The organism is Sulfitobacter sp. SBS6 (assembly GCF_048285585.1).
Lineage (GTDB): Bacteria > Pseudomonadota > Alphaproteobacteria > Rhodobacterales > Rhodobacteraceae > Sulfitobacter > Sulfitobacter pontiacus.
On the sequence record NZ_JBLWBA010000005.1, the window covers coordinates 672,656 to 728,958 of the forward strand.

Annotated in this window: 54 protein-coding genes, 2 tRNA genes and 1 riboswitch (2 of these 57 running past the window's edge); of the genes, 23 read left to right on the plus strand and 33 right to left on the minus strand. The window is 61.6% G+C overall.

What is annotated here, in order from left to right; genetic code table 11:
• Together ACNQ62_RS06690 and ACNQ62_RS06695 are read left to right on the plus strand one after the other, a co-directional pair.
• Positions 1-683, plus strand: the 3' portion of a protein-coding gene (locus ACNQ62_RS06690; protein WP_418094473.1) for a carbohydrate ABC transporter permease. The gene continues 190 nt to the left of window position 1, outside the view; only the last 683 of its 873 coding nucleotides appear in the window; its start codon lies off the left edge, out of view; the stop codon is at positions 681-683.
• The gene (locus ACNQ62_RS06695; protein WP_418094474.1) at positions 683-1,489 is read left to right on the plus strand and encodes a carbohydrate ABC transporter permease; all 807 of its coding nucleotides are present in this window, start codon (positions 683-685) and stop codon (positions 1,487-1,489) included. The genes ACNQ62_RS06690 and ACNQ62_RS06695 overlap by 1 nt, the downstream gene beginning before the upstream one ends.
• Before the next feature lie 20 nt (positions 1,490-1,509).
• Here ACNQ62_RS06695 and ACNQ62_RS06700 read toward each other — a convergent pair whose 3' ends face one another.
• The 4 genes from ACNQ62_RS06700 to ACNQ62_RS06715 are packed head-to-tail and all read right to left on the minus strand — an operon-like array spanning position 1,510 to position 5,035.
• The gene (locus ACNQ62_RS06700; RefSeq protein ID WP_037943903.1) at positions 1,510-2,352 is read right to left on the minus strand and encodes a metal ABC transporter permease; all 843 of its coding nucleotides are present in this window, start codon (positions 2,350-2,352) and stop codon (positions 1,510-1,512) included.
• Positions 2,349-3,224, minus strand: coding sequence for a metal ABC transporter permease (locus ACNQ62_RS06705; protein ID WP_418094475.1), 876 nt, complete (start codon positions 3,222-3,224; stop codon positions 2,349-2,351). Before ACNQ62_RS06705 ends, ACNQ62_RS06700 begins: the two co-directional genes overlap by 4 nt.
• Positions 3,221-4,117, minus strand: coding sequence for a manganese/iron ABC transporter ATP-binding protein (locus tag ACNQ62_RS06710; RefSeq protein WP_418094700.1), 897 nt, complete (start codon positions 4,115-4,117; stop codon positions 3,221-3,223). The genes ACNQ62_RS06705 and ACNQ62_RS06710 overlap by 4 nt, the downstream gene beginning before the upstream one ends.
• 12 nt (positions 4,118-4,129) lie before the next feature.
• Positions 4,130-5,035: a metal ABC transporter substrate-binding protein gene (locus tag ACNQ62_RS06715; RefSeq protein WP_082896050.1), complete on the minus strand. Its 906-nt coding sequence runs from the start codon at positions 5,033-5,035 to the stop codon at positions 4,130-4,132.
• A gap of 146 nt (positions 5,036-5,181) precedes the next feature.
• Here ACNQ62_RS06715 and ACNQ62_RS06720 point away from each other — a divergent pair, with 146 nt between their 5' ends.
• Positions 5,182-5,592, plus strand: coding sequence for a Fur family transcriptional regulator (locus ACNQ62_RS06720; protein ID WP_005852561.1), 411 nt, complete (start codon positions 5,182-5,184; stop codon positions 5,590-5,592).
• On the opposite strand, the gene ACNQ62_RS06725 is transcribed toward ACNQ62_RS06720, so the two are convergent.
• The 6 genes from ACNQ62_RS06725 to rpiA form a co-directional block, all read right to left on the minus strand.
• Positions 5,589-6,275, minus strand: coding sequence for a TetR/AcrR family transcriptional regulator (locus ACNQ62_RS06725; RefSeq protein WP_235183770.1), 687 nt, complete (start codon positions 6,273-6,275; stop codon positions 5,589-5,591). The genes ACNQ62_RS06720 and ACNQ62_RS06725 overlap by 4 nt on opposite strands.
• 141 nt (positions 6,276-6,416) lie before the next feature.
• A complete protein-coding gene (locus ACNQ62_RS06730) occupies positions 6,417-7,901 on the minus strand; it encodes a DegQ family serine endoprotease (protein WP_037943900.1) in 1,485 nt (494 codons plus the stop codon).
• 240 nt (positions 7,902-8,141) lie between these two features.
• A complete protein-coding gene (gene hflC, locus ACNQ62_RS06735; protein ID WP_009826613.1) occupies positions 8,142-9,053 on the minus strand; it encodes a protease modulator HflC in 912 nt (303 codons plus the stop codon).
• Positions 9,053-10,276, minus strand: coding sequence for an FtsH protease activity modulator HflK (hflK, locus tag ACNQ62_RS06740; RefSeq protein WP_418094476.1), 1,224 nt, complete (start codon positions 10,274-10,276; stop codon positions 9,053-9,055). Before hflK ends, hflC begins: the two co-directional genes overlap by 1 nt.
• Positions 10,277-10,369: 93 nt before the next feature.
• The gene (locus tag ACNQ62_RS06745) at positions 10,370-11,836 is read right to left on the minus strand and encodes an FAD-dependent oxidoreductase (RefSeq protein ID WP_005852553.1); all 1,467 of its coding nucleotides are present in this window, start codon (positions 11,834-11,836) and stop codon (positions 10,370-10,372) included.
• A gap of 21 nt (positions 11,837-11,857) precedes the next feature.
• The gene (gene rpiA / locus ACNQ62_RS06750) at positions 11,858-12,646 is read right to left on the minus strand and encodes a ribose-5-phosphate isomerase RpiA (protein WP_005852551.1); all 789 of its coding nucleotides are present in this window, start codon (positions 12,644-12,646) and stop codon (positions 11,858-11,860) included.
• 228 nt (positions 12,647-12,874) lie between these two features.
• On the opposite strand from rpiA, the gene ACNQ62_RS06755 reads away from it, so the two are divergent.
• The 3 genes from ACNQ62_RS06755 (at position 12,875) to ACNQ62_RS06765 (ending at position 15,708) form a co-directional block, all read left to right on the plus strand.
• Positions 12,875-13,561: a glutathione S-transferase family protein gene (locus ACNQ62_RS06755; protein WP_418094701.1), complete on the plus strand. Its 687-nt coding sequence runs from the start codon at positions 12,875-12,877 to the stop codon at positions 13,559-13,561.
• The gene (locus ACNQ62_RS06760; protein WP_260005378.1) at positions 13,561-14,934 is read left to right on the plus strand and encodes an L-serine ammonia-lyase; all 1,374 of its coding nucleotides are present in this window, start codon (positions 13,561-13,563) and stop codon (positions 14,932-14,934) included. The genes ACNQ62_RS06755 and ACNQ62_RS06760 overlap by 1 nt, the downstream gene beginning before the upstream one ends.
• A gap of 93 nt (positions 14,935-15,027) precedes the next feature.
• A complete protein-coding gene (locus ACNQ62_RS06765; protein ID WP_037943891.1) occupies positions 15,028-15,708 on the plus strand; it encodes a nitroreductase in 681 nt (226 codons plus the stop codon).
• A 48-nt stretch (positions 15,709-15,756) separates the two neighbouring features.
• On the opposite strand, the gene ACNQ62_RS06770 is transcribed toward ACNQ62_RS06765, so the two are convergent.
• A complete protein-coding gene (locus ACNQ62_RS06770; RefSeq protein WP_418094477.1) occupies positions 15,757-16,344 on the minus strand; it encodes a TetR/AcrR family transcriptional regulator in 588 nt (195 codons plus the stop codon).
• A 79-nt stretch (positions 16,345-16,423) separates the two neighbouring features.
• Here ACNQ62_RS06770 and ACNQ62_RS06775 point away from each other — a divergent pair, with 79 nt between their 5' ends.
• From ACNQ62_RS06775 to ACNQ62_RS06795, 5 genes are all read left to right on the plus strand, one after another.
• A complete protein-coding gene (locus tag ACNQ62_RS06775; RefSeq protein ID WP_132996830.1) occupies positions 16,424-16,720 on the plus strand; it encodes a hypothetical protein in 297 nt (98 codons plus the stop codon).
• 106 nt (positions 16,721-16,826) lie between these two features.
• Positions 16,827-18,113: a homoserine dehydrogenase gene (locus ACNQ62_RS06780; protein ID WP_074635663.1), complete on the plus strand. Its 1,287-nt coding sequence runs from the start codon at positions 16,827-16,829 to the stop codon at positions 18,111-18,113.
• A 98-nt stretch (positions 18,114-18,211) separates the two neighbouring features.
• Positions 18,212-19,951: a single-stranded-DNA-specific exonuclease RecJ gene (recJ, locus tag ACNQ62_RS06785; RefSeq protein WP_009826604.1), complete on the plus strand. Its 1,740-nt coding sequence runs from the start codon at positions 18,212-18,214 to the stop codon at positions 19,949-19,951.
• 75 nt (positions 19,952-20,026) lie between these two features.
• A tRNA-Glu gene (locus tag ACNQ62_RS06790) sits at positions 20,027-20,101 on the plus strand.
• Between the two features lie 247 nt (positions 20,102-20,348).
• Positions 20,349-21,335 (plus strand): zinc-dependent alcohol dehydrogenase family protein, encoded by a 987-nt coding sequence (locus ACNQ62_RS06795; RefSeq protein WP_288960627.1) that lies wholly within the window; start codon positions 20,349-20,351, stop codon positions 21,333-21,335.
• Positions 21,336-21,390: 55 nt separating this feature from the next.
• Here ACNQ62_RS06795 and ACNQ62_RS06800 read toward each other — a convergent pair whose 3' ends face one another.
• Positions 21,391-22,287 carry an AraC family transcriptional regulator gene (locus ACNQ62_RS06800; protein WP_418094478.1) on the minus strand — a complete coding sequence of 299 codons (897 nt, stop codon included), beginning with the start codon at positions 22,285-22,287 and terminating at the stop codon, positions 21,391-21,393.
• Between the two features lie 167 nt (positions 22,288-22,454).
• Between ACNQ62_RS06800 and ACNQ62_RS06805 the strand changes: the two genes are divergently transcribed.
• From ACNQ62_RS06805 to ACNQ62_RS06830, 6 genes are all read left to right on the plus strand, one after another.
• The gene (locus ACNQ62_RS06805; RefSeq protein ID WP_418094479.1) at positions 22,455-23,402 is read left to right on the plus strand and encodes an SDR family oxidoreductase; all 948 of its coding nucleotides are present in this window, start codon (positions 22,455-22,457) and stop codon (positions 23,400-23,402) included.
• A gap of 184 nt (positions 23,403-23,586) precedes the next feature.
• Positions 23,587-23,661, plus strand: a tRNA-Glu gene (locus ACNQ62_RS06810).
• A gap of 122 nt (positions 23,662-23,783) precedes the next feature.
• A riboswitch (cobalamin riboswitch) is annotated at positions 23,784-23,983 on the plus strand.
• Between the two features lie 143 nt (positions 23,984-24,126).
• Positions 24,127-25,143: an ABC transporter substrate-binding protein gene (locus tag ACNQ62_RS06815; protein WP_418094480.1), complete on the plus strand. Its 1,017-nt coding sequence runs from the start codon at positions 24,127-24,129 to the stop codon at positions 25,141-25,143.
• 20 nt (positions 25,144-25,163) lie between these two features.
• Entirely contained in the window at positions 25,164-26,192 is a 1,029-nt protein-coding gene (locus ACNQ62_RS06820) for a FecCD family ABC transporter permease (RefSeq protein ID WP_235183813.1), read from the plus strand.
• Positions 26,189-26,956, plus strand: coding sequence for an ABC transporter ATP-binding protein (locus ACNQ62_RS06825; RefSeq protein WP_418094481.1), 768 nt, complete (start codon positions 26,189-26,191; stop codon positions 26,954-26,956). Before ACNQ62_RS06820 ends, ACNQ62_RS06825 begins: the two co-directional genes overlap by 4 nt.
• Before the next feature lie 104 nt (positions 26,957-27,060).
• Positions 27,061-28,578: a catalase gene (locus ACNQ62_RS06830; RefSeq protein WP_037943874.1), complete on the plus strand. Its 1,518-nt coding sequence runs from the start codon at positions 27,061-27,063 to the stop codon at positions 28,576-28,578.
• A gap of 73 nt (positions 28,579-28,651) precedes the next feature.
• Here ACNQ62_RS06830 and panC read toward each other — a convergent pair whose 3' ends face one another.
• From panC to ACNQ62_RS06860, 6 genes are all read right to left on the minus strand, one after another.
• Complete coding sequence (gene panC / locus ACNQ62_RS06835; RefSeq protein WP_289082258.1) at positions 28,652-29,497, minus strand: pantoate--beta-alanine ligase; 846 nt, start codon at positions 29,495-29,497, stop codon at positions 28,652-28,654.
• Entirely contained in the window at positions 29,494-30,321 is an 828-nt protein-coding gene (panB, locus tag ACNQ62_RS06840; RefSeq protein ID WP_237278834.1) for a 3-methyl-2-oxobutanoate hydroxymethyltransferase, read from the minus strand. Before panB ends, panC begins: the two co-directional genes overlap by 4 nt.
• A 157-nt stretch (positions 30,322-30,478) precedes the next feature.
• Positions 30,479-31,420 (minus strand): DMT family transporter, encoded by a 942-nt coding sequence (locus tag ACNQ62_RS06845; RefSeq protein ID WP_418094482.1) that lies wholly within the window; start codon positions 31,418-31,420, stop codon positions 30,479-30,481.
• Between the two features lie 69 nt (positions 31,421-31,489).
• Positions 31,490-32,518: a choline ABC transporter ATP-binding protein gene (gene choV, locus ACNQ62_RS06850; RefSeq protein WP_418094483.1), complete on the minus strand. Its 1,029-nt coding sequence runs from the start codon at positions 32,516-32,518 to the stop codon at positions 31,490-31,492.
• Between the two features lie 8 nt (positions 32,519-32,526).
• Complete coding sequence (gene choW / locus ACNQ62_RS06855) at positions 32,527-33,360, minus strand: choline ABC transporter permease subunit (RefSeq protein WP_009826591.1); 834 nt, start codon at positions 33,358-33,360, stop codon at positions 32,527-32,529.
• 84 nt (positions 33,361-33,444) lie between these two features.
• Positions 33,445-34,368: a choline ABC transporter substrate-binding protein gene (locus tag ACNQ62_RS06860; RefSeq protein WP_005852512.1), complete on the minus strand. Its 924-nt coding sequence runs from the start codon at positions 34,366-34,368 to the stop codon at positions 33,445-33,447.
• Positions 34,369-34,540: 172 nt separating this feature from the next.
• On the opposite strand from ACNQ62_RS06860, the gene ACNQ62_RS06865 reads away from it, so the two are divergent.
• Positions 34,541-35,428 (plus strand): 2-dehydro-3-deoxygalactonokinase, encoded by an 888-nt coding sequence (locus ACNQ62_RS06865; RefSeq protein WP_418094484.1) that lies wholly within the window; start codon positions 34,541-34,543, stop codon positions 35,426-35,428.
• Between the two features lie 37 nt (positions 35,429-35,465).
• On the opposite strand, the gene ACNQ62_RS06870 is transcribed toward ACNQ62_RS06865, so the two are convergent.
• The 7 genes from ACNQ62_RS06870 to ACNQ62_RS06900 all read right to left on the minus strand — a co-directional run bounded on the left by ACNQ62_RS06870 (position 35,466) and on the right by ACNQ62_RS06900 (position 42,776).
• On the minus strand, positions 35,466-36,437 hold the full coding sequence (locus tag ACNQ62_RS06870) for an ABC transporter ATP-binding protein (protein WP_005852507.1): 972 nt from the start codon (positions 36,435-36,437) through the stop codon (positions 35,466-35,468).
• Positions 36,434-37,411: an ABC transporter ATP-binding protein gene (locus ACNQ62_RS06875; RefSeq protein ID WP_005852505.1), complete on the minus strand. Its 978-nt coding sequence runs from the start codon at positions 37,409-37,411 to the stop codon at positions 36,434-36,436. The genes ACNQ62_RS06870 and ACNQ62_RS06875 overlap by 4 nt, the downstream gene beginning before the upstream one ends.
• 3 nt (positions 37,412-37,414) lie before the next feature.
• The gene (locus tag ACNQ62_RS06880; RefSeq protein WP_005852503.1) at positions 37,415-38,320 is read right to left on the minus strand and encodes an ABC transporter permease subunit; all 906 of its coding nucleotides are present in this window, start codon (positions 38,318-38,320) and stop codon (positions 37,415-37,417) included.
• Position 38,321: 1 nt separating this feature from the next.
• Positions 38,322-39,329 (minus strand): ABC transporter permease subunit, encoded by a 1,008-nt coding sequence (locus ACNQ62_RS06885; protein WP_005852501.1) that lies wholly within the window; start codon positions 39,327-39,329, stop codon positions 38,322-38,324.
• Positions 39,323-40,432: a M24 family metallopeptidase gene (locus ACNQ62_RS06890; protein ID WP_064216035.1), complete on the minus strand. Its 1,110-nt coding sequence runs from the start codon at positions 40,430-40,432 to the stop codon at positions 39,323-39,325. Before ACNQ62_RS06890 ends, ACNQ62_RS06885 begins: the two co-directional genes overlap by 7 nt.
• A 93-nt stretch (positions 40,433-40,525) precedes the next feature.
• Positions 40,526-42,115, minus strand: coding sequence for an ABC transporter substrate-binding protein (locus ACNQ62_RS06895; RefSeq protein ID WP_064216036.1), 1,590 nt, complete (start codon positions 42,113-42,115; stop codon positions 40,526-40,528).
• 70 nt (positions 42,116-42,185) lie between these two features.
• Positions 42,186-42,776 carry a helix-turn-helix domain-containing protein gene (locus tag ACNQ62_RS06900; protein ID WP_005852495.1) on the minus strand — a complete coding sequence of 197 codons (591 nt, stop codon included), beginning with the start codon at positions 42,774-42,776 and terminating at the stop codon, positions 42,186-42,188.
• A 361-nt stretch (positions 42,777-43,137) separates the two neighbouring features.
• Between ACNQ62_RS06900 and ACNQ62_RS06905 the strand changes: the two genes are divergently transcribed.
• A complete protein-coding gene (locus tag ACNQ62_RS06905) occupies positions 43,138-43,923 on the plus strand; it encodes an HAD-IIB family hydrolase (RefSeq protein ID WP_184582549.1) in 786 nt (261 codons plus the stop codon).
• Between the two features lie 13 nt (positions 43,924-43,936).
• Complete coding sequence (locus ACNQ62_RS06910) at positions 43,937-45,157, plus strand: glycosyl transferase (RefSeq protein WP_418094485.1); 1,221 nt, start codon at positions 43,937-43,939, stop codon at positions 45,155-45,157.
• Positions 45,158-45,181: 24 nt separating this feature from the next.
• Here the strand turns inward: ACNQ62_RS06910 and ACNQ62_RS06915 are convergent, their stop codons facing one another.
• From ACNQ62_RS06915 to ACNQ62_RS06935, 5 genes are all read right to left on the minus strand, one after another.
• A complete protein-coding gene (locus ACNQ62_RS06915; protein ID WP_418094486.1) occupies positions 45,182-46,930 on the minus strand; it encodes a sugar phosphorylase in 1,749 nt (582 codons plus the stop codon).
• Between the two features lie 230 nt (positions 46,931-47,160).
• Complete coding sequence (locus ACNQ62_RS06920) at positions 47,161-48,162, minus strand: diguanylate cyclase domain-containing protein (protein ID WP_418094702.1); 1,002 nt, start codon at positions 48,160-48,162, stop codon at positions 47,161-47,163.
• Between the two features lie 44 nt (positions 48,163-48,206).
• Positions 48,207-48,803: a heme NO-binding domain-containing protein gene (locus tag ACNQ62_RS06925; protein WP_260005339.1), complete on the minus strand. Its 597-nt coding sequence runs from the start codon at positions 48,801-48,803 to the stop codon at positions 48,207-48,209.
• 118 nt (positions 48,804-48,921) lie between these two features.
• Positions 48,922-49,629, minus strand: coding sequence for an HAD family hydrolase (locus ACNQ62_RS06930; RefSeq protein WP_418094487.1), 708 nt, complete (start codon positions 49,627-49,629; stop codon positions 48,922-48,924).
• A gap of 2 nt (positions 49,630-49,631) precedes the next feature.
• Positions 49,632-49,925, minus strand: a complete 294-nt coding sequence (locus ACNQ62_RS06935) for a DUF3572 domain-containing protein (protein ID WP_009826578.1) — start codon at positions 49,923-49,925, stop codon at positions 49,632-49,634.
• Positions 49,926-50,014: 89 nt separating this feature from the next.
• Here ACNQ62_RS06935 and ACNQ62_RS06940 point away from each other — a divergent pair, with 89 nt between their 5' ends.
• Complete coding sequence (locus tag ACNQ62_RS06940; protein ID WP_418094488.1) at positions 50,015-51,430, plus strand: diguanylate cyclase domain-containing protein; 1,416 nt, start codon at positions 50,015-50,017, stop codon at positions 51,428-51,430.
• Between the two features lie 108 nt (positions 51,431-51,538).
• Entirely contained in the window at positions 51,539-52,465 is a 927-nt protein-coding gene (locus ACNQ62_RS06945; protein ID WP_418094703.1) for a DMT family transporter, read from the plus strand.
• On the opposite strand, the gene ACNQ62_RS06950 is transcribed toward ACNQ62_RS06945, so the two are convergent.
• Positions 52,398-53,090, minus strand: coding sequence for a thiamine diphosphokinase (locus ACNQ62_RS06950; RefSeq protein WP_306285746.1), 693 nt, complete (start codon positions 53,088-53,090; stop codon positions 52,398-52,400). The genes ACNQ62_RS06945 and ACNQ62_RS06950 overlap by 68 nt on opposite strands.
• Positions 53,091-53,227: 137 nt before the next feature.
• On the opposite strand from ACNQ62_RS06950, the gene ACNQ62_RS06955 reads away from it, so the two are divergent.
• Positions 53,228-55,450, plus strand: coding sequence for a hypothetical protein (locus tag ACNQ62_RS06955; RefSeq protein ID WP_418094489.1), 2,223 nt, complete (start codon positions 53,228-53,230; stop codon positions 55,448-55,450).
• Between the two features lie 105 nt (positions 55,451-55,555).
• Here ACNQ62_RS06955 and ACNQ62_RS06960 read toward each other — a convergent pair whose 3' ends face one another.
• Both ACNQ62_RS06960 and ACNQ62_RS06965 read right to left on the minus strand, forming a co-directional pair.
• Positions 55,556-55,786 (minus strand): DUF2842 domain-containing protein, encoded by a 231-nt coding sequence (locus ACNQ62_RS06960; RefSeq protein WP_005852473.1) that lies wholly within the window; start codon positions 55,784-55,786, stop codon positions 55,556-55,558.
• Positions 55,787-55,840: 54 nt separating this feature from the next.
• Positions 55,841-56,303 carry the 3' end of an adenylosuccinate synthase gene (locus tag ACNQ62_RS06965; RefSeq protein ID WP_005852471.1) on the minus strand. It continues 833 nt past the right edge of the window, so the window shows 463 of its 1,296 coding nt (coding positions 834-1,296); the start codon falls outside the window, past its right edge; it ends in the stop codon at positions 55,841-55,843.

Below are 56,303 nucleotides of genomic sequence, written 5' to 3' on the forward strand. Positions count from 1 at the left end.
GCTTCGGGCGCAGCGCGCTGTTCTCGACCTTCGTGCTGTGCATCCAGATCCCGCTGGGGATCGCGCTGGCCCTGTGCATCCCGCGCGGACGGATCTGGGCGGGGGCGGCCTTGGCTGTGCTGTCGCTGCCGCTGCTCGTACCGTGGAATATGATCCCTGCGCTCTGGCTGAGCCTGATGAACGACGACACAGGTATTTTGGGGCAGTGGCTGGCGGGCTACGGCTGGCCTGCCGCGTGGAAGGACAGCGCCGTGCTGACCTGGGTGGTGATCTTGGCAATGGACACGTGGCACTGGACCAGCCTTGTGGTCATCCTCGCCTATAGCGCGCTGACCACCATCCCCGATCCGCTTTATCAGGCGGCCGCCATCGATGGGGCGCGCCCTTGGCAGGTGTTACGCCACATCCAGCTGCCGCGGTTGCAGCATGTGCTGCTCATGGCGGTGCTGTTGAGGTTCATGGACAGTTTCATGATCTACACCGAGGCCTTTCCGATCAATGCCGGCGGCCCGGCCGAGGCCAGCCTGTTTCTGGCCGTCGATCTGGGCGAGGAGATCAAGGCGTTCAACTACGGCCCCTCGGCCGCGCGGTCGGTGCTATATTTTCTGATCGTGCTGTCGGTCGCATGGGTCTTTACCAAGGTGCAGGCCAAGCTTGACGATCCCAAACCGGGGGTGCCGTGATGATACCGCGTCGGGCATGGCCCGTGATCAAACTGGCGCTGCTGGGGGCGTTCATCCTCTTTACTATCCTGCCGCTGGTGCAGATGACGGTGCTGAGCTTTACCGCGACGCTGTCGCAGGACGGGCTGAGCTTGGGCGAGACGACGCTGCGCAATTATCGCGCCATCTGGGCCGACCCGAGCTTGCGCGCGGCCTTTGGCAATTCAGTCGCCTATGTGCTGATCAATATCGCGATCACCATCCCCGTCGCCCTGCCCGCGGCCTTTGCCTTTGCGCGGCTGTCGTTTCTGGGGGACAAACACCTGTTCTTCAGCTTCATCGCCTTTCGCATCACCCCGCCGGTGGTGCTGACCCTGCCGATCTTCCAGCTTTTCTCGGTGCTTGGCATCGTCAACTCGGTCACCGGCATCGCGCTGGCCCATTGTCTGTTCAACCTGCCGGTATCGATCTGGATTCTACAGGGATTCATCGCCGCCGTCCCGCGCGAGATGGACGAGACGGCGTTCCTTGATGGCTATTCGCGCCCCCGCTATATCTGGAAAATCCTGCTGCCGCAGATCGCGCCCGGCATCGCGGTGACTGCGTTTTTCTGCTTTATGTTCAGCTGGGTAGAAGTCGTCTTTGCCCGCATCCTGACCACCACCAATGGCAAGCCGATCTCTATGGCGCTCAGCGCGATGTTCGGCTTTCAGACGGATATCGGGATGGTCATGGCCTTTACGCTGACCTCTATGTTGCCCGGCGCATTGCTGCTGTTTGCCATGCGCAACCATCTGTCCCGCGGGTTCAAGGTCGGGCGGGTCTAGGGCCGCCCTCCCCTTCAAGGCTACCCCCGTGCCGCCTGACGCGAGGTGCGGCGCGTCACCAGCAAACGGTTGATGAAGGCCAGGACAAAGATCACCGTCAGGATCAACACGATTGTCGGAGCCGGTGCGCTATCCAGAAAGAAGCTGGCGTACACGCCCGCGAACATCGACAACAGGCAGACCAGCACAGATACGATCAGCATCGGGCCAAAGCTGCGCACCACCAGAAAGGCAATCGCCCCCGGTGTGACCAGCAACGCCACCGCAAGGATCAGCCCCGTCGCCGTCAGCGTCGCCACGATGGTCAGCGACAACACCGCCAGCAACCCATAGTGCAAGAACCCCGTGTGCAGCCCACTGGCCTGCGCCTGTGCGGGGTCAAAGGCGTGCAGCAGCAGATCTTTCCACTTGAGCACCAGAAACGCCGTCACAAAGGCCGAGATCAGCCCCGCCGTCCAAAGATCCTGCGCGCCGACGCCCAGCATATTGCCGAACAGCACGTGATCCAGATGCTGGTTCGTGGTGATCGAGGTGTACATGATGATGCCGATCCCGAACATGCCAGAAAAAACGACCCCCATTACGGTGTCCTGTTTGATCCGGCTGTTATAGCTCAGGTATCCGGTCAGCATCGCGCAGGACATGCCCGCGGCAAAGGCCCCTACAATCAGCGGCAGCCCCGTAATCCAGGCCAGCACGACCCCCGGCAGGACCGCATGGCTGACCGCATCGCCCATCAAGGCCCAGCCTTTGAGCACCAGAAAGCATGACAGCAATGCCGTCGGCGGGGCGACCAGCAGGACGATCCAGAAAGCGTTCTGCATGAAGGGAAACTGGAAGGGAAACAGCAACGTCTCGATCATAGGGCCACCCCGTCTCGCAAGGATTTGAGCGCCGCCGCAGCCTTGCGCCGCGCGGCCAGCACACCGTGTTTGGGCGCAAAGACAAAGGCCAGCAGGAAGATCGCGGTTTGCAGCGTGACGATCACCCCGCCTGTCGCCCCGTCCAGAAAATAGCTGGCATAGGCCCCCAGAAAGCTGGTGATCGTGCCGATCAGCACCGATACGATGATCAGCCGCGGGAAACGGTCACAAAGCAGATAGGCCGTCGCCCCCGGTGTCACGACCATGGCGATCACCAGAAAGGCCCCGACGGTCATCATCGCCGCCACCACCGCCGCCGACAGCAGCATGAAGAACACCGCCTTCAACAGCTCGGGCCGCAACCCGATGGAGCGTGCGTGGTTTTCGTCAAAGAAGGTGACCATCAGGTCTTTCCACTTCAGCAGCAGCACGGTCAGACAGACAACCCCGATGATCGCCAGTTGCACGATATCCTGCGGCGCGATGGCAAGGATATTGCCCATAATGATGGTCTGGATGCTGACCGACATGGGCGATAGCGACACCATGAATAGGCCCAGGCCGAAAAATGCGGTAAAGATGATGCCGATGATCACGTCGATCTTCAGCCCCGACCGCCCCGACAGAAACAGCATCGCCCCCGCCGCCATGCCGCCCGCCAGAAACGCGCCAAGCGCAAAGGGCAGCCCCAGCATATAGGCTCCGGCCACACCGGGCACGACAGAATGGCTCAGCGCGTCGCCGATCAGCGACCAGCCCTTGAGCATCAGATAGCACGACAGAAAGGCGCAAACCGCCCCCACCATCGCTGACACCCACATGGCGTTGAACATATAATCATAGCTGAACGGCTCTAGCAGCAGGTCGATCATGTGTCGTCCTCGGAAGTGTCGATGCGTTCGCCGTAATGCACGAAGGGGCGTTCGTCGTCGGTGATGATCCGCAGCTCGCGCCCGTCGTCATCATCGTGCAGGTCTTGCCCCCCGAGGGTAAAGTGCCGCAGCACCCCGCCAAAAGCCGTTTCCAGATTGTCATGGGTAAAGACTGTTTCCGTCGGCCCATAGGCCAGCACCGTGCCCTTGACCAAGACGGTCCGGTCACAGAATTCCGGGACAGAGCCCAGGTTATGCGTCGACACCAGCATCACCCGCCCTTCGTCGCGCAACTCGCGCAGCAGGTCGATGATCTGGTCCTCGGTCTTCACGTCTACGCCGGTAAAGGGTTCGTCCAGCAGGATCACCTGCCCGTTCTGCGCCAAGGCGCGCGCCAGAAAGACACGTTTTCGCTGCCCGCCGGACAGCTCTCCGATCTGGCGATGGCGGAACTCGGTCATGTTGACGCGGCGCAGGGCATCGTCCACCGCCGCATGATCGGCGGCTTTGGGACGGCGCAGGAACCCCATATGCCCATAGCGCCCCATCATTACCACATCCTGCACCAGCACCGGAAAGGCCCAATCGACCTCTTCGGACTGGGGGACATAGGCCACAAGGTTTTCTCGCAACGCCTGTTTGACGGTCTTGCCCAGAAGGGTGATCTGCCCCTGCGCGGCCGGCACAAAGCCCATGATTGCCTTGAACAGCGTGGATTTCCCCGCCCCGTTCACCCCGACCAGCGCCGTGATCGTACCGCGCGGGATCTCGAAGCTGGCATCATAAAGCGCGGTGTGGCCGTTGCGATAGGTCACGGTCACATCGGTGGCCTTGATGCCGATCGTATCGGGCGCAAGCCCGGCATCAGGGGTCGTGGTGGAGGCGGGGTGCATAGGGGTATCCATTTACTTCAGGCCTGCATCCAGCCCGTCCGCGACAGTCTGCGAGGTGACGCGCAGCAAGTCCAGATAGCTTGGCACGGGCCCCTCGGCGGTGCTGAGGCTATCGACATAAAGCACACCACCATAGGCCGCGCCGGTTTCCCGCGCGACCTGCTTTGCAGGCGAGGTGTTCACCGTGCTCTCACAGAAAACGACCGGAATATCATTGTCGCGCACGGAATCGATGACTTTGCGCACCTGCTGCGGCGTGCCGGTCTGGTCGGCGTTCATCGGCCAGAGGTACAGCTCTTTCATCCCGAAATCCCGCGCGAGGTAGCTGAACGCCCCTTCGCAGGTCACCAGCCAACGCTGGTCTTCGGGGATCTGCGCAATCCGGTCCCGCAGGGGCGTGATCGTATCGCGGATTTCCTGTTTGTAGCTTTCGGCATTGGCGGCATAGGTCGCCGCATTGTCAGGGTCGTGTTCGGTAAAAGCTGCCGCGATGTTGTCGACGTAGATCAGCGCGTTATCCAGCCCCATCCAGGCGTGGGGGTTCGGCTTGCCCTCATACTCCCCCTCCCCGATCGAAATCGGCTCCACCCCGTCGGTCAGCGTGGCCGACGGAATATCCCCGAGGTTCGAGATGAACTGCTCGAACCACAGCTCTAGGTTCATGCCGTTCCACAGGATCAGATCGGCATCCACCGCGCCAACGATATCGCGCGGGGTGGGCTCATAGCCGTGGATTTCGGCACCGGGCTTGGTGATCGATACCACCTCTGCCGCATCGCCGCCCACCTGCTGCGCCATATCGGCAAGAACCGTAAAGGTCGTGACGACTTTGAAATCAGCCGCAACCGCAGGCACGCCCGCCATCGCTGCAACACCAAGAACCGGAGCAAAAACCGACGCCAGCACATTCTTTCTCATTCTGTTCCTCCAAGGACCAATGCGTTCGCTAGATGTAAATGCGAATTAGTCGCATATGTCAAACATGCAAATAAGAATAGGTCGCATAAACTTGCGGGCAAGATGAATCTTGCGTAACAAGATGGCAGACGAGAAAGGACATCGGTTTGACCCACAGCGCTGATTACAAGCAATTGCTGCGTGAAGCTGGCCTGCGGGTCACGCCACAGCGTACAACCATCGTATCGCTGCTGTCGGAAACCGACGATCACCCCAATGTCGAAGACCTGTATGAAAAGGCGCGCAGACTGGACGACACCGTGTCTGTCGCCACGGTCTATCGCACGATGTCAGTGCTTGAAAACGCGGGGCTGGTGCGCAAACTGGTGCTGGATGATGCCCCTGCCCGCTACGAGATGATGCCCCACACGGACCACGACCATCTGGTCGATGTCGACAGTGGGGATCTGGTAGAGATTCCAGGGACCGAGATCGCGACGCTGCTGGATCGTGTCGCAGCCGAGATGGGCTACGAGCTGGTCAGCCACCATACGGTCATTCGCGCCCGCAAGCTTTAAGTCTGTGTCTGATCCGCAAGCGATCTGACCATCGCCGCCGCACCGGCCGAGATCGTGCGCAGGATCACCTCGTCCGGGATATCACGGATCAGCCAGTCGCGCATCGGGCCAAAGGCTGACAGGAACACCATCAGATTGGCAACGATATCAAGCCGTTGATCGTCGCTGTGCATCCCCAGACGCGGGGCAAGCTGATCCGCCAGATCCTTCATCACCGCAAACTCGCGCGCGTGCAGGGCGCGGCGGTCTTCGGCCTGCATATGCGGCACGCATCGATAGGCCAGCAGCGTGCCATCCCGTTTCATCGACCAGCTTTCGCGGAAGTATTTCTCGAACGCGTCCTCAAGTGACAGGTTTTCATCCAGCAGGATGATCGGCAGCGTCGACACGTCCTCGCGGAACCACAGCTGGTTCAGCAGGCGGCGCAGGATGTCGTTCTTATTCGCGATATAATCATAGATGCTGGCCTGATTGACGCCCGAGCGCGCACAGATGTCGCGGATCGTGGTGGCGGCAAAGCCTTTTTCAAGAAACAGCGACAAGGCCGCCTCGCAAATCTGTTCGCGGCGGCTTTGGATCAGCGACTGGTTCTGCACGCTGGTAATCTCCGCCTCTGCCAGCATTTGGGTGCGCAGCGCAGACAGCCGATCGCTGCGAATGGCCGTCGTGGATGTGTCGTGCATGGGGCTGTCCTTCATTTGACGTAAATCCTATCGGCTTTCGATATGCGAAACAACCGGCAGCGTGCAGACGCGCCCCACGCAAAACCCCCGCCGGTACGGGGACCGACGGGGGCAGCGTTTTTCCAGCGATGTGGGGCGGGTTTAGTCGCCCAGACCCAAGGCCACAAAGCGCGGGTCACCTGCGCGGCGCACCAACAGCAACAACGACTTGCGGCCGCCGTCTTTGGCCTCGGTGATCCGGTCCTCCAGATCGGTGATGGACAGGATCGGCTGTTGCCCCGCCTCTGTGATGATGTCCCCTACACGCAGGCCTTTCTCGAAGGCTTCCGACATCTCGTCCACCTCGGTCACGGCCAGACCCTCGACTGAATCATCCGCCCCAAGTTCGGTACGCAGATCATCCGTCAGCGGCGTGATCGTCAGACCAAGCACCGACTTTGACGCAGGCGCTTCGGGCTCTGCCTCATCCTCTGGCTCAGAAGCAGACGCCCCTGCCCCTTCGGCATCTTCGCGGCGGCCCAGCTTGACCTTGAGCGTCTGGGATTTCCCCTCGCGCAGGACAGTCACGCGGACCGAGGCCCCGACAGTGCTATTACCCACCTGACGGACCAGACCGCGGGTGTCTTCAACCTCGACCCCTGCAAAGCTGAGGATCACGTCACCGGTTTTCAGGCCCGCATCCTTGGCAGGGCCGTCCGGTACATCGGTGATCAACGCGCCGGACGCTTTGGCAAGCCCCATCGCGTCGGCCACATCCTGAGTAACGTCCTGAATACGCACACCCAACCAGCCGCGACGGGTTTCGCCGAATTCCTTAAGCTGGTTCACAACACGCGTCACAACATTCGACGCCATCGAGAAACCGATCCCGATGGAGCCGCCGTTGGGCGACAGGATCGCGGTGTTCACGCCAATGACTTCGCCATCCATATTGAACAACGGCCCGCCGGAGTTGCCGCGGTTAATGGCAGCGTCCGTCTGGATATAGTCATCATAGGTGCCCGACAAAGCACGGTTGCGCGCCGAGACGATACCGGCCGAGACGGAAAACCCCTGCCCCAGCGGGTTCCCCATGGCCAGCACCCAGTCACCAACGCGGGCGGCATTGCTGTCGCCGAAGCTGACGAACGGCAGCGCACTTGGGGCTTCAACCTTAAGCAGAGCAATATCGGTGTTGGGGTCGGTGCCGATGACTTCGGCCTTCAGTTCAAGGCCAGTGAAAAACTCGATGGTAATCTCGTCCGCGCCTTCGATCACGTGGTTGTTGGTCACGACGAACCCGTCTTCAGAGATAACAAACCCCGACCCAAGCGCCGATGATTTGCGTGGCGCGGGGGCTTCGCCACCATTGTTGCGGTCGCGGAATTCCTTGAAGAAATCCTCGAAGGGGGAGCCTTCGGGCACGATGCCACGGGGGCCGGTGCGCCCTTCAACGGTGGTGGAGGTGGTGATATTCACGACCGACGGGCTGATCTTTTCCGCAAGCGGCGCAAGGCTTTCGGGTTTGGCCAGTGCGACCACGGCCTGCATCAGGACAAAAGCCAGCGCCAGCATACCCATCATCAACCATTTGATCTGGGGCGATATTGCGTCGGTACGCGACAGGGAAACGGCCTTTGGCTGCATTCGTCAACTCCGGTTTTATAAGGGGCGATACACCCCGTTTGTGTGTCCTTGGCAGAGTGCATCTGCAAACCCACTGCTGCAAGGTGAAAGATGGTCATCCTCACGCGCATGTCAACGCGACCCTCGGTTTCTATGCGAAATTGCCGCCCCTTATCCCGTTGATCCTGTGGTCATCCCCCCAAACGAAACAAGGGCCGGCATTTCTGCCAGCCCCTGTTTGAACGTGCACCGTGGATAGGATCAGTTGCCGGTCCCGGTGGTGGTCGCGCGTTGGCTGCGGCTGCCTTCGTCCGACTTGAGATAGTTAAAGAACTCGCTGTCGGGCGACATCACCATGGTAGAATTCTCGCCCTTCAACGCTTGCTCGTAGGCGCTGAGCGAGCGGTAGAATTCAAAGAACTCCGCATCCTTGGAATAGGCTTGCGCGAAGATCTTGTTCCGCTCGGCGTCGGCCTCACCTTCGGTGATACGGGCGTCACGACGGGCTTCCGACAGGATTTCCTCGTAGGTACGATCCGCAAGAGCGGTGACACGTTGCGCCGCCTCGCGGCCACGGGCGCGTTCATCGGTCGCTTCGCGGTCACGTTCAGCGATCATCCGCTGCAGGGTCGCGTCAAAGTTCTGCTCTGGCAGGTTGGTCTGGCGCAAACGCACATCGACCACATCCAGACCAAGCGCCTGCGCACGCGCATCAGAACGTTCGCGGATCTGGTCCATCAGTGCAGAGCGTTCGGGCGACAGGATGGTGTTGGATGTCACCCCCTGCGAGCCCAGAACCGCACGGATCTGACCGTCAAGAATACCGTTCAACTGGATTTCAGCCTGACGGCCACCGTCGGTGCCAAGGGCCTGACGGAACTGGCGCACGCTGTTGATGCGGTACAGCACAAAGGCATCCACTTCGAGACGACGGTCATCGGCGGGGGTGACCTCGATCATCGGCGTTTCAAGCGACAGGATACGGTCGTCGTAGCGGACGACCTCGTCCAGCAGCGGGATTTTGAACCCGATGCCCGCGTCTTCACGCACCTGTTTGATCTGGCCGAAACGCAGCACCAGCGCGCGTTCACGTTCGTCCACGATAAAGATCGACGACAGGGCGACAACGGCTGCGATCACAACCACGGGGATGAGGATATTGAGTTTACGCATCAGTTCGATCCTCGGTTGGAGTTGCGGAGTTCATTGAGCGGCAGGTAAGGCACGACCCCCTGCCCGGTCCCGTCAGAGCCGTTTTCGAGGATAATCTTGTCCACGTCTCCCAGTACTTTCTCCATGGTTTCGATGTACAGACGACGACGGGTCACATCGGGTGCTGCTTCATATTCCTGCAATACCGCTTCAAAGCGGCTTGCCTCACCCACGGCGTCGTTGACCACACGTGCGCGGTAACCTTCGGCGGCTTCCAGCAGACGGGCGGATTCACCACGGGCTTCGGCGGTGCGGCGGTTGGCATAAGCGTCAGCCTGACGTTCCACCCGATCGCGTTCCTGTTCGGCAGCTTGCACGTCGCGGAAGGCGTCGATGACGGATTCTTGCGTCGTGTTGCCATTTGCATCCGTCACGGTGACCGTCTGGCTAGGCGGATCCACCTTGTTGAAGTTGACGCGGATGATGTTGATCCCGGTCTCGCGGTTATCAAGCGTGGTCTGGATCAGCTCGCGCGCGGAGGCTTCGATGGTGGCACGGTCACGGTTGAGGATCGGTGCCAGCTCGGACTGGGCGATGATCTCGCGCATGGCGGATTCAGAAATCGCACGCACCGCCATTTGCGGATCCCGCAGCGAGAACTTGAAGTTCTCGGCGTTCTTTACGTTCCAGACGACCTGAAAATCGATATCGACGATGTTTTCATCCGTGGTCAGCATCAGCCCTTCGTTGTCGTCGCCACCGCGTCCTGCGCCAATGGTTTCGGCGCGGTTGGTGGTCACGTCAAAGACTTCGGCAGTGACAAAAGGCCAAGGGGCAAAGTTCAGACCCTCTGTCCCGATGCCCGAAAACTCCCCAAGGAAAAGCTCGATCGACTGCTGTTCAGGGCGCACGGTATAAAAGCTTGCCATCCCCCAGACGACAGCGGCCGCCACCAGACCCAGACCCACTGTGCCGCGGGTGAACTTGGGGCCTGCGCCGCCCGCATTCCCGCCAGAGCCGCCGGAGTTACGGGTGCCGCCTTTGCCGCCCATGAGGACGCGCAGCTGTTCCTGACCCTTTTTCACTAGATCGTCGATCTCGGGCATCTGACCTTTGTCACCACCCGGACCGCGCCCGCCACCACCGGTGGGCCGCTGCCCTCCGGGCCGGTTGCGGTCGCCACCATTGTTCCCACCGCCTGAGTTTCCTCCGCCGCCCCAAGGACCGCCTGTATTTCCAGCCATTAATTCTTCCCTATGTATGGCCGCTACAGCGGCCCTATCCCAACCGCCTACGCGGTTTTATCTTGTGCAGAGTTGGGCATATTCGCCCGAACTTCAAGCAGTGCGTGTCGGACTGCGCATGGTGACCAGCTCTTCGGACATGGTCGGGTGCACGGCGCAGGTCGCGTCGAATTGCTCTTTTGTCAGCCCCGCCTTCACGGCAATGCCCACCAGCTGGATCAGCTCGCCCGCGTTTGGTGCGACGATGTGGCACCCCAGAACGACGCGTGTTTCCTTGCTGACGATCAGCTTCATCATCACACGTTTGTTCTTTTCGGCAAAGGCCGTTTGCATGGGCCGGAACGACGCCGAGTAAATCTCGACCGGTTCCTGCTCTGCCGCTTGCTCTTCTGTCAGGCCGACGGTGCCGAATTCGGGCTGTGTGAACACGGCCGACGGGATCAGGTCGTGATCCACGGGCGTCGGGTTGCCTCCAAAGACGGTTTGCACAAAGGCCATGCCTTCGCGGATCGCAACAGGTGTCAGGTTCACGCGGTCGGTGACATCGCCGATAGCATAGATCGACGGGACGCCCGACTGGCTGTATTCGTCGACTTCGACCTCATGGCGCCGGCCCAGCGATACGCCGACCTCTTCCAGCCCCATGCCATCGGTATTCGGTGCGCGCCCTGTGGCGAACAGCACCATGTCAAAGACCTTCTCGGCCCCGTTGGAGGCTTTGACCCAGATCGGCCCCTGCGTGCCCGCGCGCGCGTCGCAATTGTTCAGCTCGTTCGATTGTTCAGCCGTGGCCCCCATCGCCGCGTCAGAGTTGCTGGGCATGGTGCCCGCCTCGTGTTCGGATTCCAGCGCCATTTCGACGATGCTGGTGCCGCAGTGGATATCGACGCCTGCATTTGTCATCGATTCAGCGATCAGTCCGCGGGCCTCGTCATCAAAACCGCGCAGGATCTGTGCCGCGCGGTTGTACATCGTCACCTCGACGCCCAAGCCATTCAGGATACAGGCGAATTCACAGCCGATATAGCCGCCACCCACGATCAGGATCGACTTGGGCAGACTTTCGAGATGGAAGATATCGTCCGACACAATCCCAAGCTGGGCGTTCGGCACGTCCGGGCGTACCGGACGGCCGCCGGTGGCCAGCAAGATGTGTTTGGCCGTGCGGGTTTCGCCGTTCGCCAGCTGCACCGTATGCGCGTCCTTGATCGTGGCGCGCTGGTCAAAGGTATCGACGTCCGAATTGGCCAAGAGCTTGCGATAGACGCCTTCCAGCCGGTCCAGTTCAGTGTTCAAACGGGTCTTGAACGCGTGCCAGTCGAAGGTGCCCGGCTTGATGTCCCAGCCAAAGCACTGCGCCTCGTCCACCAGCTCGGCATAACCCGAGGCAAAAACCATCAGCTTTTTCGGCACGCAGCCCCGGATCACGCATGTCCCGCCATAGCGGTCCTCTTCGGCGAGGGCGACTTTGGCCCCGTATTCGCCCGCCGCAACACGCGCCGCGCGCACGCCGCCGGAACCGCCACCAATGACAAAAAGGTCGTAATCAAAATCGCTCATCTGGGCCGGGGCCTTTCTTTGTTAATCGCTCAGGTCGGAGAACAGGTTATCCGTCTCGACAAACTCCATCTTATCGCGATCAACAGTGCCTTCGTTGATGTCGCGCACTTCGACGCGGCCATCGCCATAGCCGATCACCACGGCATCACAGATATCAATGAATAGCCCGTTTTCAACTACGCCCGGCATCTGGTTCATGACCAAGGCCATCTGGCGGGTGTTGCCGATCCGCTTGAGATGCAGGTCAAGGATGTAGTTCCCCTCGTCCGTCACGAAGGGGATGTCGCCGTTCATACGCAGCGTGGAATTGCGCCCCAGCACGTCCATAGACACCAAAGTCTCTTCGACAAGCGCTTGTGTGGTCTGCCAGCCGAAGGGAATAACCTCTACCGGAAGGGGAAATGCGCCCAGTGTTTCGACCTCTTTACCGATGTCGGCAATCACGACCATTTGATCGGAGGCGGTGGCCACGATCTTTTCTTGCAGCAAGGCCCCGCCGCCGCCCTTGATCAGGTTCAGCTCTCCGTCGAACTCGTCCGCGCCATCGATGGTCAGGTCCAGCCACTTGGCTTCATCAAGGCTGATCACCTCGATCCCCACTTCGCGCGCCAGCTGCGCGGTACGGGTCGAGGTGGGCACGCCCTTGATCCGCAAGCCGTCGTCGCGCACCATCTCTCCCAGGCAGCGCACCAGCCACGCAGCGGTAGAGCCGGTGCCCAATCCGACGCGCATTCCGTCTTCTACAAATTGTGCAGCGCGTTTGGCGGCGACAAATTTGGCCTTATCGATGGGTGACAATTCTCCGGTCATGGCAGCGACTCCTCGTTAATCGACGCCCTTATAGACGCAGCCGCGCCGGCGCGCGACCCTCAAAACCGCATTGTCGTCGCGTCGCGTGGCCTGCGGGCGGTGGCACATGGTCTGCGCCACGACGCCACGGGGGTGTTACGCGCCGATAATCTGGATAGAGTACCGCAAACCGCGCAGATCGGTCGTTTTCAATCGCCCGCCTCCGGCGCAATGGGATACCACCGGCCTATGACCGATTACACGCTGCACTACGCCCCCGACAATGCCTCCCTGATCATCCGCCTCGCGCTCGAGGCGCAGGGCGTGGCCTATGAGACCTGTCTGGTCGATCGCGCGGCGCAGGGGCAGTCTGCCCCCGCCTATCGGGCGCTGAATCCGCACGGGCTGATCCCCGCGTTGCAGACGCCGGACGGGCCGATGTTTGAAACCGGCGCAATCCTGCTGTGGCTGGCGGACCGGCATGGGGGGCTGGCCCCTGCCGCGACGGATGCCACACGGGCGGATTTCCTCAAGTGGTTGTTTTTCGTTGCCAATACGGTGCACCCTGCCCTGCGTATGCTGTTTTACCCTAATAAATACGTGGGCGTTGACAACGCCGCCCAAGATGCGCTGCACACAACCCTAACCCAAGCGTTGCAGACCCACCTGCGCAGGCTGGAGGACCGGGCCGCGGCGGATACGCTGCCCCTCGCGCTTGCGCTTTACCTCGCCCCGCTGTTGCGCTGGTGTGCGCTGTATCCGCGCAACCGTGATCGCGGCTGGTTCGATCTGCGCGCCACCCCGCATCTGCACGCGCTTTGCGCTCGGGTCGAAACGCTCCCCTGCACGGCGGCCGCGCAAACCGCCGAAGGGCTGGGGCCCACGCCCTTTACCGCGCCCCACCTTGCCACCCCACCTATAGGAACTGCCACCTGATGTTTCTCTCTGTCTTCGATATGTTCAAAGTGGGCATCGGCCCGTCCTCCTCGCACACGATGGGGCCGATGGTGGCGGCGGCACGGTTTCTGGACCTGATGCGCGCCTCTCCGTTCAAATTCGCGGGCCTGCGCGCATCGCTGCATGGCAGTCTGGCCTTTACCGGTGTGGGGCACGCCACGGACCGCGCCACGATCCTTGGCCTCGCGGGGTTCACGCCGCAAGACTACGACAATGACCGCGCCGAAGAGGTACTGGCCGAGATCAACCGCACGCAGACGATCACCCTGCCCGAGTTTGGCACGCTGAGCTTCGCGCCCAAGTCCGATATGATCTTTGACTATGACACCAAGCTGGACGGCCACGCCAACGGGATGATGCTGATGGCCACCGACGCCCAAGGCGACGTTAGCTTGCGCGAGACCTATTATTCCATCGGCGGCGGCTTCGTGATGACCGAAGCCGAACTGGCGGCGGGCAAAGACACAGACGAAGGCGCGCCGATACCCTTCCCGTTCAAATCCGCAACCGAGATGCTGCAGATGGCGGCAGAGTCCGGCAAGAGCATCGCCCAGATGAAACGTGCCAACGAGGAATCGCGCGGCGGGGCGGCGCAGCTGCGCGACGGCACCAAGCGGCTGTGGCAGGTGATGAACGACTGCATCAACCGCGGGCTCGAAACCGATGGCATCCTGCCCGGCGGGTTGAACGTCAAACGCCGTGCCAAGGCGATCCATGATGCGCTGGTGTCGGAGCGCGGCCAGAACCAGCGCGCGCCTCACACGATCAACGACTGGATGAGCGTTTACGCTATGGCGGTGAACGAGGAAAATGCCGCCGGTGGGCAAGTCGTCACCGCCCCCACCAACGGCGCAGCGGGTGTGATGCCCGCGACCTTGCGCTATTATCTGGATCACGTCCCCGGCGCATCAGAGGCGCATATCGAGGATTTCCTGCTCACCGCTGCGGCGATCGGCGGGCTGGTCAAATTCAACGCGTCGATCTCGGGGGCGGAAGCGGGCTGTCAGGCCGAAGTGGGCAGCGCCGCCGCCATGTCGGCCGCCGGGCTCTGTGCCGTGATGGGCGGCACGCCGCAGCAGATCGAGAACGCCGCCGAAATCGCGCTGGAACATCATCTGGGCATGACCTGCGACCCCGTGCGCGGTCTGGTGCAGGTGCCGTGCATCGAACGCAACGGGCTTGGCGCGATCAAGGCGGTGTCCGCCGCGTCGCTTGCGCTGCGCGGCGACGGCACGCATCTGGTGCCGCTGGACGCCTGCATCGAAACCATGCGCCAGACCGGTGCGGATATGTCTGAAAAGTATAAAGAAACCTCGCTTGGGGGGCTGGCGGTCAACGTGCCGAACTGCTGATCTGACGCAGCGGCACGCGGCCCCGCCCGCGCTTGACCCCACTGCGGAACTGCAACAGTCTGACAGCCGTCAGGAAATTTGCGGGAGGGCAAGATGGAACTGAAACAGGCAATGCAGGAACGGCGCAGCATCCGGGGCTTCAAGAAAGATCCCGTGCCGCGCGCCCTGCTGGAAGAGGTCATCGCACTGGCCAATCGCGCGCCATCCTCGATGAACACCCAGCCGTGGCATCTGCATGTGCTGACCGGCGAACCGCTTGAAAAAGTCCGTGAAGGGAATTCGACCCGTATGTTGCAAGGCGTGCCGCCGGTGCGTGAAATCAGCGATCACGGGGCCTATGCCGGTGTCCACCGCGACCGGCAGGTCGGCATCGCGAAACAGCTCTTTGCTGCCATGGGGATCGAACGCGACGACAAGGAGCGCCGCCAAGATTGGGTGATGCGCGGCTTCCGCCAGTTCGATGCGCCGGTGTCCATCGTCGTCTGCTTTGACAAGTCGCTGGATGACAACGGCACCATCGCGCATTTCGATCTGGGCGCGGTGACCTACGGCCTTGTCCTCGCCGCGTGGAGCAAGGGTCTGGGCTGCGTGATCAACGGTCAGGGCATCATGCAATCGCCTGTGGTGCGTGAACATGCGCAAATCCCCGACGATCAGGTGATCATGACCTGCGTCGCCATGGGCTGGCCGGACGAGGATTTTTCGGCCAATGCCGTCGTCTCTACCCGCCGCCCCGTCGAAGAGGTCACGCGGTTCGTCGGCTTCGACGATTAGCGCCCTGCGCCCCTGAGCGCCGTGAAAACCAGCGTTACGTGCGGGGGCCTACCCCGCCGTGACGGACTTGCGCACCATATCCCAATATTGCGCGATCACCTGGTCCAGTGACAGCCGTCCGCCTGCGCGAAACCAAGTATTCACCCCTGTCAGCATCGCAATCACCGCCAAGGTCGCGATCTTGGTATCCGCGATGGCGAAATCCCCCGCCGCCGCCCCGTCTCGCAAAATCGTCTCTAGCCGGTCTTCATACTGGCGGCGCAGCGCTTCGACCTCGGCGAAATTCTCGGGCGTGAGGTTGCGCAGCTCCATATAAGAGATGAAAACCTCGTCCGGGCGGTCGGCGTGAAAGCGGATGTGAAAGTCGACAAATCGGCGCAAGCGATCCACCGCGCTTTGACTGGGGTCACTGTCGCAGGCCGCAAGCAGGTCGTTCATATGGTCCTGCAACAGGCTGAACAGCAGCGTTTGCTTGTCCGGCGTGTAATTATACAATGCACCCGCCTGCACCCCGACCTCCGTCGCCAGTGCCCGCATGGATACGGCAGCAAAGCCGTGACGGGCGAAAAGCCGCAACGCCGCCGCACGGATTTTGGGCCGAGTGATGTCAGAATGTGATCCGGTTGTACGCGCCATGGGTCAAAGGTTAATTGAACGCATGTTCAAAGGCAAACCCCTGCTTGCGCGAATTCCGTCGCTGGTGCATGACTGACCTATGACGCAACGTATCCTTCTTCCGCTCTGCCTTGCCGCGCTGACCCTGCCCGCAGCCTGCACGCAGTTTCCCGCGCTTGACAGCCGTGCCACGCCCGAGCTTCTCGCCTCGGACTATCCCGCGCTTGTGCCGGTCGATCCGCTGCTTGCCAAGGCCGAGGCCGGACAGGTGAACATCCCGCAAACCGAAAACGGGCTGACATCGCGGGTCGAACGGTTGCAGGCGCGCGCGGCGCGCTTGCGCGGATCGGTTCTGTCGGGGTCGGAAAAGCAGCGTTTGTCCCAAGGTTTGCAATAAGCCGCATGCAATGTCGCGTTGCGTGCGCGGTGGGAAAGGGCTACATCGCGGCTAAACCCCCGAAACGCCGCAGCCCGCTGCCGCGCACCACCAAAAGGATTGCACCATGTCACAACCGCTTCGTCTTGGGATTGCCGGATTGGGCACCGTTGGGGTTGGCGTGGTGCGGATCATCCGCAAGCAGGCTGCCTTGATCGAGGCCCGCACCGGTCGCCCCGTCACCATCACCGCCGTCTCTGCCCGCAGCCGCGACAAGGACCGCGGTGTCACATTGTCGGGCTACGCGTGGGAAGATGATCCCGTCGCACTGGCAAAACGCGATGATGTGGATGTCTTTGTCGAACTGATGGGCGGCGACGAAGGCCCCGCCAAGGACGCGACCGAAGCCGCGCTCGCCTCGGGCAAGGATGTGGTCACTGCCAACAAGGCGCTGCTGGCGATCCACGGTCAGGCGCTTGCCGAACAAGCCGAAGCCGCGGGCTGTCTGATCCGCTATGAAGCTGCCGTGGCCGGGGGCATCCCCGTGATCAAGGCGCTGACAGAAAGCCTTGCCGGCAACGAGATCACCCGCGTCATGGGCGTGATGAACGGCACCTGCAACTATATCCTGACCCGCATGGAAGAGACCGGCAACGGCTATAACTCCCTGTTCGAGGAGGCCGAGGCGCTTGGCTATCTTGAAGCGGACCCGAACCTTGATGTCGGCGGGATTGACGCGGCGCATAAGCTGGCGATCCTGTCCTCGATCGCCTTTGGCACACAGGTGGATTTCGACGGGATCGAGATCGAAGGCATCCAGCGCGTCAGCATCGACGACATTCAAGCTGCCGCGAATATGGGATACAAGATCAAGCTTCTCGGCGTCGCGCAAATGACCGGCCGCGGGCTGGAACAGCGCATGCAGCCCTGTCTTGTGCCCGACAGCTCTCCGCTGGGACAACTCGCGGGCGGGACCAATATGATCGTGCTGGAAGGCGATGCCATCGGGCAGATCGTCCTGCGCGGGCCCGGTGCGGGCGAAGGCCCCACCGCCAGCGCTGTATTGTCGGACATCTGCGATATCGCGCGTGGCTGGCATGGCCCGGTCTTTGGCCAGAAGGCGGCAACGCTCGCCTCGGCCACCGCGGCCCTGTCGCAGCGCCCCGCCGCCTTCTATCTGCGCATGGGCCTGCTGGACAAACCCGGTGCCCTGGCCAAAGTCGCCACCGTTCTGGGCGAGGCCGGGATCAGCATCGACCGCATGCGCCAGACCGAACACCGCAGCGATCAGGCACCCGTCTTGATCGTCACCCATAAATGTAGCCGCACCGCGCTGGACGAGGCTCTGGCCGCGATGGCGAAAACCGGTGTGCTGGCAAGCGATCCCGTGGCGCTGCGGATCGAGGATCTGTAACCCCGAGGGGCGCGGCTGCCCCCTGCCCTGCCCATTGTGGGGAGGATGGGACGGATGCCTTCGGCGAGGATTTTTGACCATTTGGAAGGGGGAGATGCATGAGCTTTCTAGGTGTTGATGCGTCTTTGACGGGGCGTCGCTGGGTGGGCCCCGGTGTCGAGGTGGAACGCGCGACCGAAGTTCTGGTGCAGCAGACCAGCCTGCCGCTGGCCCTGTGTCAGGTGCTGGCGCGGCGCGGTGTGGCGGCGGAAGAGGCCGAAGCGTTTCTTGCGCCGTCGTTGCGCGATCTGCTGCCTGACCCGCGATCCCTGCGCGACATGGAGAAAGCCGCGACGCGTTTTCTAGCTGCGGTCAAAGCGCGTCAGCGGATAGCCGTTTTTGCGGATTATGACGTGGATGGTGGTAGCTCTGCCGCGCTGCTGCTGGTCTGGCTGCGCGAGATGGGCTGCGCCGCGACGCTTTATGTGCCGGACCGGATCGACGAGGGGTATGGCCCCAATGACGCCGCGATGGCCGAACTGGCGGCTGCCCATGATCTGATCGTCTGCGTTGACTGCGGGACGTTGTCCCATGGGCCGGTGGCCGCGGCGGTCGGCGCGGATGTCGTTATTCTGGACCACCACCTGGGCGGAGAAACCCTGCCCGACGCCTTGGCCGTGGTGAACCCCAACCGGCAGGATGAAGACGGTGCCTTGGCGCATCTTTGTGCCGCGGCAGTGGTGTTCTTGATGCTGGTCGAGGCAGGGCGCCAACTACGCGAAGCGGGCGCACGCGGGCCTGATCTGATGGCGCTCTTGGATCTGGTGGGGCTCGCCACGGTGGCCGATGTCGCCCCGTTAATCGGCGTGAACCGCGCCTTTGTGCGTCAGGGACTACGCGTCATGGCGCGGCGCGACAGGTTGGGGCTTGCCGCCTTGGCCGATGTGGCGCGGATGGATACGGCCCCAGCGGCCTATCATCTTGGGTTTCTGCTTGGCCCAAGGATCAACGCGGGCGGGCGTATCGGGCAAGCGGATCTGGGGGCAAGGCTACTGGCCTGCGATGATCCCCATGAGGCGCAGTCGCTTGCCGAAAAGCTGGACCTGCTGAACACCGAACGCCGCGATGTCGAAACCGCCGTCCGCGCCGCCGCGCTGGATCAGGCAGAGGCCCGTGGCTTTGACGCGCCTTTGGTCTGGGCCTCGGGCGCGGGCTGGCATCCGGGCGTGGTGGGCATCGTCGCCTCGCGATTGAAAGAGGCGTCGAACCGGCCGTCGATCGTGATCGGGTTCGAGGATGGCATCGGCAAAGGCTCTGGCCGCTCTGTCTCGGGGATTGATCTGGGCGCGCCGATCCAGCGGCTGGCGGCCGAGGGCCTGCTGATCAAGGGCGGCGGGCATAAGATGGCCGCCGGTCTCACCGTGGCCGAAGACAAGCTGGACGCCGCCATGGCGCGGCTGTCAGAGCTACTGGCCAAGCAGGGCGCGCATCTGGCCGGCGCGGCAGACCTGAAGCTGGACGGCATGTTGATGCCCGCCGCCGCGACGGTGGAATTGGCGCAGCAGGTGGAACAGGCAGGCCCCTTCGGGGCCGGTGCCCCTGCCCCGCGATATGCCTTTGCCGACATGCAGATCCGCTTTGCCAAGCGGGTGGGTGAAAGCCACCTCAAGATCAGTTTCGGCGACGGTAACAACACCAAAATGGACGCCATCGCCTTTGGCGCATTTGACGGCCCGCTTGGTCCGGCGCTGGAAAACCACGGTGGTGCACGGTTCCATCTGGCGGGCCGTCTGGACATCAATACCTGGCGCGGCCGACAGTCGGTGCAGCTGCGTCTGGAAGATGCGGCACCCGCGTAAAAATTTTTCATTTTCTTTCGATTTCTGCTTGCGCGCCTGCGCCGCATTCCTTAGAGAAGCGCTCACAAGCTAAGTGGCCCGTTCGTCTATCGGTTAGGACGTCAGGTTTTCAACCTGAAAAGAGGGGTTCGACTCCCCTACGGGCTGCCACTTGTACCCTTACCCGACATTCTGAAGACACTGCGCCATGATCTTGGGCGAGATGTGTTTGCCATTGTTTCTGCGCTGTTTGATCTCGCGCGGCGGACTGGACGGCTAAGCTCTGATGTCTCTGACGGCGGTTTACGCCTCGCCTTTTATATCCACAATCAGAAAACTGAACTCAAAATTAGGTCAATTACATAAATCAGGGCAGTCATTAGATAGGGGGCATCAGACACACTCGAGGATGACCACTATGAAAGCCATGACCCTTACCGCCTACGGTGACGACGCGACGTTCGAAGCTGCCGACCTGCCCAAACCCATAGCGACCGACGGCCATGTTGTCGTTCGCATCATTGCCACAAGCATCAACACCGTGGATACGATGATCCGCTCTATGGGGGCTGATCTGCCGCTATCCCCTGCACTGCCGGCTGTTCTGGGCATGGATTTTGCGGGCGTGATCGAGGCTGTCGGTGACGGGGTGACCGCTTTTTCCGTGGGCGATGAAGTATACGGTTGCGCCGGCGGGGTCACCGATATTCAAGGCGCGCTGGCCGAATTCATACGCGCCGATGCCAGGCTGATTGCGCATAAGCCCAAATCCATCTCAATGCGCGAAGCGGCCGCCATGCCATTGGTCGGCATCACCGCCTATGAAGGGCTTGAGCGGGCAGGCATCGCGGCGGGCCAGAAGGTTCTGGTTCAGGGCGGTGCTGGCGGGGTCGGTCACCTTGCGGTGCAACTGGCCAAACACTTTGGCGCAGAGGTCTATGGCACAGGCACCGGCGACAAACAGATCGACGTCATCAAGGGATATGGCGCGACGCCGATTGATTTCGCCGCAGAAAAGATCGCCGATTACGTGGCCAAATATACCGATGGCGCGGGCTTTGATCTGATCTTTGACACCGTGGGCGGTGCCAACATGACAAACTCGTTCGAGGCCGCCGCACTGAACGCCCATATCGCGTCGACCGTTGGGCTGCTGGAAATCGACCTGTCCCCTGCGCACTTCAAAGGGCTGTCGCTGCATATCATCTTTATGCTGCTTCCAATGCTTGCCAACCAAGGCCGTGAAAAGCACGGGGAGATCCTCACCAAACTGGCAGAGATTGTGGACGCAGGGGCGCTGAAGCCCTTGCTTGATGACCAGAGATTCGACCTTGATACGGTGGGCGGGGCCTATGACCGCCTGACCAGCGGGCAGGCCATCGGCAAGGTGGTTGTAGACGTCTGATCATAGCACCAGACTTGTGAAAAGGGGTTGCCAACGCACGGGCGATGGCAGCCCCTTATTGGCCCATTTCAACCGGAAACTGCTGGGCATCCCCCCATTGGCGCGGTGATTGCCCGTACATCCGCCTGAACTCGCGACTGAATTGCGACGGGCTGACGTATCCCACATCGACCGCCGCCTCGTTCACCGACATGCCGCCTGCGATCTTCATCGCCGCATTGTTGAGCCGCATGGATTTGACAAACTGGATCGGGGCCATCGTCGTCACCTGCTTGAACTTGCGGTGAAAGGCGGCGCGGCTCATCCCGGCGCGGGACGCCATATCATCAATAGAGATCGGCGCGTCCAGGTGAGAGGATACATGCGCGATCGACCGTGCAATCGCATTGCCCGCGCCGAAGGCCTGTCTGGCAAAACTCCCTGCCTCCCCCTTTAGGATCGCGTAATAAAGCTCGCGCAGCCGTGCCTCGCCAAGGATCGCCGTATCTGCCGGATTGCCACCCAATTGCAGCAAACGCAGCAGCGCGTCGGCAAAGGCATCATCCCATGCGGCCAGCCTGATCCCCTGCGCGCGCAAACCGCCTTTGACCTCGGGAATCACATTGCCGGTATTTTCCATCTCCATCGACAGTTCTGTCATCATCCGCTTATCGAGCGAAATGATAACCCCGTAGAGCGGGCTTTCGGCAGAGGCGGTCGGCGTGCCGGCCTTCACCGGCATCGACATCGGGCAGCACATATATCGGCTGTCGTCATAGATGTACCTGTGCCCGTCCAGTACGGCCTCTTTCGCCCCGCTGACGATAGCAATAACGCTGGGTTCATAGACCGCCGGCACGCACGGAATCGCCTGCGTGGCCCGAAACAGGCGCACCCCGTCAATGCCGGTTCCCGTCAGCCCCTCTTGGGTCGCGTTGTTCCGGATTAGCTGTCTGATCTGGTCTTTGCTCATGAGGGCAATCTACTGCGTCACATCCGCCTTTCGCAAGCGCGTGATACAATCAGGCAAGTATTCGCGACGATCTCGCCTGTTTTGAGGGACAGCCGAGAGCTATTTACCCTTCAACATCAAACACAGCGCGCATCGCTGCCGCGCTGACATCGAAAAGGAACATGACGATGAAGGACACGACTTTCGGACCCAAAGGCTGGACACCTGATCGCCTTGGATCGCTCAAGGAGAAAACATATCTCATCACCGGCACGACGGCCGGTGCGGGCTTTCAGGCCACGCGCATCCTGCTGTCCAAGGGGGCAAAAGTCGTCATGCTGAACCGCAACGCCGACAAATCCATCGCAGCGGTCAAAACGCTCAAGGACACGTTCGGTCCCAACGCCGAGGTGAGCTTTGTGCGGATGGATCTGTCTGATCTGGCCAGCGTGCGCGCCGCGGCTGAAGAGGTGAAACGCACCGTTCCCCGGATTGACGCGCTGATCTGCAACGCTGCCATCGCGCAGGTGCCAAAACAGCAGCTGACCGTTGACGGGTTCGAAAGCCAGCTTGGCACCAACCACTACGGACACTTCCTGCTGTGCGGGATGCTGTTTGATCGCATTCAGGAAAGTGCGGGCCGGATCGTTGTGGTGTCCAGCCTCGGGTACAACATGGGGATCAAGACGATCCAGTTCGACGACATGAACTGGGACAAGAACTATAGCGCCAACGCGGTCTACAGCCAAAGCAAGCTGGCGCAGATGATGTTTGCCTATGAGCTTCAGGACCGGCTGAAAGCCACCGACAGCCGCGTTGAGGTGTATGTCTGCCACCCCGGCGCGTCGGCGACCTCGCTGATCAGCACAAGCGGCGGGCTTTTCACACGGGTCACCTGGTGGATGATGAGCAAGACGCCAATGGTGCAATCCGCCGAAAAAGGCGCCTACCCCGAAGTCATGTGCGCGACCGAAGACGGGTTGGCGCAGCGTGCGCTTTATGGCCCGACCGGATGGATGCAAACCGGAGGGCCCGTTGGCAAAGGCACGCTGAACCCCCATGCCTACGACAAACCCGTGATGGAGAAACTCTGGACCGTCTCCGAAAAAGCGACGGGTTTTCACTGGGAAATCTAAGGGAAACGCGCGCCCGCATCCCGAGCGCGGCGCGCGTTTCACGCGACGATCCCCCCTCGCCATACGCCCCTTGGAATACGGCATCAGAAGATGTGATTTTTTTGCCGTATTTCCCCGCTTTCTGATGCGGCTTGCACTTGCGCCCGCCGATGGCTTTGCCTAAAGAAGCGCTCACAAGTTAAGTGGCCCGTTCGTCTATCGGTTAGGACGTCAGGTTTTCAACCTGAAAAGAGGGGTTCGACTCCCCTACGGGCTGCCACTTGGTTTTCCATCCGTTTGTTATTTGCCTCTCGCCCGTTCTGCGGAACCGTGGCCTGCGTTATTTGCCTTTGTCCCGCGATGACGACCGCAAAAACGCAACTTGACGGGTGGGCGGACAACTGTCATCGAAACTGGGTCGGTTTCCTTCGGGAAATAATAGGGAATTCGCCATCCGCGCTTTGGTGTGGATGAACCGGAACTGCCCCCGCAACTGTAGACGGTGAGCTACCTCCATCATGCCACTGGGCCTAAAGGTCCGGGAAGGCGGGGACAGCCGCGATCCGTCAGTCAGGAGACCTGCCGACACTGAACCTGAAACACCGGGCGGGGTTGCTCGGGAGAGGATGATGATGGGACCGGATCTTACCTTACGCGCAGACCAAAATGCGCCCGCGCGCCATTTGGCTGGCCCCTTCTCTTTCTATTCAAAGACCCCGGCATCGGACCAACCGGAGCCCTTGATATGAAACCATTTTTTTCCAGCCTGACCCTGATTGCGAGCCTTGCGGGCAGCACCGCGCTTGGCGCAGAGACAGACTATCCGCTGACCATCGACAACTGCGGCCATACGCTCACCTTTGACGCGGCACCCCAGACCACCGTCACCATCGGGCAATCCACGACAGAGATCCTGTATCTGCTGGGCCAGCAGGACCGGATCGCGGGAACCTCTGTCTGGTTCAGCCCCGTTTTGCCAGAGTTCAAAGAGACAAACGATGCGATTGAACGGCTGGCGGACAACGACCCCAGCTTTGAAAGCGTGTTGGGCAAACGCCCCGATCTGGTCACCGTGATGTATGAATGGCACGTCGGCCCCGAAGGTATGGTCGGCACCCGCGACAGCTTTCACGAGGTGGGCGTGCCGACCTATGTGATGCCCACCGATTGCGCGGCCAAGGATAATTCTGTCGGCGCGGACGGCACGCGATCTGAACTGTTCACGACCCAGCAGCTGTATACCAGCATCGAAGAGCTCGCCCTGATCTACAACGCGCAAGACGCCGGTGCCACGCTGCTGGCAGACCTGCAATCGCGCGAGGCAAAGGCGGTCGAGAAAGCCAAATCGCTGAACCTGCCCCAAGGCACCTCGGCGCTGTTCTGGTTCTCGTCGTCCGAGATGGCGGCGGACCCTTATGTCGCAGGTCAACAGGGTGTGCCCGCCTATATGATGGACAAGCTTGGCGTCGAAAACGTCGTGACCTCGGCCGAGGAATGGCCGCTGGTCGGCTGGGAGACTCTGGCGAAATCCGACCCGACCTTCATCGTGCTCGCCAAAATGGACCGCCGCCGCTTCCCTGCGGATGACATCGAGAAAAAGCGCGCCTTCCTGATGAACGACCCCGTCGCCCGCGAGATGACCGCGGTGAAAGAGGGCCGCATCATCACCATGGACGCCCATGCGATGGACCCGACCGTGCGTGCGATCTATGCGCTGGAAACGATGGCTGACGCGCTGTCCGGTTTCGATCTGGCCGAATGACCGCAATCGACCGCTCTGTGATGCGCAGGCCGCAGTGGCACTGGTGGGTGATCATCCCGCCGGTGCTGCTGGCCGCATTGCTGTTTGGTGCGGCCATCGGCGAGGTCTCTATCCCGCCGCTGGTGGTGCTGAAGGTGCTGGCCAACAAGGCGCTGAACGCGGGCTATGCGGTGGACAAGATCGACGAGGGCATCGTGTGGAACTACCGCATGGCGCGGGCCGTGGTGGCAATGTGCTGTGGCGCCGGTCTGGCACTGTCGGGCGTCGTGTTGCAAGCACTGCTGCGCAATGCGCTGGCGGATCCCTATCTGCTGGGTATCTCTGCGGGGGCGTCCACGGGTGCTGTTGCGGTAACCATCCTCGGGCTGGGGGGTGGTGCCATTTCGCTGTCTATCGGTGCGTTCAGCGGGGCGCTGGTGGCCTTTGCCTTTGTCGCCTTACTGGCGCAGGCGGCAGGGGGCGGTGTGGGCCTGCGGGCCGCGGGCGTGATCGTGCTGGCCGGTATCGCGGGCAGCCAGATGTTCAACGCCCTGACCGCGCTGATGATCACGAAATCAGCCAATGCCGAACAGGCCCGTGCCATCATGTTCTGGCTTTTGGGGAATATGTCGGGCGTGCGCTGGCCTGATGTACTGAGCGCCCTGCCCGCTGCGATGATCGGTCTGCTGGCCTGCCTGTGGCACGCCCGCGCGCTGGATGCCTTTACCTTCGGCAGCGACAGCGCCGCGTCCTTGGGCATTCCGGTGCGCCGCGTGCAACTGCTGCTGATCGGCACGGCGGCGTTGGTCACGGCGGTGATGGTCTCGGTGGTGGGGGCGATCGGCTTTGTCGGGCTGGTGATCCCCCATGCCATGCGCATCGTCGTGGGGCACCGTCATGCGATCCTTGTGCCTGCTTCCGCACTGGCGGGGGCGGTGTTTCTGGTCTTTGCCGATGTGGTTTCGCGGGTGATTGTACCGGGCCAAGTGCTGCCCATCGGAGTGGTGACCGCTTTGGTCGGCGCGCCCGTCTTTGCACTGATCCTGATTGGCAAAAGGACGTCGCCATGATTCTGTCCTGTCACGAACTGGGCTGGCGGGTGCGCAACCGCGCCATCGTCAATGATGTGTCCCTGTCCTTGCGGCCGGGCGAAAAGCTGGGGCTGATCGGGCCGAACGGGTCCGGCAAATCCACGTTGCTGCATATGCTTGCCGGTATTCAGAAACCCTCGCGCGGGCGGGTCGATCTGGACGGCGCACCGCTTGCAAAGATGCGCCAGCGCGATATCGCGCAGCGGCTGGCCCTGGTCGAACAACACGCCGATACCGCAGATCGCATCACCGTGCGCCATGCCGTTGAACTGGGCCGCACCCCGTGGTTGTCCGCCCTGCGCGGGTGGAGCGCAGGGGACGACGCCATCGTCACGCAGGCGCTGGCGGATGTGGATCTGTCGGGTTTTGGCGACCGCCACTGGCACACGCTGTCGGGCGGTGAACAACAGCGCGTTCATATCGCCCGTGCACTGGCCCAAAGGCCGCAAGTGCTGCTGCTGGACGAGCCGACGAACCATCTGGATATCCGCCACCAGCTTTCGATCCTTGAGCTGATCCAGCGCTTGTCGACAACGGCGATCATCGCCCTGCACGACCTGAACCAAGCCACGCTCTGCGACCGGATCTGCGTCTTGCAAGAGGGCAAGCTGCGCGCCATCGGCACGCCCTCCGAGATCATGACAGAAACCCTCCTGCGCGAGGTCTTTGGCGTCTGCGGGCATTTCCTTGTCGATCCAGCGGACAACGCGCAGGTGATCCGCTTTCACACGGCGACCCATTAAGCGCGCCAAGCGGCCACAGCTCTATCCAACTCCTTACGCATTTGGTCGGGAACCATCCGTCACGCTACAGGTTTTGCCTGTGGACCCTGAAGGAGTAGCTACAGATGACCGACAAGAAGCAAACCCCTCCCACAACCACAGACGCCGGCATTCGCGTTCAAAGCGATGAACATTCGCTGACCGTTGGCCCCGATGGCCCGATCGTGCTGAATGACCACTATCTGCTTGAACAGATGGCGAATTTTAACCGTGAACGTATTCCAGAGCGCCAGCCCCACGCCAAAGGCTCGGGCGCATTTGGCACCTTCGAGACGACGCAAGACGTGTCGAAGTACACGATGGCGAATATCTTCCAGCCCGGCGCGAAATGCGATGTGGTGATGCGGTTTTCGACCGTGGCAGGCGAACGCGGCAGCCCGGACACATGGCGCGACCCGCGCGGCTTCTCGGTCAAGATGTACACCGACGAAGGCATCTTTGACATGGTCGGCAACAACACGCCGATCTTCTTTGTCCGCGATCCGATCAAGTTCCAGCAGTTCATCCGCAGCCAGAAACGCCGTGCGGATAACAATATGCGCGACCACGATATGCAGTGGGATTTCTGGACGCTCTCGCCCGAAAGCGCGCATCAGGTGACCTATCTCATGGGCGACCGTGGCATTCCGAAAAACTGGCGCGAGATGAACGGGTATTCCAGCCACACCTATTCGCTGGTCAATGCCGAGGGCGAAAAGTTCTGGGTCAAGTTCCACTTCCACACCGATCAGGGCGACGGAAATGCCTACCTTAGCCAGGATGAAGCCGACAAGCTGGCGGGGACCAACGGCGACTACCACCGCGCCGATCTGTTCAACAACATCCGCGACGGGAACTACCCGAGCTGGACGCTCAAGTGGCAGATCATGCCTTACGAGGATGCCAAGACCTATCGCATCAACCCGTTTGATCTGACCAAGGTCTGGCCGCACGAGGACTACCCGCTGATCGAGGTCGGCAAACTGACCCTGAACCGCAACCCCACTGATTTCCATACAGAGATCGAACAGGCCGCGTTCGAGCCGAACAATATGGTGCCGGGCGTGGGTCTGTCGCCAGACAAGATGCTGTTGGCACGGGGCTTTTCCTACGCGGACGCGCACCGCGCGCGGCTGGGTGTCAACTACAAGCAGATCCCGGTCAACAAACCCGTCTCGCCCACTCATAGCTATTCAAAAGATGGTGCGGGCCGGACTGAAAAAGTGTCTGATCCGGTATATGCGCCCAACTCATATGGTGGGCCCTCTGCGCAGCCGCATCAGCATGAAGCGGGCCTATGGTATTCCGATGGCGACATGGTACGTCAGGCCTATACCCTGCGCCCCGATGACGATGATTGGAGCCAGGCCGGGAAGCTTGTCCGCGAGGTGATGGACGCCGATGCCCGCGAACGTTTGGTATCGAACGTGGTGGGCCACCTGTGCGACGGTGTCAGCGAAAAGGTGCTCGTCCGTGCCTTTGAATACTGGCGCAACATCGACAAAGACACCGGCGACAAGATCGAGGCCGGTGTGCGCGAGAAGCTGGGCGGGGAATCCAAAGCCCCCGGTATGGCCTCTGCCCTCAGCATCGGCGGCAAGTAACGCCGACCCATTTCAAGCCAAACGATCAGCGGGGCCTTAGCGGGCCCCGCTTTTTTGCATATTCCAGAGCGATTTAACCGACGGCGATATTGTCGATCAGCCGCACACCGGCCAGCCATGCGGCGGCCAAAAGACGTGCGGGGCGGTCGGGCGTGGTCATCAGCTCCAACTGGTCAGCAGACCGCAGGTCAAGGTATTCCACCTGCGTAAAGCCCGCACGTTCCACCCGCGACACTGCCGCAGCGCGGAGCGTTTCGAGATCGCCACCGGCAAGCAGCCCCTCTGACATCTCCTCCATCGCGCGGTGAAGTTCGGGGGCCCAGGTGCGGGCGCGATCCGACAGCAGCAGGTTGCGCGAGGACATGGCCAGACCGTCCTCCTCGCGGATGGTGGGGCAGCCGATCACCTCTATCGGCAGGTCCAGATCACGCGCCAGACGGGTCACCACCTGTAGCTGCTGATAATCCTTTTCGCCAAAGAACGCCTTGTCCGCGTGGGTCTGGGTAAAGAGTTTGGTCACGATGGTCGCAACCCCGTCGAAATGCCCAGCCCGATGCGCCCCGCACAGCCCTTGGGTGATGCCTTCGACCGACACAGTCGTCGCGAAACCGTTGGGGTACATCTGTTCCCCATCTGGCACATAGACGACATCCGCCTTCAGCGCGATCAGCTTGCGCGCGTCCTCTTCCTCGGTGCGGGGGTAGTTTTTGTAGTCCTCAGGGTTGTTGAACTGCTTGGGGTTGATGAAGATCGTCACGATCACACGGTCGCACGCCTCTTTTGCGGCCCGCACGAGGCTCAGGTGCCCCTGATGCAGCGCGCCCATCGTCGGCACCACGGCGACGCTTTCGCCCGCGGCTTTCCATCCGGCGACCTTGCTGCGCAGCTCAACGAGCGTGCGGATAATTTCGGGTGTCATGTTTTGGAAACCTCGTCAGAAAATACATGCTCGGGTCCGGGGAAGGATCGTGCCGTGACCTCGTCGGCATAGGCCTGCACCGCGGCCTTTGCGTCATCGCCCAGATGGGCATAGCGTTTTACGAATTTCGCCTTGAAGGCGGTGAACAGCCCCAGCATGTCATCGACCACCAGAATTTGCCCGTCGCATTGCGCTGACGCACCGATGCCGATGGTGGGAATGGCGACCGTTTCAGTGATCTGGTCCGCCAAAGCCTGCGGCACTTTCTCAAGCACCACGGCAAAGGCCCCTGCCCGCGTCACCGCCTGCGCATCGGCCATCAGCTGCGTGGCGGCCGCACCGCGCCCCTGCACCTTGTACCCGCCAAGCGTGTGGATCGACTGCGGCGTCAGGCCGATATGCGCCATCACCGGAATGCCGCGTTTGGTCAGAAAGGCGATGGTGTCTTCCATCACCTCCCCCCCTTCAAGCTTGACCGCACCGGCACCGGTTTCGCGCATCAAGCGTGCCGCGTTCTCAAAGGCTTGGGCAGGGCTTTGCTCGTAGCTGCCAAAGGGCATATCGATCACCAGCATCGACTGGGTCAGCCCGCGCCGCACCGCTTGACCGTGCAGGATCATCATCTCCATCGTGACGTCCAGCGTCGAGGGCAGCCCGTGCAGCACCATCCCCACTGAATCGCCCACAAGCACGAAATCGCAGATGCCATCCATCACTTGCGCCATCGGCGTGGTATAGGCGGTCAGGCTCACCAGCGGAGCCCCCCCTTTGCGGGCCAGAATATCCGTCGGCATGGGGGCGGTCTTACGGGCTGTGGCGCTCATCTGTGGCGGTCCTTTTTGGTAAGGTCGTCATTGCAATCTATCGGGGCCATGGCGGGGCATGGGGCGGCTTGGCGATGCTTCTAGACCAAAACGTCGCGATGTAGGTAGCAAAAGAGCAAGAATTTTACCCATGTCGCTGCGTCAGGCAAATCGGATACTACTTGGGCGGGATCGGAGCCACTGGCTGCGCGCCCCGCCCCGTGGGCACCGTCAGCACCAGCAGGCAAAGCACAACCAGCCCCACGCCGGCCCAACCAAGGGGGGGCAAGCGTTCGCCCACCACGACAACGGCCAGCAGTGCTGCGACCACCGGCTCGATCAGCGTCAGGGTCGTGGCGGTACTCGCCCGCACCCGCGACAGCCCGTAGCCGAAACAGATATAGCCCAGAAACATCGGCACAAACGCCATATAAAGCCCGACCGCCGCATTGCCCCACGAGGCCAGCAGCGGGCCGCCGGTCGCCAACAGCACAGGCATCAGCATCAGCCCGCCCAGTCCAAAGGTGGCACCCATGGCCACCGAAGACCGCAGGCCGCGCAGCATCATCGCGCGCGCCGTCCAGCTATAAAGCGCATAGGTAAACCCGCCGAGCAGACCCAGCACGACCCCCAGCGGCACATTGGTGCCCCCCGCGGCCCCATGCCCGCCCTCGGCCAGACAGATCAGCACCATGCCCGCCACGCCCGCCAGCGCACCAAGGCTCCACCGAAGGGTCAGCAAGGATCGCTCCATCACATATTCGATCAGCGCGGCAAACAGGGGCGCGGTGCCGATGGTGACGACGGTCCCGATGGTCACCCCCGCCAACCGCATGGAGCCATAGAACGCCAGCGGATAGATCATCACCGCCAAAGCCCCCAGCAGCAGCAACCCGCGCTGCTGCCAAAGCTGCGCACGCGCATGGGCGATGCCCCGCAGCGCCAGCAGCGCCTGCCCGATGCCGCCGATCCCCATCGCCGCGGCACCGATCGCCGCAGCACTCACGTCAGGGGCAAAGGTCGCGGCGGTGCCGGTGGTGCCCCAGACAATGCCCGCAAAAAGCACGCCCGCCACGCCAAGCGCATTGCTCTGGCGGCCCGAGCTTTCCTGATCCGTCATCCTGCCATCCCCTGCGCTGCGCGGTCCTGTGGCGTAGTGATGACCCGCCAAGCGCCTGAGGTCAAAGCATCATTCGGACTGCAAGCGCGATACGATACTGCCTGCGGTAACGGTGCCGATCGTCTCTCCGTCCTCGACCACGCGGATCGCCTGCGCATCATCGCCGATCTTGCCAATCAGTTCCGAGACCGGCGTCTCGGCGGCGACGGCCCCGTCCGATGTCGCGGCGGGCGGGCCCATCACATCGCGGGCCGTCAGCACGCCAAGCGGGTTCATATTGGCCACGAATTCCGCCACATAGTCCGACGCGGGGTTCGAAAAAATCTCGCGCGGGGTGCCGCATTGCACAATGCGCCCGCCCTCCATAATCGCGATGCGCCCGCCCAGCTTGAAAGCTTCGTCCAGATCATGGCTGACGAAGATGATCGTGCGTTTCAACTCGCGTTGCAGATCAAGCAGCTCGTCCTGCAGGCGGGTGCGGATCAGCGGATCAAGGGCCGAGAAAGGCTCGTCCATCAGCAGGATCGGGGCTTCGGTGGCAAAAGCGCGGGCCAGCCCCACACGTTGCTGCATCCCGCCCGACAGCTCGCTGACCTTGCGGTCAGCCCAATCGGCCAGCCCGACAAGCCTAAGCTGCGCCTCTGCGCGTTCAAGCCGTTCGCGTTTGGGGACATCGGCCAGTTCCAGCCCAAGCGCCACGTTGTCGCGCACCGTGCGCCACGGCAGCAATCCGAACTGCTGGAACACCATCGACACACATTCGCGGCGCACGCGGCGCAGATCAGCGGCAGAGCTGGCGGTGACGTCGCAGCTCCAGTCGCCATCATGCACCCGCACCGATCCACGCACCAACGGGTTCAACCCGTTGACCGCGCGCAGCAAGGTGGATTTGCCAGAGCCGGACAAGCCCATCAGCACAAGGATCTCGCCCTGTTTGACGTCAAGCGTGCAGTTATGCACCCCGAGGATCTGCCCTGTCTCGGCCTCGATTTCGGCGCGGTCTTGTCCGGCATCCATCAAGGGCAGCGCCTTGGCCGGTTTCGGGCCAAAGACGATGGACACATTGTCGAATTCGACGGCGTTTGCGGGGTTGGTCATTTGATCGCTCATTTACGTGTCACCCGTAGCATCCGGTCCAGCATGATGGCGACCACGACGATGATCAGCCCCGATTCAAAGCCAAGCCCCGTGTTCACCTGATTAAGCGCGCGCACCACCGGCACGCCAAGGCCATCCGCCCCCACGAGGGCCGCGATCACCACCATCGAAAGCGACAGCATGATCGTCTGGTTCAGACCGGTCATGATCTGAGGCAGCGCATAGGGCAGTTCGATCTTCCACAGGGTCTGGCTGGGCTTCGCGCCAAAGGCCTGCGCGGCCTCAAGCAGCGCCTTGGGGGTGGACGCGATACCAAGCTGCGTCAACCGGATCGGCGCAGGCAGGACAAAGATCACCGTCGCGATCAGCCCCGGCACCATGCCGATGCCGAAAAAGACAATCGCGGGAATAAGATAAACGAAGGTGGGCAGCGTCTGCATCAAGTCCAGCACGGGTGCCATATAGCGGTACATGCGCGGTCGATGCGCCGCGGCGATGCCGATGGGAACGCCGACGCCCATGCAGACCACACAGGCCGACAGCACCAGCGTCAGGCTTTCGGTGGTTTCTTCCCAGTAATCCTGATTGAGAATGAACAGAAACCCCAACACGATCAGCAGCGGGGTTTTCCAGTTGCGCTGGATCGCCCAGGTCAACGCGCCAAAGACAGCGATAACGATCAGCGGATGTGGCGTTTGCAGCACCCAGAGGATCGCGTCAATCAACCACTCCATCGCGACGGCCAGCCCGTCGAACAGCCAACCGGCGTTGATCAGCAGCCAATCAAAAACCGCCTCTGCGGCGTCATCAATCGGGATCTTGTTATCGGTGAGCCAGTTCATGGGAACCTCCGGAGGCTGGTATCATGCGATGATGGCAAAAAGGGCCCGCCCGATGGCAGGCCCTTTTCACATCCTAAGGGTGGATTACTCGACGATGGTCTTGGCGGCCGCCATCGCGTCGCCACCGTCCACGGTGGTCACGCCGTCCAGCCATGTGTCGAGCACATCAGGGTTCGCCTTGATCCAGGCTGTCGCCGCATCGCGGGGCTCTTCGCCGTCATCCAGAATGGCACCCATAATCTCGTTCTCCATAGCGAGGGTGAATTCCAGATTGGTCAGCAGCTTGCCCACGTTGGGGCATTCCTCGACAAAACCGGCGCGGGTATTTGTGTGCACGGTCGCACCGCCCAGATCGGGGCCAAAGAAATCGTCCCCGCCTTCCAGATAGGTCAGATCAAAGTTCGCGTTCATCGGGTGCGGTTCCCAACCAAGGAAGACGATAGGCTCGCCCTTGGCGGACAGGCGTTTGACCTGTGCCAGCATCCCCTGCTCCGAGGATTCCTTGACCTCGAACTCGGCCAGATCAAAGGCGTTGTCGTCGATCATCGACTGGATCAGGCGGTTGCCGTCATTGCCCGGCTCGATGCCGTAGATCTGACCGTCCAGCGCATCTGCATTGGCGGCGATATCGGCAAAATTCTTGATCCCCATGTCAGCGGCGGCTTTGTTCACGGCCAGCGTGTATTTCGCGCCAGTCAGGTTCGCGCGCACTGTGTCAACGCTGCCATCCTCACGGTAGGGGGCGATGTCGGCCTCCATCGTGGGCATCCAGTTGCCAAGAAACACATCCACATCGCCTGCGGCCATCGACGTGTAGGTCACTGGAACGGAAAGGATTTTCACGTCTGTCTCATAGCCCAAAGCGTCCAGCACAACGGTGGTCGCGGCAGTGGTCGCGGTGATGTCGGTCCAACCTACGTCGGAAAAGGTGATCTCGTCACAGCTTGCGGCAGCAAGGCTGCTGGCAAGGGACAGGGTAAGCGCGGTGGTTGCTGCAAGAACTTTCATGGCAGAGGAACTCCCGTTATGTTTATTGTTGATCGCGTAATAGAGCGCGATTGCGCGCTTTGATGCAACCCGATTTCTACACGACCGCGCGGCAAGACGCGGCTCAGGCAAGGAGACACCCCATGATCGGCACCCCCTATTTTCCTATTCCCCTCTTAACAGGCCCCCGCGCGTGAGCGGTGCAAGCCCCGCGTGGATCGGGGTCGATGTCGCGGATGGGCATATGCACCTGTGGGTGCATGATCCACGCGGCGATGTGCTGGCGCAGGCCGACGGGCCGATCGCTGCCTTGCCTGCGGAAGACGGCTTTGTCGCGGCCCTTACGGATTTGCTGTCGCCCTATCTGTCGGACCAACAGCGTTTGCCGGTGATCGTCGCGGGGCTGCCCGCCCTGCCCGCCAGCAGCCTGCGCCCCGTTCCGGCAGAGCCCTTGGGCGGGGTGCTTTCCCTAGAGGTTGATGACCCGCGGCTGGAGCTGCGCGCGGTGCCCGGCCTGAAACAGGCCAGCCCGCCCCAGATCATGCAAGGGGCCGAGACGGCGATTGCGGGCTACCTTCAGGCAGCGCCCGAGTTTGACGGGGTGATCTGTTGCCTTGATGCGCAGTCCACATGGGCCCACATCAGCGCCCGCGAGGTCGTCAGTTTTCAAAGTTTTCTCACCCCCATGATGGCCACGCAGTTGTCGGCTACAGCCCCGCTATCCAAGGCGGTTCTCGGTGGTGGGTTGGATGAGGATACTTTCGACGCCGCCGTGAATGATGTCATGGCTCGCCCGCAAATCTTTGCCACCGCACTGGCCGAGATTTCGGCGCAAGCCACAATCGACGGCCCCACGACGGACGCAGGCTGGTCACGGTTGATGGGTTTGTTGATCGGGCTAGAGCTGGCCGGTGCCCGCGCCTATTGGCTGGGCCGCGAGGTGGTCATCCTGTCCGACAGCCCCCTCGCCCCGCTCTATGCACGCGGGCTTGCCGCCCAGGGTCTGACGGCCAGCCACGTCTCGCGCCGCGACCATGTGCGCGCCGGGCTACAGCTTTGCGCCGACGCAAGCGCGAGTTGATCTGACGCGCGCGCGATAAGCGAAGACGTCCCCGGCCCTAGGCCGGGGTGCCACCGTTTTCAGGAAAGAAACACGCCGCGGCATGATGCCCCTGCGGCAGTTCTGGCCGCATGGCGCGGCATTTGTCGCGCACTTTCCAGCACCGTGGCGCAAAGGGGCAGCCATCGGGGATCGCCAGTGGAGATGGCAGTTCGCCTTGCAGCTTGATCCGCTCTTTCGCGCCGCGCGGGTCCGCTTGGGGCGTGGCCGACAGCAGCGCCTTGGCATAGGGGTGGAACGGCGCACCGAATACATCATCGCGGCTGCCGCGTTCGACCGCGCGCCCCAGATACATCACGATCACCTCATCCGCCACGTGACGCACAACGCTCAGATCATGGGAGATGAACAGATAGGCCAGTTGCAGACGTTCCTGCAGATCGACCAACAGGTTCAACACCGAGCTCTGGATCGACAGGTCCAGCGCGGACACAGGCTCGTCCAGCACCAGCACTTTGGGGTCCAGCATCAACGCCCGCGCAATCGCGATCCGCTGGCGTTGCCCGCCGGAAAACATATGCGGATAGCGGTCAAAATGTTCAGGCCGCAAGCCCACCAGCCCGAGCATCTCGCGCGCTTTGGCGGTACGCTCCTTGCTGCTCATGTCGGGGCGGTTGATCTTGAGAGGTTCCTCGAGGATCGCGCCGATCCGCTGGCGCGGGTTGAGCGAGCCATAGGGGTCTTGGAACACGATCTGCACCGATTTGCGCAGCGATGCCCAGTCTTCGCGGACCACGGGTTTGCCATCCAGTGTCAGCGATCCGGCGGTCGGGTCTTCGATCATCGTGACCATCCGCGCCAAGGTCGATTTCCCGCAGCCGCTTTCGCCTACGACGGCCAGCGTTTTGCCCGGATAGAGCGCGAAATCGAGCCCGCCCACGGCCTTGAGCGTACGCGGCTTGCGAAACAGCCCGCCGCCGACTTCATAGTGACGCTCTAGCGCCGTTGCAGTCATCACAGGTGCGGTCATGATGCGACCCTTTCGTCTGTGTTCAAGGGGTAGAAACAACGCGCATAGCCCAGATCAGCGCCCAAGGCGGGCGGCGCTTCGGACTTGCATTTGGCGTTGGCGAATTTGCAGCGTGGCGAAAACAGGCATCCTGCGGGGCGGTCGAATTGCCCCGGCACCACGCCCGGAATGGTCGGCAGCCGCTTTTCCGTCGCCCGTTCTGGCAGCGCATCCAGCAGTGCCGAGGTATAGGGGTGGTGCGGCGCGTCAAACAGCGGGATCACCGGCTGCTCTTCGATCTTCTGGCCGGCATATTGCACGCTGACCCGTTCGGCGGTTTCCGCAACCACACCCATGTCGTGCGTGATCAACACCAGCCCCATGCCCGTTTCCTCGCGCAGGGACGCGAGCAGATCAAGGATCTGTGCCTGAATGGTCACGTCGAGCGCCGTGGTAGGTTCATCGGCGATCAGCAGCTTGGGCTTGCAGGCAATCGCCATCGCGATCATCACCCGCTGGTTCATCCCGCCCGACATCTGGTGCGGGAAGGCCGACAGGCGCTTTTCGGGATCGGGGATGCCGACCTGTTCAAACAGCTCGATCGCGCGTTTCTGACGTTCGCGGCGGCCCATGCCAAGATGCACCCGCAGGGCCTCGCGGATTTGCCAGCCCACGGTGAAACAGGGGTTGAGCGATGACATCGGCTCCTGAAAGATCATCGCCAGATCATTGCCGACGATCTTGCGGCGCGCCTTGGCGTCCATTGTCAGCAGGTTGTGCCCGTCAAAGGTCAGCTCGTCCGCGGTGACGGTGGCGGTCCAGGGCAGCAGCCCCATCAGCGCCAGCATCGACACGGATTTACCCGACCCGCTTTCCCCCACAATCGCGAGGATCTCGCTTTCGTTCACGTCTTGGTCGACGCCGTCCACCGCCCGGAACTTGCCCGAGGCCGTGGCGAAATCAACGCTTAGGTTTCTGATACGCAAAAGTGTCATGGCTCAGCTCCGTTTCAGTTTCGGATCAAGCGCGTCGCGCAGGCCGTCACCCATGAGGTTGATCGCCAGCACGGTCACAAGGATCGCCACGCCGGGGAAGGTCACGACCCACCAGGCGCGCAGGATGAACTCGCGTGCTTCGGCCAGCATCGTGCCCCATTCAGGTGTGGGCGGCTGCGCCCCCATCCCCAGAAAGCCCAAGGCCGCGGCATCAAGGATCGCGGTCGAGAATGACAGCGCGGCCTGCACGATGATCGGCGCAAGGCAGTTGGGCAGCACGGTGACAAACATCAGCCGGAAGATCCCTGCCCCTGCCACGCGGGCCGAGGTCACGTAATCCTTTTGACGTTCCGACAGCACGCTGGCGCGGGTCAGGCGCACATAGTGGGGCTGCAACACAATCGCGATGGCGATCATTGCGTTGGTCAGCGACGGCCCGAGGATCGCCACCAGCACCAACGCCAGCAGCAGGGACGGGAACGCCAGCACGATATCCATGACACGCATGATGATGCTATCGACCCATTTAGGCGCAAAGCCCGCGATCAGACCGATGATGATCCCGCCGGTCGCCGCGATAGAGACAACGACGACCCCCACAAAGAAGGAATAACGCGCGCCCACAATCAGACGCGACAGCATATCGCGCCCGAGCGGATCGGTACCCAGGATATGGGTCCAGCTGCCGCCCTCTTGCCACGCGGGGGGCTGTAGGGTGGCGGCGCGGAATTGCTCTGTCGCGTCATGGGGGGCGACCCACGGGCCGAACAGGGCCAGAAAGGCAAAGACCGCAAAGATCCACAGCCCGATGACAGCGCCGCGGTTTTCGCGGAAGTAGAACCAGAATTCGCGCAAGCGGCCCGGACGTTCCTGGACCATTGCGGCTTCGGCAGAGAGTGCGTCGTCCATGTTATCGCTTTCTGATTTTGGGGTTGATGACGCCGTAAAGCATGTCGACGGTCAGGTTCACGACCATCACCATCACAGCAATCAGCAGCAGCCCGCCCTGAACCACGGGGTAATCGCGGCGGAAAATACTATCGACCATCCACTTGCCGATGCCCGGCCAGCTAAAGATGGTTTCGGTCAGGATCGCACCGGCCAGCAATGTGCCGACCGACAGACCAATCACGGTGATCACGGGGATCAGGGCGTTGCGCAGGGCGTGGATGCCGTTGATCCGCCCCGGAGACATGCCCTTGGCGCGGGCGGTGCGGATGTAATCCTCGCCCAGAACCTCCAGCATGGCCGACCGCGTCTGGCGTGCGATCACGGCCAGGGGGATTGTCCCCAGCACGATCGTTGGCAGAACCAGATGGCGCACCGCTGACAGGAACGCCCCCTTCTGACCCGACGCCAGACTGTCAATCAGCATAAAGCCGGTGGGGTTGGGGAAGTAATACAGCAGATCAATCCGCCCCGACACAGGCGTCCATTGCAGGTTGCCCGAAAAGACGATGATCAGCAGCAGCGCCCACCAGAAGATCGGCATCGAATAGCCCACCAGCGCCGTGGACATCAGCGCCCGGTCAAAGAACTTGCCCCGGTTCACCGCCGCAATCACCCCCGCCGGAAGGCCAAGGGCGATGGCAAAGATCATCGCGCAGACCGCCAGCTCAAGCGTGGCTGGGAAGAGCGTAAAGAATTCGTCGAACACCGGGCGCTTGGTGACAAAGCTATTGCCCAGATCGCCCTGAAGCACGCCGGTCAGATAATCCCAGAATTGCACATAGATCGGCTGGTCATAGCCGAATTGTTTGGCCAGTTGGGCATAGCGTTCATCAGAGATGCCGCGCTCGCCCGCCATAACCTGGATGGGGTCGCCCGGCAGCGCGCGGATGAACCCGAAGGAGATCAGCGTCACCCCGATGAAAGTCGGGATGAACGTCAGCAGTCGTCCCAGAACATAGTTCAGCATTTTATCACCATCAGCTCTTTGGGGAAGTTGGTCAGCGTTTCATAGCCGTCGTCGGTAATCAGCACGTCATCCTCGATGCGCACGCCGAAATTTCCGATCTCGTAGAGGCCGGGTTCATTGGTGTAAACCGTTCCGGCGGGTAAAGTCATGTGGTTGCCCCGCATGATATAGGGGGCCTCATGGACCTCGCGGCCCAGACCGTGGCCGGTCTTGGTGCGGATGCGGTCCCCATAGGGCGAGGCTTCCAGCACAGAGATCACGGCATCGTCGATGTCATGCGCGGTCACCCCCGCGCGCGTCACGGCAAGCCCTGCCATATTGGCGCGCAGCACGGTGTCATAGACATCGCGCCCCTCGTCGGTGACGTGATCCAGAAAAACGGTGCGGGTGATGTCGGCGGCAAAGCCGTTCTTGCGCGCGCCAAAGTCCAGCAGCAGCGCATCGCCCGCCTTGACCGCGTAATCCTCGCGCGCATGGGCATGGGGGCGGGCCGAGCCATCCGCGGCGGCCACGATGGGCCCAAAGGACAGGTCATCCGCCCCTTCCGCAAAAAGCGCCTGCACCAGCGTCTGTTCGATCTGCTTCTCGCTCTGGCCCAGCTTGACGCTGTCCAGCGTGCGCTGGAGGGCGCGTTCGGAAATGCCGATCGCCGCGCGCAGGGCGGCGATATCCTCGGGGGTTTTGATCATCCGCAGGGCAGAGATTTCGCGCTCTGCATCGGTGATGGTCAGATCGGGCTGTGCATCTTTGAACGCATGGTGCACGAACACGCGCATCACCTGCCCTTCGACCGCCAGCGACGAGATCCCCAAATGCTGCGTCAGCGCGGCAAAAGCATCGGCATAGCCGGTCTGGTCGCGCCAATCAAACACCGCGCCGTCAAAGCCGACCGTGTCCCAGCTGCCCAGTTCAAGGTTCGGCAAGAGCACCGCCGCAGGTTTATCCGCAGGGATCACCAGAACAAAGGGGCGTTCGTGGCTCATGAAGCTTTGGCCGACAGCGCGCGAGAAATTGGGCCCGGGCACCAGCGCCACGGCATCGACGCCCAGATCGGCGGCCACAGCGGCATAGTCGGCAAGACGTTGAGAGAGGTTCTTTGACACGGGGGGCTTGCGCCTTTCGTTAACGTGGCCGGGGCCTAGAATAAAGGAAGGGACGGCGCGACATGCACCGTCCCCATTGCTTTGTCATCGCTGTTATTGCGACAGGCCAACCTGGTTGAAGATGTGGCCACCCAGCGGGTGCACAACATAGTTTTCAACTTCGGGACGCATTGGCATGTAAACAACCGAATGCGCGATGGTGGCCCAAGGGGCTTGGTCCTTGAAGATTTCCTGCGCTTTTTCATACAGCGGCGCACGCTCTTCTTGTGTTGGCAGAACCTTGGCTTCCTGAACCAGCGCGTCGAATTCCTCGTTGCACCATTGTGCGCGGTTGGATTTCTCTACGCCGTCACAGCCCAGCAGAACCGCGAGGAAGTTGTCGGGGTCACCGTTGTCACCTGTCCAACCCAGCAGAACGGCACCATCGCGGTCTTTCGCTTTGGAACGCTCAAGGTATTCACCCCATTCGTAGGACACGATCTCTACGTCGACACCGACCTTCGAGAAGTCTTCCTGCATCAGCTCGGCCATACGGCGGGCATTGGGGTTATAGGGACGCTGGACCGGCATCGCCCAGATTTTCAGCGTCAGGTCGGATACGCCTTCGGCTTCCAGCGCGGCTTTCGCGGCTTCCGGATCGTATTTGTCGTCCTCGATCGCGTCGTTATAGGACCACATTGTCGGCGGCAGCGGGTTCTTGGCGATTTCGCCGGAGCCCTGGAACACCACGTCGATGATCGCTTGCTTGTCGATCGCCATGTTCAAGGCTTTACGCACATTGGCGTTGTCGAACGGAGGCATCTGCGTGTTGTACGCCAGATAGCCCACGTTCAGGCCCTCTTGCTCCATCACGACGACATCTTCGGCGTCTTTCATCGCCTGCACGTCCGCAGGGTTCGGATAGGCCATGACGTGGCATTCGCCCGCTTGTACCTTCTGGTAGCGCACGGAGGCGTCCGGTGTGATCGCAAAGATCAACGCTTCGACTTTCGCCGGGTCACCCCAGTATTCGTCGTTGCGCACGTAACGGATCACGGCGTCTTTCTGGTAGGCTTGGAAGGTGAACGGGCCGGTACCGATAGGTGCCTGGTTCAGCATTTCCGGCGTGCCGGCTTCCAGCATCGCGTCGGCATATTCCTTGGACACGATCGAGGCAAAGTCCATCGCCATGTTGGCAATGATCGGCGCTTCGGCGCGGGTCAGGTTGAACTGAACGGTGTAATCGTCAACCTTTTCGATGCTTTCGATCAGATCAGGCATCGACATCGCACCGTAGTATTCCCAGGTGCCACCCGATACTTGGTTGTAGGGGTTGTCGGCGTTGCCCTGACGGTCAAAGCTAAAGATCACGTCATCGGCGTTAAAATCGCGTGTGGGCGTGAACTGGGCGTTGCTGTGAAACTTGACGCCTTTGCGCAGCTTGAACGTTACGGTCTTGCCGTCTTCGGACACGTCCCAGCTTTCGGCCAGCGCGGGAATGGTTTCGGTGGTGCCGACCTTGAATTCCGCCAAGCGGTTGTAGATCGGGTGGCTGGACGCATCAAAGGTCGTGCCTGCGGTGTACAGGGCCGGGTCAAAGCCTTCTGGCGACCCTTCCGAGCAATAGACCAGCGACTGCGCCTGCGCTGCAACGCCAAGCGTGCTCAGCAGCAGGCCCGTGGCCATGATTTTCTTGAAAGACATTCGATTTACTCTCCTAGTTGGTAAAGTGTTATCTCCCCACGGCCTCTCTGGGCCGATGAGGGCGATAGGGTTAACGCCTGAGGGGTAACATTTCGCGCGAGCTCTCTGCCGGCGCGGCCTCACTCTGTCCGATTTCCCCGGACTTATCGTATTTCATGCGACCGACCCATAAGATGCGGGCCTGCCGGTCTGTTCTGTTGGCCCAGCAATGGGGCGTTGTACCCAGATAATGCAGGCTGTCGCCCGCCGTCATCAGATACTCCCGTTCGCCAACCATCTGCGAGATCTCACCCTCGAGGATATAGATGATCTCTTCGCCAACATGGGTCACCGTTTCGGATTCATAGCCGGGCGGCACGTTCATCACATAGGATGTCATCTCGTGGCCCGCGCGTTCGGCACCGATCTGTTCATATTCAATCGACGATCCTGCCACCGCGAAACGGGGCCGTGCGGCACCGCGGGTCAGGCTGTCGACCGTGCGCGGGGTCCGCACGAAAAAATCCGCATCAACGTCAAGCGCGGCAGCGATCTGGCTCAGCGTGCCAAGCGTCGGTGTCGCGTTGCCACGTTCCACCTGGCTCAGATAGCCCACCGACACACCGGAGGCCGACGACAGCTGCTGCAATGTCATCGCCATCCGATGACGCTGCATCCGCATGCGGTCGCCTAATCCCTCTGGCGGCGAAAGCGCCGCCGCCTGTATCGCAGTTGTTGACAAATAATCCCCCGAAGCACGCTTTGGCGTATCTTGGCGCTCAGACTGTCGCGCAACTTTGTTTACGTCAACAATAAAAATTATTGTCAGAGTGAAAACAGAGCCCTTGGTCGCGACGTCACCTGACCTCTTTTACACCGCACCCTCCCCCCGAAAGCGTCCATGTGATTCTATTTATACGTGCGCATCCACGCAGTCCAGTTTCTGCACATTTTTTAGGCAAAAGCTAGAAAAACAATGCAAACCGCGCGATGAACACCTGTGCCCAGTTGCAACAATCGATCCCGCACCACACGCTTGATCTATGGCTATGTCTTTACCCCTGCTGGTGTTTACCGACCTTGATGGCACGTTGCTGTCACATAGTTCCTATCGCTGGGATGCGGCCACACCGGCCTTGGATACATTGCGCAATATCGGGGCCGCAGTGGTGTTGGCGAGCTCGAAAACCGCGCCCGAGATCGCAGAGATTCGCGCCGAACTGGCATGGGATCACTGCCCCGCGATCATTGAAAACGGCGCCGGCATTTTACCGCCCGACAGCACCGACATGCCCAAAACGGACAGTTACGTGCGCCTGCGCCACGCGCTCGACAGCCTGCCTGCGGAGCTGCGCGACCCGTTTTGCGGGTTCGGCGATATGACCGTGGCACAGATCGCACAGATCACCGGCCTGTCGCATAATGACGCCGCAAACGCGGCAGAGCGGGCCTTTTCCGAACCCGGCATCTGGTCGGGCAGCGCCGAGTTGCGCGGCGCATTTATCGACGCCCTGCACGATCACGGTATCCATGCCCGCGAAGGGGGGCGGTTTCTGACCCTCTCCTACGGGCGCACCAAAGCCGACCAGATGGCCGCGCTGACCGACGCCTTTGCGCCGCGCCATACGCTGGCGCTTGGCGATGCCCCCAATGACATAGAGATGCTGCAAGCAGCCGACTTTGGCGTCATTGTCGCCAACCCGCACCGCGACCCACTGCCCCCGCTGCCCGGTGAGGACATCGGCAGGATCACCCGCACCACGCTCCCCGGCCCTGCCGGATGGAACGGTGCCGTGCTGGACCTGATCGCGCGGCTTAACCTGAACTAAGGAATGACAAAGCATGGCTGATTTTCATCAAAACGGGAATATCGCGACCCTGCACAATCTGCGCACCCGCTCGCTGGACGAAATGACCTACGAGCTTGAGACGTTTGCCCAGACCCGCAAAATGGCGCTGATCCTGCCTTGTCTCTACTCCGAGCTAGAGACCGAGGCGATGCCCCGCATTCTGGCCGAGCTGTCCAAGGTCACCTATCTGCACCGCATCATCATCGGTCTGGACCGCGCGGACGAGGCACAGTTCCGCCATGCGAAAGAGTTCTTCAAGGGCCTTAACCAGAACCACATCGTGATCTGGAACGACAGCCCGCGGATGCTGGCGCTTGGCGCGCAGCTCAAAGACATGGGCCTCGCCCCCGCCGAACAAGGCAAGGGCAAGAACGTCTGGTCCTCGCTCGGCTATCTGATCGCCTGTCAGGACAGTGCGGTGATGGCGATCCATGATTGCGATATCGTGACCTATACCAACGACCTGCTGGCGCGGCTGATCTATCCTGTCGCCAATGCGAATTTCCCCTATCAGGTCGCCAAAGGATATTACGCGCGGGTAGGCAGCGACAAGCTGAACGGACGGGTCACGCGGCTGCTGGTCAGCCCGCTGCTGATCGCGCTGAAAAAGGTCGTGGGCGACCGAGACTATATCGATTACCTGCGCGCCTTCCGCTATCCGCTCTCGGGTGAATTTGCCATGCGCACCAATATCTTGCCCGATCTGCGCATCCCCTCCGACTGGGGGCTGGAGATCGGCGTGCTCTCAGAGGCATGGCGCAACCTCGCCCCGAAATCCGTCTGTCAGGTCGAAATCGCCGACGACTATGACCACAAGCACCAAGCTCTGAGCGAGGCCGACGCCGATGCGGGGTTGAACCGCATGTCCACCGACATCTGCAAGGCGATTTTCCGCAAGCTGGCGGCAGACGGCACGGTGTTCACGCCCAATGTCTTTCGCACGCTCAAGGCGACCTATTATCGCTGCGCGCTCGACCTGCTGGATGCCTATTACAACGACGCCAAAATGAACGGGCTGAGCATCGACCGCCATAAGGAAGAACGCGCGATCGAGCTCTTTACCGAGAATATTATGCGGGCGGGACACTTCTTTCTCGATAACCCGCACGAGACCCCCTTTATCCCCACGTGGAACCGCGTCCACGCCGCCGCGCCCGAGTTCCTTGCCAATCTGCGCGAGGCCGCCGCAGCGGATGACGCCGAATACAACTAGCTGAGGGCCGCGTGGGCGGCGGGGTCAGAACCGGTTGGTGATCCACATGCATTGATAGGGGCCCAGCGTGATGTGATCCGCGCTGGCGTCAATCAAATCACCGCTGATCAGGTCCTGCCACGGTTGATCCTCGATCAGGTTCAGTGCCGCCGCCGAAATCCCGACAGAGGCGTCGCTGACGTTGTGCAGCGCAAAGATCGACTGTTTGCGGTCCAGACTTTGGCGCCACACGCCGAACACGCGGTCATCTTGCAGGTTCACGGTGAATTGCGTCGCGTTGGGGTGAAACGCCTTTTGTTTCTGTCGCACCTTTAGCCGCGCCGAAAGATCGCCCAAAACGCGCGCCTGCGCGCTGGACGCATCGGCCAGCCGGTCGCGCAAGCTCGGATAATCCCATCGGTGTCGGTTGATCGCGCGGCTCATCCCGCGATGTTCGACCTGCGCGTGATCATTGGGCGTCGCCAGCATGGCGTGGATGTAGAAGGCGGGTATCCCCTCCAGCGACATGACGATGGTCTGCGAACAGATGAACCGTGCATGATGATGGTCATCCTCGCCCTTAAACGTCCGCGACAGCGCATCGTAAAAGGTCGTGTTCAGCTCGTACGGGCTTTGCCCGCCGTCGGGCAGGCTGCGCATCGATACCAACCCGCCGACCTGTAGCACCGTATCAATGACCTGTTGTTTTTCATCCTCGGGCAACAACCCTTCGGCGGGGCGCATGCCGATCCCGTCGTGACTGGCGGTAAAGTTCAGATAGGCGCAACCCATGGGGGCCGGCGGCATCGTACGTTGCCAGCGCCGCAGATGCGCCCCATTGCCCGACATCATCGCATGCAAGATCAGCGGCGGCAGCGGGAAATTATAGATCGCATGAGCCTCGTCCCCTGCCCCGAAATAGCTGAGGTTTTCGGCCTTGGGCACATTGGTTTCGGTCAGCAGGATGATCTTTTCCGGCGCATAGTCGCACAGCAAACGCATCAGCCGGATAATGGCATGGGTTTGCGGCAGGTGGATCGACGGGGTGCCGATCTGCTTCCACAAGAACGCCACCGCATCCAGCCGGATGATCTGCACGCCATTATCCACATGCAGGCGGATGATCCGCAAAAACTCAAGCAGCACCTCGGGGTTGCGGAAATCAAGGTCGATCTGGTCATGGCTGAAAGTGCACCAGACGTGGCGCGGGCCGCTTGAGGTTTCTACCTCTTGCAACAGCGGCGTCGTGCGCGGGCGCACCACCTCGCGCAGATCATCCTGCGGCGAGGCTTCGAAAAAGAACTTGTCATAGGGGGCCTGCCCCTGACGGTAGGCGTTGAACCAGTTCCCCTGGCTCGACACATGGTTCAGCACCAGATCGGACATCAGCGTGAAATCGGCGGCGATGCGGTTGATATCAGGCCAATCCCCAAGCTGCGGGTTCACCGCGCGAAAATCGGACACGGCAAACCCGTCGTCAGAGGTATAAGGGAAGAACGGCAGAATATGCACGCTGTTCAATGTACCGCGCAGGTAGCGGTGCAAGAAGTCGTTCAACAAATCCAGCGGCTTATGCGCCCCGTCCACGATTGAGTTGCCATAGGTGATCAGCAGCGCGTCACGTTCCGACCAAAGCGTATTGCCGGCAATCCGGCCTCTTTTGCGGCGGGTTGTCCCCTCGGGCCAGAAGGCATCAAGCACCATGCTGGAAAGGATGTCGGCATCCAGATCGGGATAGACCTCTGCCAACACCGCGCTGAGCCGAGAGCCGAGAGAACGGGCACTGTCCGTCATGATGTCCTGCCTTGCCTGAATATCCTTTCCCAAAACCCTAACGCAGGCGCGCGCGTGTGACGAGCAGCCAAAAGCGGTGCCCCCATAATCCTGGCGCCGCTGACCCCTGCGGCGCGTTTTGAGGCAATCTGCACAATCTTGAAGCATTGCGCAGATTGAACGCCCGCAGATCTAAAGGCCCCGCAATTATGACGCGTACCAAAGCCAGCACGCCCAGCGCCCGCCGTCATCTACTGCAGCGCGTGTGGTTTCTCCCTCCCCTTCTGCATGGCGTCTGACACAGTTTCACCGTGCACCGTGTGCCGCGCACGCCCAGCTTGCTTAGAGCGGTAAAGCGACGCATCGGCGTCCGACAGGACATCTTCGGCCACGGCGTCCTGCCCCGCTTTGACCCATATGCTGCCGATGCTGGCAGAGATTTGGCACGCCGCGCCATCAAATTTGATCGGCTGTTCCAGTCGCGTGATAATCCGTTCGGCGACCTGTGCCAGATGCGCGCTGCCGGCAACGCCAGGCAGCAGCAGGGTAAATTCGTCACCGCCGACGCGGGCGACGGTGTCGATGTCCCTTGTTGCTTCTACCATGATCCGGGCCGCGGTTTGCAACACGTGATCCCCCGCCGCATGGCCCAGGCTATCGTTCACCGCCTTGAAGTAATCCAGATCGATCTGCATCACGGCAAACCCCTTGTTCCCCGCGATAAGCCGAGACAGCACGTGATCCATCGCGCGCCGGTTTTTCAAGCCAGTCAGCGTATCGGTAAACGCTTGCTCCTCCGCCGCGATCTTTGCGACCTCAAGCTTCTGGTTCAGCGCACGCGATGCCGCCATCGCCGCCGACTTTGCCTCCATCAGATAAAGCATCTCGACCGCGAGGTCGGTCGGCGCGAAATCGGCATTGCTCAGGCGATGGGTGCGGACGCCGTTCAGGATCGATATCCCGAATGACAGGTTTATCAGACAGTCGGTTTCCAAGCCTTCCATCTGTTCGGTGCCACAAGGCAGCGGGACCAGAACCCCCTTAAAAATCTGCTCGGGCCGGTCATGCAACGCCAGATGCAGCTTGCGCCCCGCCATCGGGCGGATTTGCGCAATACTGTCGGCCATATTGGGTCGGCGCATGACAAACTGGCCGAAAAAATTGCTCCCGATCCAAGTGCCACGATGGCGTAGTTTGTGGATGGTGGGGCCCACATGCCGGATACGTCCGCAGGACTGCACGATCACATGCATCGGGCATAGCACATCCAATGCCGCCTCATAAGCTGCCCCACCTGTCACCCGCGTGCACCCAGATCAAAGCTGCGCCCCTGCGCGTAGTGCCGGTCAATAATCGTGACGGTAATCACCTCCCCCTCCGGTGGGGCGGCTTTGCAATCGAGCAGGGCCAATGTGCCATAATCATCCGCAATCACCCGCATCACGCCCATCATCACATAGCCAAAGCCTTGCACTTTCCCGCGACAGGTGAGCGTAAAGCGCCAGTCATCAAGCTGCGCGACCTCCATCTGGGGCAGTTGCAGGTCCTCCACGGCGAGGGTGGCACGTTCGGGCAAGTCGTTGAGCGAATACAAGAACTCTTCAAAATCGTCGCCGCCAAAGCGCAGCAAGCGCCGCACGCCTTCGCGGTCGGGGTTGGACACAAGCCATGCACCCAGATCTTCCAGAAGATCGGGGATCGCGCGTTTCATCACGGCAGACAGGCGGTTGATAACCCGCGGCGTGATGGCATCGTCATAGGTAAGCATCGGTTCAAAATCCGCCGTGCCCATCACGGCGCAAAGATCGGCGCGCAGGGCGACCTGCGCCCAGACACGGTGGCCAAAGCTATCCAGCACGAACCGTTGGATCGTATGGTTGATCAGCCCGTGCATCGCGCCCCTTTCCGCCGTTTCACGGGGAAGATGGCGGAGGAGAGTTAACAAAGACCGAAGGCTAAACCTCCGACGCGGCGGAATGCGCTTTGGTTTTGTCTCAAATGCAAACTAGCTGTCAGCCCTGCGGGTCATGCCTCTGCACGTCCAGCCACGCGGGCAGATGGCCGATGTCGGGCAGCACCACATCGGCGGCCCCTTCTAGGTCCTGACGTGTGGCCAGCCCCGTCAGCACCGCAACGCAGGCCATACCCGCCGCACGGCCCGCCGCCATATCGTGCAGGCTATCCCCGATCATCGCGACTTCCGACGGGTCCACCCCCACGGCTTTGGCAAACGCCAAGAGCTGCCCGGGCGTGGGCTTTGCACCGTGGCCGCTATCGAAACCGGCGATAAAGTCAAAATACCCGGTCACCCCCGCGCCGCCCAAATGCGCGCGGGCGGGCGCCTCGGCGTCATTGGTGGCGACGCCAAGCACCAGCCCGCGTGCCTTGAACGCCTCTAGCAAGGCAACCAGCGGCACCGCCTCTGCCTGAGGGGCGTTTTCGGCCTCGTGGTTCAGCAGGTCCAAGAGATCCGTCTTCGCCATCTCGGCCACATGGGGGGCCAGCGCATCTACGACCTCCCCCGGTGTGCCCGCAATAACGATACTGTCGGGCGAGAATCTCTGCGTCCCGTAATCAAAGCCGATCTGCTGCCCCAGCAAAGCCGCTCTCTCTCCGTCTCCGTTGCTGATCCGGGTCAGAAAAGCATTGGCCCATGCCTCCCATGTGGCGGCGAAGTCGAACAGGGTTCCGTCTTTGTCGAACAGCAGCGCTTTGATCATTTTCAGGTCCAATTCATCTGCGCGCCACCCGGAAGCGACTGACGGGCTTGCATGATACGATCGTAAGGGATGTTCACCGTATCACAAAACGCCGTGACCCAGGCGTCATCCATCATGATGAAATCCAGCACTGCGCCAAGAAACACCGGATCACCGGCCTGCGTGCGCAGATCTTCGGCAGATGCGCCCGTTGATCCCATAAAGGTGGGCATCAGGTCTTCGTTCGCGGCCAGCCAGGCCAATGCCTGCAGGGCGACCGTCTCGGCGGCATCTTGCTTCATCATATTAATTTCCATCACGGTTTCTCAAACGAAACCCTTTGTTAACCAATCACGGCAACAAAGGGCGCTTAAGCCAGTTACACGTGAGTGGAGAATGAAGACAAGTGCCCGGTAAAGTCCTGATTGTGGATACGGTTGCGACCAACCGCATCGCGTTGAAAACCAAACTCATGTCCGCCTCCTACGAGGTATGGCAGGCGTCCACCGTGGCCCAGGCGGTCGACATCTCGCGCCGGTCGGGGCCTGATCTGGTCATCACGGCGCATCATCTGGACGGGCAGGATGCGACGGCCCTATGCACCATGCTCGCGGGGTCGCCGCGGACGTCACGGATACCTGTCTTTGCCTTGGCCGATGGCGGTGGCACGGCGCTGTGTTTGCACCTGCTGGCGAATGGCGCACAGGAAGCGATGGTCAAACCTGTCTGCGACAAGCTCTTTCTGGGACGGGTGCGCAGCATGATACGCGCGGGCCACGGGGCCAGCCACACGGCCATGCGCGACGCGATGTGCCCCCCGCTCGGGCTGGAAGAAACCGCCGCCACCTTCACCCGCCCGGGCACGTTCCAGATCGTCAGCCATGACAAGGCAGAGACACAGGTGCATGTCACCCAGCTACGCAAACGCCTGAGGGGGGCTGTCAGCCAGACGACCATCCGCGACGCGTTGACCGGTATTAGGCAGGACGCGCTGCCCGATGTCTTCATCCTGACCCTGACCGGTGTCGAAACGCGCGACGAGGCACAACTGCGCCTGATCTCGACCCTGCGGGCGAATACGACGACGCGGCACTGCGGCATTCTTGTGCTGCAATCGCGCCCCCACCCCGCCGGTGCCGCCCATGCGCTGGATCTCGGGGCCGACGATCTGATGCAGCATGGCTTTGATATCGACGAACTTTCGCTGCGGCTGACCGGGCTCCTAGCGCGCAAACAGCAGGGTGACACGATCCGGCGTGATGTCGATACACGCCTGCGCGAAGCGGTGTTTGATCCGCTGACAGGAATCTACAACCGCCGTCACGTCCTGTCAGAGGTCGCGCGGCTGGCCGTGCGCACCCGCCGCAAAGGGATACCGCCGGCCGTGATGCTGGCAGACATAGACCACTTCAAACGCGTGAATGACGCTTTCGGCCATGCCTCGGGGGACGCTGTGTTGGTCGAAACGGCACGCCGGTTGAAATCATGTCTGCGTCCGCTCGACGTTGCCGCCCGCATCGGAGGGGAGGAATTTTTGCTCATCCTCCCGGGCATCACAGAGGCAGAGGCCACCCGGATGGCCAAACGCATATGCGAAGCCTACCGCACGACGCCATTTACCATCCCCGCCAGCGCGCAGCCTATCCATGCCACGATCAGCATCGGGCTATGTACCGCACAGCCTGAAACCAGCGACGCCTTCCCCGCCCCACTTGATGCCTCGGCCATTGCGGCAGAGCTGATCGACCGCGCGGATCAAGCTTTATACAGTGCGAAACACCGAGGGCGCGATCGCGTCGGTCTGATCAGGTCAGCGGCGTGAAATCATCCTCTCCCCACGGTTGCAAAGCCGGAAAAATGCCGCCACTCTCGCCGCGATACGCTTGCACGTCCGGGGCGTATCCCCATGATCCACGACAAAGGCTTTGCCATGCTGCCCGATAAACCGATGACCGGTATTGCCATGATGCTTGGCTTTTGCATCGTTGCCCCTGTGGGTGATGCGATTGCGAAACTGCTGGGGTCGTCCGTGCCGCTGGGTCAGGTCGTGTTTATCCGATTTGCCGTGCAGTTGCTGATCTTGCTGCCGCTGGTGCTGCTGACGGGCAGGCCGCTGGCGATGCGGGGCCGCACGCTGTGGCTCGCCTTTGTGCGCACAGTGCTGCATGTCATCGGGATCGCGATGATGTTCACCGCGCTGAAATACCTGCCGCTGGCCGATGCGGTGGCGATTATCTTTGTCATGCCCTTCTTTATGCTTCTGCTCGGCAAATACGTGCTGGGGGAAGAGGTCGGCACCCGCCGGCTTCTCGCCTGTATCGTCGGCTTTTGCGGCACACTGCTGGTGGTGCAACCCAGCTTTGCCGAGGTGGGCTGGCCCGCATTGCTCCCCGTTGGCGTAGCGCTGAACTTTGCGCTGTTCATGCTGGTGACACGGCAGATCGCGAAACACACCGACCCGATCAGCCTGCAAACGATCAGCGGGTTTATGGCGGTGGTGATCCTGCTGCCCTTGCTGGGTCTGGGCCAAACCCTTGCGCTGCCCGCCTTGGGGTGGCAGGTCCCTGATGCAAACGCCTGGATGCTGCTGATCGCAATCGGCGTCCTTGGCAGTGTGGCACATCTGCTGATGACATGGTCCTTGCGCTACGCCCCCTCGGCCACGCTGGCACCGATGCAATATCTCGAAATTCCCGTGGCGACGCTGGTCGGGTTGATCGTCTTTGGCGATCTGCCCAATGCGCTGGCAGCGCTCGGAATGGGGATCACCATGGCCGCCGGTCTCTATATTATTCTGAGGGAGCGGGCCACGCAGCGGCGTCTGGCTGCAGCAGCGATTGTGCAACCTGCGGAATGAGCACCCTGGGCACCATCACCAACGCAGCGGGACGATCGACCCTAAGGGTCGCGGGCCCCGTCGCACGGTTCGATGTCCCCAACCGCCCCAGCGGCGAAAGCTCTAGCCCGTCAAGCGGCCACTCAAGCCCGCTGCTTTCCCCGTGGACCGCCGCCAGCGGGTATATCGACACCACATCCCCCGCCCGCGTCGGCAGATCAAGCCGGGGCGGCGCGAGGAAAATCACCTGCTCTCCGGCGATGAGCAGGCAACGCTGGTGCGGATGCCGCGCCAGAGAGCTCAGGGCGGCAAGCTGATGGTCCACGCGCCCGCCCGAAAACCCCACCGCCACGATCAACGGCGCGGCCACCGACCGCAGCGCCTTGTCGAAATCGGTGGTTTCCTGCTCTGCCAGTTTGAACTGCCGCGCGGGCGGGATCTGCGACAGGGTCTCGGGCGTGACAGAATCGAAATCCCCCACCAGCGCCGCGATCTCTACGCCTGCGTCGCGGGCCAGATTTGCCCCGCCATCGACCGCCACACACATCGGGGCAAGCTGCAACGCCTCGTTCAGGTCGTTCGGACCGGGCTGCCCGCCCCCAATGACGGTGACAGGGCTGCGGCTTGCCACAATGGTTGTTTTCACGCGGTTTTACCTCAAATTGGAAACAATGCCGCAATTTTGACATTAAATGATACGTTGCAGGGCACAGATTCGAGCCGAATTGGTCTTGAACCTTATGGTAAACAGTAAGCTGCAAATAGGCAGAGGACGACCATCCGATGATGAATAACAACAAAATTCTGACGGTCTCATACGGCACTTTCTCGTGCACGTTGGAAGGCTTTGACGATTCATTCGGCACCATGAAGGCCATCGCAGAGTATTTCCGCGACCTGTCGTCGGAGGATCGGTATTTCGGTGCAGAACCCGCACAGCCCGATGCGGAGATGCTGGCCCATATCGCCCAGAAAGAAATTTCGCGCCGCGTCGAAGCGCGCCAGCAGGACGGTCAGATCGTCCTGAGCGCGCAGACCCCGGAAGAACCCGCAGCGCCAGCGCAGCCCGCCCCTGCGCCCGAAGCAGCCGAGACCCCCAAGACACCTGCCGCACCGCAGCCGCAGGTCAGCAGCACGGCTGCCGGTCCGTCGGTGGTGTCGACCTCCTTCGCGCCGCGCCGGCCCAAGGAAATCTCTGCCTATTATGACGCCTACCGCATCAACGCGCTGAAATCTGCCGAGGCAGAGGCCGCACCCGCGCCTCAGGCCGAAGCCGCCGCACCGCGCGACGAGGTGGTCAGCCGTGATGTTGCCGCGCCAAAGCCCGAAGCCACGCAAGCCGAAGCGGCCCCTGCTTCTGCGGCCCCCGCCCCCGAGGCTTCGGCCCCCGAAGTGGATATCGTCCCCGGCCAACCCGACGAAGATGTCGAAGCGTTTTTCGCCGATAGCCCGCGCAACGAGGTGACCGTCGACGACCAAGACGCCGAAATCCAGCCCGTTGCGGCCCCTGTCGTGGATAGCATCGCGGCCAAACTGCAGCGCATCCGGGCTGTGGTCGCCAATCAGGACGCCCCCGCCGCGCCGCAGCCTCAGGTCTTTGACGACGAGGACACAACCGACGCAGAAGACAGCACCGACGATGTCATCGCGAACGCGATCAACGACATTCAGGGCGCGCTGGACGCCGACGATACGGTCGAAGACATCGCACAATCCTCCGACCTCGAAGCTGAAGAAGACGTTACCGCTGCACAAGAGGCCGAAGAACAGCACGAAGACGTTGCGGCTGATGAGGTCGAAGAGGCTGAAGCCGCGCAGGTTGACGCTGACGAAACCGGTGAAGCCGAAGAAGACACAGCGCCCCGTGGTCGTGTGCTCAAGGTCAAACGCGCCGACATCGACCGCGCCATCGCCGAAGGCGAGCTGGAAGAGGTCGAAGAAGACGCGCCTGCGGTTCTGGAAGAGCCTGAAAAACCCGCCCTGCGTATCCAGCGCGACCCCGAATCGACGCTCTCTGACGAGGATGAAGAAGATCTGGCCCGCGAGCTGGCCGAGCTTGAGGCAACATTGTCCTCCGCCGCTGCCGACACACTGACCGACGCGCCCGAGGAGGCCGAAGAAGCTGTCGCCGATGAGGACGACGCGCCCGAAGAAGAGACCGCCGAGGAAGACACAGCCAAAGAAGACTCGCAGGAAGACAGGGCCCAAGAAAAAACCCTCGACATTGATGTTTCCGAGGATGACGCCGAAGAGGTACAAGCCGAGGTCCAAGCCGAGACCGCGGCAGAGCCCGAAGCCGAAGCCCCCAAAGCCGCCCCGCAACGCCGCAGCCTGCCAACGCTCGACGCGGACAGCGGCCCGGATATGAACCGTCTGCTGGCGGAAACCGACAACCAGATGGACGAACCCGAAGCCGCTACACGCCGCGACGCGATCACCCATCTGCGCGCCGCCGTGGCCGCGAAAAAGGCCGATATGGCCCTTGGTGCGCCCGATGCTGCGGAACGCGAAAACAACGCCTACCGCAGCGATCTGGCCGAGGTGGTCAAACCGCGCCGCCCCGCGTCAACCACGGCCCGCACCGAACGCCCCGCCGAACCGCGCCCTGCCCCGCTGAAACTGGTAGCGGCACAGCGGATCGACACGGACCAGCCGCGCAATGTGGCCCCCGTACGCCCCCGCCGCGTGGCCGCAGTGGCCCCCGCGCCGGTGCCGCAAGCCGGTGGCTTTGCCGAGTTCGCCGAAGAAATGGGCGCGACTCAGCTTCCCGACCTGCTGGAGGCCGCCGCGGCCTATATGGCCTTTGTCGAAGGCATGGACGATTTCTCGCGTCCGCAGTTGATGAACACCGTACGCCAAGGCGGTGCCGAGGATTTCAGCCGCGAGGAAGGTCTACGCTCCTTCGGTCAGCTGCTGCGCACCGGCAAGCTGCAAAAGCTGGAAGGTGGCCGCTTCAAGGCCTCCGAACAGATCGGGTTCCAGCCGGATGCACGCGCCGCTGGCTAAGCGGGCAAGACAGGATAACCGAAACGAAAAACGGCCCCCGAGGGGGCCGTTTTTTTATGCGATAATTGTGATCAGCAACACTGTAAGACGTGCAGGCGAAACAGGTTATTCTGCGTCGTGATCCGCGTTCGGGTCCGCCTGACCGATCCCCTTGAACACAAATTTGAACGGGATCGCCCAGACCACGCCAAGCGCGATATAGATCACCAGTTCGATCCAGAAGGGTGGCCGGTCAAACAGCGACACGGTGACCACCGCCGCAATGATATAGAGCGGCAGCCCAATCAGCAGAATGACCAGCGCCCACCGGCGGCGTGCTTTATATCCAAGGGCCATTGTGTCGTCCTTTCATCACGTGCCAAGGGCCCCGAAGGGCCCCGGCGTGTCAGATCAATCGGCGAAGGGGTCGGTGACCAGAATCGTGTCTTCCCGCTCTGGCGAGGTGGACAGCAGCGCCACGGGGCACTGGATCAGCTCTTCGACGCGGCGCACGTATTTGATCGCGTTCGCGGGCAGATCGGCCCAGCTGCGCGCGCCTTCGGTGCTTTCGGACCAACCGGGCATTTCCTCGTAGATGGGGGTGCAGCGGGCTTGCTGGTCGGCCGCTGTGGGCAGATAGTCCAACTGTTCCCCGTCCAGCTCGTAGCCGGTGCAGATCTTGAGCGTTTCAAACCCGTCCAGCACGTCCAGTTTCGTGAGCGAGATGCCGGTGACGCCGCTGGTCGCGCAGGTCTGGCGCACCAAAGCCGCATCGAACCAGCCACAGCGACGCTTACGCCCAGTGGTGGTGCCGAATTCATGGCCCCGCTCGCCCAAACGCTGGCCGTCCGCATCATGCAGTTCGGTCGGGAAC

Excerpts from the sequence above, each read along its gene's own strand:
- ACNQ62_RS06695 (WP_418094474.1), top strand. The coding sequence starts at position 683 with ATGATACCGCGTCGGGCATGGCCCGTGATCAAACTGGCGCTGCTGGGG.
- ACNQ62_RS06700 (WP_037943903.1), bottom strand. The coding sequence starts at position 2,352 with ATGATCGAGACGTTGCTGTTTCCCTTCCAGTTTCCCTTCATGCAGAAC.
- ACNQ62_RS06705 (WP_418094475.1), bottom strand. The coding sequence starts at position 3,224 with ATGATCGACCTGCTGCTAGAGCCGTTCAGCTATGATTATATGTTCAAC.
- ACNQ62_RS06710 (WP_418094700.1), bottom strand. The coding sequence starts at position 4,117 with ATGCACCCCGCCTCCACCACGACCCCTGATGCCGGGCTTGCGCCCGAT.
- ACNQ62_RS06715 (WP_082896050.1), bottom strand. The coding sequence starts at position 5,035 with ATGAGAAAGAATGTGCTGGCGTCGGTTTTTGCTCCGGTTCTTGGTGTT.
- ACNQ62_RS06725 (WP_235183770.1), bottom strand. The coding sequence starts at position 6,275 with ATGCACGACACATCCACGACGGCCATTCGCAGCGATCGGCTGTCTGCG.
- ACNQ62_RS06730 (WP_037943900.1), bottom strand. The coding sequence starts at position 7,901 with ATGCAGCCAAAGGCCGTTTCCCTGTCGCGTACCGACGCAATATCGCCC.
- hflC (WP_009826613.1), bottom strand. The coding sequence starts at position 9,053 with ATGCGTAAACTCAATATCCTCATCCCCGTGGTTGTGATCGCAGCCGTT.
- hflK (WP_418094476.1), bottom strand. The coding sequence starts at position 10,276 with ATGGCTGGAAATACAGGCGGTCCTTGGGGCGGCGGAGGAAACTCAGGC.
- ACNQ62_RS06745 (WP_005852553.1), bottom strand. The coding sequence starts at position 11,836 with ATGAGCGATTTTGATTACGACCTTTTTGTCATTGGTGGCGGTTCCGGC.
- rpiA (WP_005852551.1), bottom strand. The coding sequence starts at position 12,646 with ATGACCGGAGAATTGTCACCCATCGATAAGGCCAAATTTGTCGCCGCC.
- ACNQ62_RS06755 (WP_418094701.1), top strand. The coding sequence starts at position 12,875 with ATGACCGATTACACGCTGCACTACGCCCCCGACAATGCCTCCCTGATC.
- ACNQ62_RS06760 (WP_260005378.1), top strand. The coding sequence starts at position 13,561 with ATGTTTCTCTCTGTCTTCGATATGTTCAAAGTGGGCATCGGCCCGTCC.
- ACNQ62_RS06765 (WP_037943891.1), top strand. The coding sequence starts at position 15,028 with ATGGAACTGAAACAGGCAATGCAGGAACGGCGCAGCATCCGGGGCTTC.
- ACNQ62_RS06770 (WP_418094477.1), bottom strand. The coding sequence starts at position 16,344 with ATGGCGCGTACAACCGGATCACATTCTGACATCACTCGGCCCAAAATC.
- ACNQ62_RS06775 (WP_132996830.1), top strand. The coding sequence starts at position 16,424 with ATGACGCAACGTATCCTTCTTCCGCTCTGCCTTGCCGCGCTGACCCTG.
- ACNQ62_RS06780 (WP_074635663.1), top strand. The coding sequence starts at position 16,827 with ATGTCACAACCGCTTCGTCTTGGGATTGCCGGATTGGGCACCGTTGGG.
- recJ (WP_009826604.1), top strand. The coding sequence starts at position 18,212 with ATGAGCTTTCTAGGTGTTGATGCGTCTTTGACGGGGCGTCGCTGGGTG.
- ACNQ62_RS06795 (WP_288960627.1), top strand. The coding sequence starts at position 20,349 with ATGAAAGCCATGACCCTTACCGCCTACGGTGACGACGCGACGTTCGAA.
- ACNQ62_RS06800 (WP_418094478.1), bottom strand. The coding sequence starts at position 22,287 with ATGAGCAAAGACCAGATCAGACAGCTAATCCGGAACAACGCGACCCAA.
- ACNQ62_RS06805 (WP_418094479.1), top strand. The coding sequence starts at position 22,455 with ATGAAGGACACGACTTTCGGACCCAAAGGCTGGACACCTGATCGCCTT.
- ACNQ62_RS06815 (WP_418094480.1), top strand. The coding sequence starts at position 24,127 with ATGAAACCATTTTTTTCCAGCCTGACCCTGATTGCGAGCCTTGCGGGC.
- ACNQ62_RS06820 (WP_235183813.1), top strand. The coding sequence starts at position 25,164 with ATGCGCAGGCCGCAGTGGCACTGGTGGGTGATCATCCCGCCGGTGCTG.
- ACNQ62_RS06825 (WP_418094481.1), top strand. The coding sequence starts at position 26,189 with ATGATTCTGTCCTGTCACGAACTGGGCTGGCGGGTGCGCAACCGCGCC.
- ACNQ62_RS06830 (WP_037943874.1), top strand. The coding sequence starts at position 27,061 with ATGACCGACAAGAAGCAAACCCCTCCCACAACCACAGACGCCGGCATT.
- panC (WP_289082258.1), bottom strand. The coding sequence starts at position 29,497 with ATGACACCCGAAATTATCCGCACGCTCGTTGAGCTGCGCAGCAAGGTC.
- panB (WP_237278834.1), bottom strand. The coding sequence starts at position 30,321 with ATGAGCGCCACAGCCCGTAAGACCGCCCCCATGCCGACGGATATTCTG.
- ACNQ62_RS06845 (WP_418094482.1), bottom strand. The coding sequence starts at position 31,420 with ATGACGGATCAGGAAAGCTCGGGCCGCCAGAGCAATGCGCTTGGCGTG.
- choV (WP_418094483.1), bottom strand. The coding sequence starts at position 32,518 with ATGACCAACCCCGCAAACGCCGTCGAATTCGACAATGTGTCCATCGTC.
- choW (WP_009826591.1), bottom strand. The coding sequence starts at position 33,360 with ATGAACTGGCTCACCGATAACAAGATCCCGATTGATGACGCCGCAGAG.
- ACNQ62_RS06860 (WP_005852512.1), bottom strand. The coding sequence starts at position 34,368 with ATGAAAGTTCTTGCAGCAACCACCGCGCTTACCCTGTCCCTTGCCAGC.
- ACNQ62_RS06870 (WP_005852507.1), bottom strand. The coding sequence starts at position 36,437 with ATGACCGCACCTGTGATGACTGCAACGGCGCTAGAGCGTCACTATGAA.
- ACNQ62_RS06875 (WP_005852505.1), bottom strand. The coding sequence starts at position 37,411 with ATGACACTTTTGCGTATCAGAAACCTAAGCGTTGATTTCGCCACGGCC.
- ACNQ62_RS06880 (WP_005852503.1), bottom strand. The coding sequence starts at position 38,320 with ATGGACGACGCACTCTCTGCCGAAGCCGCAATGGTCCAGGAACGTCCG.
- ACNQ62_RS06885 (WP_005852501.1), bottom strand. The coding sequence starts at position 39,329 with ATGCTGAACTATGTTCTGGGACGACTGCTGACGTTCATCCCGACTTTC.
- ACNQ62_RS06895 (WP_064216036.1), bottom strand. The coding sequence starts at position 42,115 with ATGTCTTTCAAGAAAATCATGGCCACGGGCCTGCTGCTGAGCACGCTT.
- ACNQ62_RS06900 (WP_005852495.1), bottom strand. The coding sequence starts at position 42,776 with ATGCGGATGCAGCGTCATCGGATGGCGATGACATTGCAGCAGCTGTCG.
- ACNQ62_RS06905 (WP_184582549.1), top strand. The coding sequence starts at position 43,138 with ATGGCTATGTCTTTACCCCTGCTGGTGTTTACCGACCTTGATGGCACG.
- ACNQ62_RS06910 (WP_418094485.1), top strand. The coding sequence starts at position 43,937 with ATGGCTGATTTTCATCAAAACGGGAATATCGCGACCCTGCACAATCTG.
- ACNQ62_RS06915 (WP_418094486.1), bottom strand. The coding sequence starts at position 46,930 with ATGACGGACAGTGCCCGTTCTCTCGGCTCTCGGCTCAGCGCGGTGTTG.
- ACNQ62_RS06920 (WP_418094702.1), bottom strand. The coding sequence starts at position 48,162 with ATGCATGTGATCGTGCAGTCCTGCGGACGTATCCGGCATGTGGGCCCC.
- ACNQ62_RS06925 (WP_260005339.1), bottom strand. The coding sequence starts at position 48,803 with ATGCACGGGCTGATCAACCATACGATCCAACGGTTCGTGCTGGATAGC.
- ACNQ62_RS06930 (WP_418094487.1), bottom strand. The coding sequence starts at position 49,629 with ATGATCAAAGCGCTGCTGTTCGACAAAGACGGAACCCTGTTCGACTTC.
- ACNQ62_RS06935 (WP_009826578.1), bottom strand. The coding sequence starts at position 49,925 with ATGGAAATTAATATGATGAAGCAAGATGCCGCCGAGACGGTCGCCCTG.
- ACNQ62_RS06945 (WP_418094703.1), top strand. The coding sequence starts at position 51,539 with ATGCTGCCCGATAAACCGATGACCGGTATTGCCATGATGCTTGGCTTT.
- ACNQ62_RS06955 (WP_418094489.1), top strand. The coding sequence starts at position 53,228 with ATGATGAATAACAACAAAATTCTGACGGTCTCATACGGCACTTTCTCG.
- ACNQ62_RS06960 (WP_005852473.1), bottom strand. The coding sequence starts at position 55,786 with ATGGCCCTTGGATATAAAGCACGCCGCCGGTGGGCGCTGGTCATTCTG.